Here is a 55510-nt window from a genome sequence, read left to right as displayed (position 1 = left end):
GCGGTGGCCGAGACCCTGGCGCGGGCCGGCTGGCCCTGGGGCTCGGCGGTGCTGGGCGCCCTGCGCTCGGCGCCGGCCGGCAACCAGTTCCGCTCGTCCGGCCTCGACGTCTGGATGCGCATCCCCGAGTGGGAGGCCGAGGCTCCGCCCGGCGAGCCGGGGTCCAAGCCCATCCTCGCCGCCGACGCCGCCGCGCGGCTGCGGTCCCTGCTGCAGAGCGCCGGCCTCGACGAGGCGCGCCCCGCCCAGGCCGACTACGCCGCCGAGGCCGCCCACGCCTTCCAGCCGCGCGACCGCGAGGGCGAGCCCAACATGATGCTGGCCGAGGCGGGCACCGGGGTCGGCAAGACCCTGGGCTACCTGGCGCCGGCCTCCCTGTGGGCCGAGGCCAACGGCCCCGCCGTGTGGGTCTCCACCTACACCCGCGCCCTCCAGCGCCAGATCGAGCGCGAGAGCCGGGCCATCTGGCCGGACGAGAAGGTGCGCCAGAAGAAGGCCGTGGTGCGCAAGGGGCGCGAGAACTACCTCTGCCTGCTGAACTTCCAGGAACAGGCCAACGCCGCCCAGCTCGGCGGGTCGGACCTGGTCGGCATGGCCCTGACCGCCCGCTGGGCGCGGGCCACCCGTGACGGCGACATGACCGGCGGCGACTTCCCCGCCTGGCTGCCCGGCCTGTTCGCCGTGCCGCCCGCGGCCCAGGCCAGCGCCGCCAACCTCGTCGACCGGCGCGGCGAATGCGTCCACGCCGGCTGCCAGCACTACCGCGCCTGCTTCGTGGAGAAGGCGATCCGCGGTTCGCGGCGGGCCGACATCGTCATCGCCAATCACGCCCTGGTCATGACCCAGGCGGCCTTCGACGGCGCCCGGGCCGCACGCGGCAGCAAGGGCGACACCGAGACCACCCAGCTTCGCCGCATCGTCTTCGACGAGGGCCACCACCTGTTCGACGCCGCCGACAGCGCCTTCTCCGCGGCCCTGTCCGGCGCCGAGGCGGCCGAGCTGCGCCGCTGGATCCGCGGCCCGGAAGGTCGTGGAAGACGTGGTCGCGGCCTGGAAGCCCGGCTGCTCGACATGCTGGGCGATCGGGAGGAGGCGCGGGCCGCCCTGGACGAGGCGATCCGCGGCGCGTCCGCCCTGCCGGGCGAGGGCTGGAGCGGCCGCATCGCCAGCCCCAATGGCGAGGTCAATCCGATCGGCCCGATCGAGCACTTCATCGTCGCGGTGCTGGAGCAGCTGCGCGCCCGGTCCCAGCCGTCGGAGGTGGGCATGGAATGCGCCGCCCGCCCGGCCCTGGACCTCGTCCGCGCCACCGCCCGGGACGCCGCCGTGGCCCTCTCTCGCCTGGAGGCGCCGCTCCTGGCCCTGGCCCGGGCCCTGGAGGACGTCATGGACCAGGAGGCCGAGACCCTGTCCGGCTCCGAGCGGGCGCGTATGGAAGGGGCTTTGAGGGGGCTGGATCGCCGCGCGCGCATGACCCTGCCGGCCTGGCGCTCCATGCTGCGCGCCATCGACGAGGACGCCGAGGACGACCCCGACTTCGTGGACTGGTTCGACGGCACGTTCCTCTATGGCCGCGTGGTCGACGCCGCCTGCCGCCGCCACTGGGTGGACCCGACCGAGCCCCTGACCAACGCGGTCATCGCCCCGGCCCACGGGGTGCTGGTCACCTCCGCCACCCTGGCCGACCCGACCCTGGACGATCCCTTCGCCCTGGCCGAGATGCGCACGGGCGCCGCGCGCCTGCCCGACCGGCCCAAGACGCTGAAGCTCAGCTCGCCCTTCGACTATGCCGCCAACGCCCGGGCCCTTGTGGTCACCGACGTCAGCAAGGACGACGCCCGCCAGGTGGCCGCCGCCATGCGCGAGCTGTTCCTGGCCGCCGGGGGCGGGGGCCTGGGCCTCTTCACGGCCATCCGGCGGCTGAAGGCGGTGCACGAGCGGATCGCCGCGCCCCTGGCCGACAAGGGCCTGGCCCTCTACGCCCAGCACGTGGACCCGCTGGAGGTCGGCGCCCTGGTCGACATCTTCCGCGCCGAGCAGGACGCCTGTCTCCTCGGCACCGATGCGGTGCGCGACGGGGTGGACGTGCCCGGCCGGTCCCTGCGCCTCTTGGTCTTCGACCGCATCCCCTGGCCGCGCCCGGACATCCTGCACAAGGCCCGTAGAGCCCGTTTCGGCAACAAGACCTACGACGACGCCATCGCCCGGGGCCGCATCGCCCAGGCCTTCGGCCGCCTGATCCGCCGGGCCGACGACCGCGGCGTCTTCGTCATGCTCGACGCCGCCGCCCCGACCCGCCTCTTCTCGGGGCTGCCGCCCGGCGTGGAACTGCAACGGGTGTCGCTCGTGGAGGCTATCGAACAGGTGGAGAGCTTCCTCAAGGCGAAGCCCGAGTAGGGGAACATTCACGGTTGCATTTCATCCTCCGCGCTCCGTCGGAGGAAGGATTGATCGTGAAATTGCGTCGGCTCATCGCCCTGGCCGCGGCCGTTCTGGTCGCCGGCGGCCCCGCTCATGCCGCGCCGGAGGACGCGGTGCTGAACAAGGAGGGCTACTGGGGTATCGACGTCGATCGCGGCGCCTGCGCCGCCAGCATGACGCTCCAGGGCGGCTCGGTCTTCCTGCTGCGCGCGGTGGACGGGAACGTCACCTTCGGCCTCTTCAGCCGCACGGCCCTTCCGCGCGGCAAGACGGGGCGGATCGAGACCGAGGCCTATGGCGTCGACTTCGAGCCCAGCTACGGCGAGGACGCCACCACCCTCTACTACAAGGGCGATCTGGACGCCCGGGCCCTGGCCGCCCTGCGCCTGGCCCGGCAGGTCCGCGTCCTGACCGACGGCCGCATGGTCGCGTCGATGACCTTCGAGGGCACCGGCTTCGAATCCGCCCTGGACGGCGTGACCGCCTGCTCCAAGGGCGAGAGCGGCTGGTGGGGCAAGGGCGCCGGGGCCGAGCCGGCGGTGGCCGAGCACAAGGACGGGCTCTGGCGCATGATGGCGGACAACGAGAACGGGATCTGCACCGCGCTGGTCGCTGTGGACGACAAGTACACCTTCGCCCTGCTCGCCGGCGGCGGACAGATTGGCTTCAGCGTCCTCGGTGACAAAGCCTTCAAGCGTGGCCGCAAGGGGCGGTTCGAGACCGACAAGTACAGCTTCGAGTTCAAGCCGGGTTACGACGACGAGGTCATGTTCTCGGAACAGAGCCTCGACAGCCAGGCCCAGTTCGCCCTGCGGCGGGCCAAGACCGCGTTGATCAGCATCGACGGCAAGCCCCTGATCGACATGGCTCTGGAGGGCGTCGGCCAGGGCCAGATCATGGACGATGTCGCCGCCTGCGCCCGCGGTGAGGCCGGCTGGTGGGGCGAGGGGCTGAAGGCCCGCTAGCTCGCCGCCGCCTCCAGCGCGCTCAGGATCATCGTCCAGCCCTCGCGGTCCTGCTCGACCCATTCGGGCGGCACATCGGTGTGGGTGAGCGTCAGGCGGCAGCCGTCGCCGTCGGGGGCGATCTCCACCGTCACCGTTGTCTCCGTGGGGTCGAACTGCGGCACGGCGAACGTGAAGACCAGCCGGCGCGGCCGGTCGATCTCCAGGTAGGCGCCCACATGCTCGATGTCGCCGTCCTCGCGCCGGTCGACGATGGTGAAGCGGCCGTCGGTCCGGGCCTCGATATCGCAGCGGACGATCTGCCCGCCCGGCGCCGTGAAGAGGAAGCGCGACGCGACCTTCGGGTCCAGCCAGGCGTCGAACACCTTCTCGGCCGGGAAAGGGTAGCGGTGGGTGACGGTCAGCTCAGCCATCTTTCAGCGCCTTCTCCAGTTCGCCGAGGCGCCAGGCCCACAGCGTCTTCTGCTCCGCGATCCAGTCGGCGGCCTCGTCCAGGGGCGCCGGCGTCAGGGCCAGGAAGTGCTCCCGCCCCTCGATCCGCCGCCGGACCAGCTTCGCCCGCTCCAGCATGCGAATGTGTTTCGAGACCGAGTTCAGCGAGATCGCGAACGGCCGCGCCACGTCCGTGACCCGGGCCTCCCCCTCAGCCAGCCGGCTCAGGATGGCCCGACGGGTGGGGTCGGCGATGGCGATCAGCGTCTCGTCCAACATATTCACCTCTAAGGGTGAATATCAGGCCAAAAAGAAGGCCGGTCAACCCGGCCTCCTCAGGGCTCAGCCCCCGCGCTGCCGCATGGCCGCCATGGCGGCGTCCAGCTCGGCGGCGGTAACCTTGCCGTCCTTGTTGGCGTCGATCGCGTCGAACCGCTCGGCCGGCCGGCCGGCGGCGGTCCATTCCGCCTTGTCGACGGCCCCGTCGCCGTTCTTGTCCCAGTTCTTGATGATGTCGGCGGGGGCCGGCATCTGGGCGAAGGCGGCGCCTGCGCTGGCCAGCGTGGCGGCAGCGGCGGCGGCGAAAACAAGCTTGCGCATCGGGTCGTCTCTCTCCGAAAATTGGAGGGCGAGTTGAGCTCGCCGACATTACCCGCGTATTGCGCGATTGTGGCCGTTCAATGCTTGCCGCGGTCGCGGCCGAAGTTGGGCTCGGCGCTTTCCTGGCCCATGGCCACGATGCCGCGGCGGATCTCCCGGGTGCGGCTGAACAGGTCGAACAGCTTGTCGCCCTCGCCCCAGCGGATGGCCCGGCTGAGCGCCTGCAGGTCCTCGGTGAACCGGCCCAGGACCTCCAGCACGGCGTCCTTGTTGGTCAGGAACACGTCGCGCCACATGGTGGGGTCCGAGGCGGCGATCCGGGTGAAGTCGCGGAAGCCGCCGGCGGAATACTTCATCACCTCCGCCTCGGCCACGCCCTCGAGGTCGGCGGCGGTGCCCACGATGTTGTAGGCGATCAGGTGGGGCAGGTGGCTGGTGATGGCCAGGACCAGGTCGTGGTGCTTGGGGTCCATCTCCTCGACCCGAGCCCCCAGCGCGGTCCAGAACCGGGCGAGCCTGGCCACCGCGTCCCGATAGGGTTCGTCCTCCCGGGCCTGGGGCGTCAGGATGGTCCAGCGGTTCTGAAACAGCTCGGCGAAGCCGGCGTCCGGCCCCGACTGCTCGGTCCCGGCGATGGGGTGGCCGGGCACCACGAAGACGCTGTCCGGCAGGGCCGCCGTCAGGGCGTCGGCCACGTGCTCCTTCACCGAGCCCACGTCGGTCACCGTGGCGCCGGCCTTCAGTCCCGGTGCGGCAGCCTTGGCGGCGGCGGCCATGGACATCACCGGCACGGCGAAGACCACCAGGTCGGCGTCCCGCACCGCCTCGACCGCGTCGCCGAACACGGCGTCGGCCAGGCCCAGGGCCACAATCCGCTCGCGCGCCGGCGCCGAGGTCTCCGCGACCGCGATCTCGCCGACGACGCCCGCCTCGCGCGCCGCCCGGATCACCGACGATCCGATCAGGCCGCAGCCGACCACGGCCATCTTCGCGTACACGGGCTCGCCCATCGTCAGGCCTTCATGAACGCGGCCAGGGCTTCGACCACGGCGCGGTTGTGCTCTTCGAGGCCAATGGTGAGCCGCAAGTGGTCGGGCAGGCCGTAGTTCAGCACCCGGCGAGTCAACAGGCCGCGGGCGCTGAGGAATTCGTCGGCCGCGGCCGCGGTCTTGCCCGTCTTGGGAAAGCCGATCAGCACGAAGTTGGTGGCCGAGGGCCCGACGATCTCCAGTCCCAGCCCGCCGATCTGCTGGGCCAGCCAGGGGCGCCACTGCTCGACGTGGGCGATTGAACGGGCCTGGAAATCCTCGTCCGCCAGCGCCGCAACGGCGGCGCGCTGACCAGCGATCGAGGTGTTGAACGGCAGGCGGATACGGTCCACCGCCGCCGCGATCTCGGCCGGCGCATAGCCCCAGCCCACCCTGAGGGCGGCGAGGCCATGCAGCTTGGAGAAGGTGTGGGTGACCACGACGTTGTCCGTCCCCCGCGCGAAATCCAGGCCGTCCTGGAACGCCGGGTCGGTGGCGAACTCGCTGTAGGCGCCGTCCAGCACCAGCACCACGCTGGGCGGCAGCGCGGCGTGCAGGCGCAGCACCTCGGAGAACGGGATCCAGGTGCCGGTGGGGTTGCCGGGATTGGCCAGGAAGATCAGCCGCGTGCGCTCGTCGACGACCTTCAGCATCTCGTCGACGTCGATCCGGTAGCCGGGCTCCTTGGCCAGCTTCACGTCGGCCTGGCAGGCGCGGGCGCCGATGGCGAAGGCGGCGAAGCCGTACTCGCCCTGCACGATGTTGTCGCCGGGCTCGAGGAAGGTCTGGTTCAGCAGGGCGAACACCTCGTCCGACCCGCAGCCGAAGATCAGCCGCTCCGGCTCCAGCCGGAACCGCTCGGCGATGGCGGTGCGTAGGATGGTGGTGCGGCTGTCGGGATAGACCTGCAGTTCGTCGGCCGCGCCGACGAAGGCCTCGCGCGCCTTCGGGCTGGCGCCCAGGATGTTCTCGTTGGCGGACAGCTTGATCGGGTTCTCGACCCCGTCCGCCTGCGCCTTGCCGGGCACATAGGCGTGGATGTCCATGATCCCGGGCTTGGGGAGCGGCTTGGCCGCGCGGGCGCGGTTCACGGGATCTACGGTGTCAGGCATGCGGGGCTGGGCCAGGAGCGAGCGGAAGCGTTGCGGCGGAGGCGTCGTCTTACACGTCCAGCGGAGCCGGCGCAGCCCCGATCACGCCGCTCAGCCGGCCGGGCGCCCGCGCCAGGCGCTCGTCCTCGCGCTGGTAGAAGCCGGCCAGCATGAACAGCTTCAGCCCGCCCGCCTCGGCGACCAATTCGCCGGCGACGCCATCGCGGCCCAGCGCCTCCTCCACGGCCGCGGCGGGCCCGGGGGCGTCGGTGACCCAGAAGGTGCGGTCGTCGCCGGTGGGCTCGACGTCCACGGCCGCCATGGCCAGGGCCGACATCGGGCCCCACGCGGCGAGGCAGGGCAGGGCGGCGAACACCTTGAGCTGCGGTTCGGCGAGCAGGCGGCCCCACCAGGCGCTGTCTGGGACGAGGGCGCAGACCGCCACCCCGCCGGGCGTGCGGGCCGCGGCGATGGCGTCTTCCGCCTTCGCGAACTGGCGCAGCGGCGGCGCCGCGCCAAAGCGATGGCGCGCCAGTTCGACCACGTGGCCGGGATCTTTCCCGCCCCAGGCGTTGAGGTGGAACGGGCCCTGTACCGATAGGCTGTCGCCGATCATCTCGCGCCAGATCCGCACGACCAGGCTCGGGCCGGCGGCCGACCGCTCGGCGGCGATCAGGCGTCGCAGGATGGCGGCTTCACGGGCGGGGCGCAGGGCGAACTTGTCGCCGTCGCCCGCCGCGCGCTTGGCGGCGGCCACCACCCGCGCCAGCGAGGCGCGCTCGTCGATGAGGCGCAGGAGTTCGGTGTCCAGCGTGTCGATGCGCTGGCGAACCGCGTCCAGCGAGGGCGCGGGGCCCGTCGTCGCTTCGGACATAAAACTCCCCCAAAACAGGAGCTCGCGACCTAAGGGATTGCAGCCAAGGGCGCAATAGGCCCCCTCGGCGCAAGAAAGTTGCAGGTGAAACCGGGTCTAGGCTGCGGCAGCGTTGCGGGTCGGATCCAGCGCCTGCTGCAGGGCCGCCAGAAGGTGCTCGGGCTTCATCGGCTTCTCGACGACACCGTTCATCCCGGCGGCCAGATAGGCCTCCGCGTCGTCCGGATCGGCGTTGGCGGTCAGGGCGATGATCGGCACCACGCCCACGGGCCCCGGGATCGCGCGGATCGCGCGGGTGGCGGCGATCCCGTCCATCCGCGGCATCTTGATGTCCATCAGGATGAGGTCGAACCGGCCCGTGCGCGCGGCTTCGACCGCCTCCTCGCCGTCTTCGGCGGACTCGCTGGTGCACTCGAACATCTCGACGAGCGACTGCGCCACCATGCGGTTCGTGGCGTTGTCGTCGACCACCAGGATGTGCGCAGCGCGGCCGGCCTCTTCGGCAGGCTCCTCCACGGTCTCGGGGATCGGCGCGAGCTGGAGCTCGAAGGTGGCGGTGTCGGAGGCGCCGGCATTGGCTTCCTTCCGCAGTTCGCCGTTCAGGGTCTTGAGCAGACGGCGCGCCAGCATGGCGCCCAGGGCCACTTCCAGGCCCAGGCGGGCCTCGATGGCGCGGATGCGGGCCTCCGGGTCCTTCTCGTCCCAGCCGGAGTCGCGGGGGCCGCGCACGCGGCCCTCCAGCCGTACGCCATCGGGGCCGGAATGGGCAAAGAGGCCGGCCTCGACCGCGCCGCGCGCCTGTGCGCCCACGGCCTCGCCGATGAAGCCGTCGAAGATCTGCAGAAGGCGCTTGCGGTCGCCCATGGCCGCCGCTTCCGGATCGCCGTCATAGGAGACCAGGAGCGTGATGCCGGCCGCGCCGGCGCGGGACTGCCAGCGCGCCTCGATCTCGTCCATCAGTTCGCGAAGGCGGATGGGTTCTGCGTCGATGCGCACACCGTCGGACACGGATTTCAGGTCCAGCGCGGTGTCCAGCATCCGCCGCACGCTCTCCGCCGCCTCGGCCACGCTGGCCACGCACGCTTCCCCGTCCGGCGTCAGGCGTTGCCGCGCCAGCTGATCGGTCATGGCGAGCATGCCGTCCATCTGCTGGCGGATGTCGGCCGTGACGCGGTCGAAGAAGAACTCGGGCAGGGACATGGGCCGCCGGGAAACGAGGAACCTTTAGGTACCCATTCTGTGGGGCGAGCACTTGCGCAGAGGTTAAATCCCGGAGCAGCCGGCCGGGGATTCTCGCCCGGTGCGTCAAAAGGCGGCGCGTGGCCGCGTCTGTCCGGTCCGCCTTGGCGGCAAAGAAAAAGGGCGGCGGACCGAAGTCCGCCGCCCCAAGTGGGCACGTAAAATGGGAGGAAACGCGCCTTAACTAGAAGCGGTACTGCAGCTCCACGCCGTAGGTGCGCGGCTGGATCAGGCCGCGCGTGATCGCGGTGCGGGTCTGGACGATCGACGTCGTGCCCGGGTTCGGGCTGTCGAAGATCGCGGTCGGCGTCGTCGAGCCGTTCGACGTGAAGCCCTTGTTGTCAAAGGCGTTCTTCACGTAGCCGATGAGCGTGTAGCGATTGTCGATGTCGTTCCACAGCACCCGGAAATCGGTGACGTCGTAGGCCTTCACCTTGTTCGCCGCGCTCTTGAACGGTTGGTAGAAGGTCTCGTCGGTCCAGGTGTAGGTCGCCGACAGGATCAGCGAACCCGGCTCGAAGTCGAAGGTGTAGTTCGCGTTGCCGGCGAACTTGTTCTCCGGCGACTGGTAGATCTTGGAGCCCTTCAGGGTCTGGAACGCCAGACGGGTGCCGTTCGAGACCACCACGCCGCCCGAAGGGGTGGCGTTCGGGTCCAGAGCGCCCGGGTCCGCCGGGTCGTAGAAGCAGCAGCCCTTGGTGATCTTGGTGTGCAGGTAGCCGTAGCTGGCCGACAGATCGAGGTTGTTGATCGGCCGCCAGATGGCTTCCAGCTCCAGGCCGTAGGCCTCGGCGTCGACGTTGACGAAGTTATTCGCCGCCGCCGTACCGGCCGCGTTCAGCTGCGACAGGTTGAGCTGCAGGTCCTTGTAGTCGTTGTAGAAGGCGGCCGCGTTGATCTGGAACCGGCGCGCGATGGTCTTCTTCAGGCCGATCTCGAAGGCGTCGACCTGCTCTTGCTTGGCTTCAGGCTGCGAGGACAGGGTGCCCAGCAGGAAGCCGCCCGACTTGTAGCCGCGGCTGTACTTGGCGTAGCCGAGGGTGTCGGTGTCCGGAGTCCAATCCAGGTTCAGCACGCCGGTGACGGCGTCCCAGCTGTTCTTCAGCGACCGGAAGTTCTGCACGCCCGGGGTGGTCGGATCCATGTCCGAGGACACGTCGAACGCGACGGCGCCGCCCGCGATCGCCGGCGACTGGATGATCAGCCGCTGGAACTCGGTGCCTTCCTTCTTGTCCTTGGTGTAGCGGATGCCGGCGGTGACCGCGAACTGGTCGTTGAGCTCGTAGGTGGCCTGGCCGAAGACCGCGTAGGCCTTGGAGTCCAGAGTGGCTTGCGTGTCGGCGAAGTTGCGCAGCGGGTTCGGAGCCGCCGGCGTCCCGGCCAGGGTCAGCGGGTTGGCCAGCGAGGCTTGGTTCGGATTCCCGAGCTGGATGCGCTGGCGGTACTCTTCCTCGTACTGATAGACGCCGAGGATCCAGCGGAACGGCCCGTCGCCGTTCGAGGTCAGGTTGATCTCGTTCGAGTAGTAGCGCTTGTGCTCGTCGAAATCGGTGGTCTGGGTCGGGAAGTACGGCACCGCCAGGACGCCGACGATCGGCGTGGTCCGGCTGGTGCCGTCGTAGTCGCCGCCGGTCTGGTAGTTGTACTGCTGGAAGCCGCCGATGTACTTCAGCGACGCAAAGCCCAGGTCGTAGCTGACCGTCGTCGTCAGGACGTGGTTGCCCCGCAGCTGGCCATAGCCGTTCGTGTTGGTGTTCTGGACGTAGGGGTCTTCGACGCCCGGGTTCGGGGTCGTGTAGCCGAATTGCGGGTTCACCTGCAGCTGGCCGATCAGGCCGAACACGCGGGTGGTGTCGTACGGCGTGACCAGGTTCGACAGGCGGTCGCCGACGCCCAGGGTGTCGTCCCAGTTCGAGCGGTTGTAGCGGGCGAAGATCGACAGCTTCTCGGTGGGCTCGGCTTCAAGCTGGAACTCGAAGTAGGTCCGCTTGATCTTCGCGCCTTCGTTGGCCGTGCCGATGTTCTTGATGAAGCCTTCGCGCTGATGGTCCTGGCTGCCGCCGACCTTGAAGCGCAGGTTCTCGGCCACCGGCAGCGAGACGACGCCTTCGATCCGGGTGCGGTCATAGTTGCCGTAGGACGCGCGGATCTCGCCGCCGAACTCCTGGGCCGGGCGCTTGGAGATCTGGTTGATCGCGCCGCCGATGGCGTTACGGCCGTACAGGGTGCCCTGCGGACCCCGCAGGATTTCCGTCCGCTCGATGAACAGCGGGGTCTTGAACAGCTCGGACGACGAGGCCGAGTAGAAGCCGTCCGAATAGGACGCCACGCCCGGGTCGTTGCCGATGTAGAAGGTGTTGCGGCCGGCGCCCCGCAGGCTGACGCGGTCGGTGCCGGAATAGTTCATGCCGGGCGTGAAGTTCACGAAGTCCTGGATGCCGGTGATGCCGGCGATGTCACGCTTCTCGGACGTAAAGGCCGAAACGGCGACCGGCACGTCCTGCAGGGACTGCTCGCGCTTTTCGGCGGTAACCACCAGTTCCTCGAGGGTCGCGCCTTCATCGGCGGCGGCCTGGGCCAGGGCGGGTTGGGCGACGGCGGCGAGGGCGACGAACGAGACGCCGGCAGCCAGAAGTGCGCGCGCGGGCGCGATTTTGCGAGCCATGAGATCCTCCCGAGGCGCGGACGGGGACGCCGACCGGTCTCGTGTTTTGATATTGTTGGAGCGGACGCGGGGAGGCGTCCGGGCCGCGGACCCTCAATGCGTCCGGGGCGGTCCGTCAACTGTACGGCGATAACTTACGCCGCTAAGACGCCGCTTTTTTCATAGTGTGGCGAAAAGACCGCATTTTCGAATCCTTCGTGCAAAATAGAACGGCGGTCGACGAATTCCGTCTCTGCTCAGGGACTGATGCGGCGACCCAACGTGTTCGATGCATACCGTTCGGTCAAAAAAGCATGAATCGGAGCCGGGGCGGCCCTGCTCCCCGCTGTCCGTTGCGGCGCTGTGACCGTCGGGACACGAAAAAGGGGCGGCGGATTGCTCCGCCGCCCCCGAAGGCTTCCCCTGGAAGGGCTGGGTGCTACCAGCGCTTGGTCACCGAGACGCCGTAGGTGCGCGGCTCGGTATAGAAGACGTTCCGGAACAGGCCGGAGCTGTCGTCGGTGAGGTAGAAGTCGGTGATCGCCTTTTCGTTGGTGGCGTTCTTGACGAAGCCGGCCAACTCGACGCCCAGGTCCCGGTTCTCGACCGTCAGGGTCAGGTTGACGTTGTCCCAGGCTTTGATCCGGTCCGCCGTGGAGTTGTAGATCCGGGCATAGGTCTTGGTCTGCTTGTAGTAGTCGCCGCGCAGCGTCGCGTCCCAGTCGCCGACGGTCCAGGTGTACTGGGCGCCCAGCGAGATGGTCCAATGCGGCGCGTTCGGCAGGCTATTGCCGTCGAGGTCGACCGTGACGCCTTCCGAGACCAGGCCGCCGAAGGCGTTGGTGCCAGCGGCGATCGCGCCCGTGCCGTTGATGTTGGTGCCCGCCCCCGCGGCCGAGGCCAGGGTGCAGACGCCGAGCAGGTTGAACGGATTGGGTGTGAAGCCCGGAACCTGGCCGTTCGAGATGGCCAGGGCCGTGGCCGCGGCTGCCGTCGACACCACGCAGTTCGAGGCCGCACTCGACTTCACCACCGTCAGGCCCGCGTTGCCTTGGGTCCGGTTGAAGGTGTCGATCGAGGTCGCGTTCTTGATCTTGGTGTCGAGGTAACCGATCGCCGCATTCAGGCGCAGGCCTTCGATCGGCTGCCAGATCGACTCGAACTCGGCGCCCATCACTTCGGCGTCGATGTTCTCGTTGGTCGAGGCGCGGTTCACGATCTTGGAGACCTGATAGCCTTTGTAGTCATAGTAGAAGCCGGTCAGGTTCAGCTGCATTGTGCCGTTGAGCAGCGTGTTCTTCGTGCCGATTTCGTAGGAGTTGATGAACTCCGGCTCGAAGGTGGCCGGCACGGGCACGACGCCGATGCCGGGGCTCGGCGGGGTGTTCAGGCCGCCGGCCTTATAGCCTCGCGAATAGAACGCATAGACCAGGGTCTCGTCCGTGAAGCCCAGGTCCGGCTTCCAGTCGAAGCCGAAGCGACCCGTCGGCTCCTTGAATTTGGTCTTCAGGATCGCCGGCGCGCCGGGAAGCGGGCCGCCGATGCCCAGGCCGGGGGTGCCCAGCACGACCGAGTGGTTCTCGACTTCCTTGCTGTCCACCGTGTAGCGGAGGCCGAGCGTCCATTTGAAGTTGTCGGACATCTGCCAGTAGAACTCGCCGAACGCGGCGTAGGACGTCAGGTCGTAGGGGCCGTAGCTGTCGTAGTAGTTGTGACCGCTGCGGTTCGGATCGGCGTTTGGATCGATCGCCACGCAGGGAGCCGCGCCCGCGCAGTTGGCGTTGCCGGTCGTGAGCAGGTTGTTGATCTGGTAGTAGCCGGTCCCCGTGTTGAACATCACGTAGTAGTCGCCGGTCGCCTGATAGCGCGAGAAGATGCCGCCGATGTTGTAATTGAACGGCCCGTCGAAGTTCGACTGGAGCCGGATCTCGTGGCTCCACTGCTCGGTATAGGCCGAGGAGATGTCGCTGGTGGTGAACCGGTTGAACGCCCCGTTCTGCGGATCGTTGATCCTGCCGCCCGGGAACAGGCTGGCGTAGATGGCGGCATAGTTCGGCACCGCCGCGAACGCGTTCACCGGGTTCGGCGTGGTGTTGAAGCTCGTGCTCGGCGTGTAGCGGTTGTAGTCCTGCCGCGTGTAGAGCTTGTAGAAGGTGTAGGCCGACAGCCAGTTCAGCGTCAGGTTCTCGGTGACGTCGAAGGCGGCGTTGAACTCGTAGATGTCGGTCTTCGACTTGTAGATCGGGTCGAACGTCGACTCGATGTCCCGGATGTTCGGGGTCTGCATCTTGCCGGCATAGGCGTCGCCCGTCTGGAATCCGCCCAGGGCGCCGAAGAGACCGCCCAGCGTGGCTTGAGAGTTCACGGTGCCGAGCGCGCTGGGATCGTAAAGCGAGGTGGCCGAACAGCCCTGGCTGAACAACCCGCGCTGGATCTGGCCGATCAGGCCGCCGGCGGCGGTCGAATAGCCCAGGCCGCCGACATTCGCCGGGCCGTTGTCCTTGGTGCAGAACTGCTTGCCGATCCGCGAGCGGTTGTCGTCTTCCTCGAAGTGATCCCACATCGCCCAGGCCCGGAAACGGTCGCTGGGATTGAAGGCGATCGTGGCGCGGACGCCATAGAGGTCGCGGTCGTCGGCGTCGTTGCCGGTGACCAGGTTCTCGCCGAAGCCGTCCCGCTTCAGGTAGGAGCCCGCGAAGCGCGCGGCGAGCGTCTCGCCGAGCGGGATGTTGATCATCCCCCGCGCCTTCATGGTGTTGTAGTTGCCGTACTCGGCCCGGAGGTTGCCCTCGAAGATGTCCTTCGGCTTGGCGGTGAGCAGGTTGACCACACCGCCCGTGGCGTTCCGGCCGTAGAGGGTGCCCTGCGGGCCCCGCAGCACTTCCACCCGCTCGACGTCGTAGAACTCGGTCTCGAACAGGTTGTTGGCGATCAGCGGGGCGTTGTTCAGGTGGATGCCGGTGCCGGCGTCACCCGAGCCGGCCACCAGCTTGGAGCCGATGCCGCGGATCTGGAAGTTGTAGCCGGTGAAGTTCCCCTTGGAGAAGTTCACGTTCGGCACGGCCAGCACCAGGTTCGGGCCGCCGTCGATCTTGGATTTCTCAAGCGCGTTCTGGTCGAACGCCGAGACGGCGATCGGCACGTCCTGGAGGGCTTCCTCCTTCTTCTGCGCCGTGACGACCAGTTCTTCGATCACGTTCGCCCCGGCCGTCTGGGCCATTGCGGGCATCGCGATCGCGGTCAAGGCCGTGGCGGACACGCCAACAGCCAGCCAACTCCGAAGAGTGCGGGTATCTTTCATATTGTTCCTCCCAGGGGCGTCCCGAGCTCTTTTTGGCCCGTGGTCCGCCGTTACGCCGCAAAAGCGCAAGCCGAACGGGGAGGCGGCGCGCCCCCCATTCGGCCGTGTTCACGGTCCACCCGTGTTCGCTGACTGTCAACGGAAGCTAAGCCGGCTAAGGGATTGCGGCGGCCAGTGTGGCGCCCGGAACACCCAAGCTTCCCTAGCGTCGCTTCCCTGAAAGGCGCTTTCCGCCCATATGGGGCCGATGCACGACGGCGCTCTCGTCCTCTTTTCCGGCGGCCAGGATTCCACCGCCTGCCTGGCCTGGGCCCTCGACCGCTACCCGCGGGTCGAGACCGTGGGATTCGACTACGGCCAGCGCCATGCCGTCGAGCTGCAGGCCCGCCAGGCGGTGCGCACGCGGATTGCGCGCGGGTTTCCCGCCTGGGCGCCCCGCCTGGGCGAGGACCACATGATCGACATCGCCAGTTTCGGCGCCCTGGCCGAGACCGCCATGACTTCGGACCGTGCAATCGAGATCACCGAGAAGGGCCTGCCCTCCACCTTCGTGCCCGGCCGGAACCTTGTGTTCCTCACCTATGCCGCGGCGCTCGCCGATCGGCGGGGCCTGAATGCGCTGGTGGGCGGGATGTGCGAGACCGACTTCTCCGGCTACCCCGACTGCCGACGCGCCACGATCGATGCGATGGAAACCGCGCTGAATCTCGGCATGGAGCAATCCTTCCGCATCGAGACCCCGCTGATGCGCCTCACCAAGGCGCAGACCTGGGCGCTGGCCAAGGGGCTGGGGGGCGAGCCGCTGGTGGCGCTCACCGTGGAGGAGAGCCACACCTGCTATCTCGGTGAGCGGGGGACCTTGCATGCCTGGGGCTACGGCTGCGGGACCTGCCCGGCCTGCGAGCTGCGCCAGCGCGGCTATGAGGCCTGGGACGCGGACGGGCGGCCCGCGTTGGCCGGCGAAGTGCGATGAGCTACGCGGTCAAAGAGATCTTCCTGACCCTTCAGGGCGAGGGCGGCCAGGCCGGCCGGCCAGCCGTGTTCTGCCGCTTCGCCGGCTGCAACCTCTGGAGCGGACTGGAGCGCGACCGCGACAAGGCCGTCTGCACTTTCTGCGACACCGACTTCGTGGGCATGGACGGGCCGGGCGGGGGCCGCTTCGTGGACGCCGATGGGCTCGCCAGCGCCATCGAGGCCGCCTGGACGGGCGGATCCGACCAGCGGCTGGTCGTGCTGACCGGCGGCGAGCCGCTGCTGCAGGTCGACGCGGCCCTGATCGACGCGCTCCATGCGCGCGGCTTCTCCATCGCGCTGGAGACTAACGGCACGCTGGCGGTCCCGGCCGGCATCGACTGGATCTGCGTCAGCCCGAAGGCGGATGCGCCTGTCGTCCAGACCCATGGCCAGGAGCTGAAGCTGGTCTTCCCTCAGGAGAAGGCCCGCCCGGAGCGCTTCGAGCACCTGGATTTCGAGCGTTTCCTGCTGCAGCCGATGGACGGGCCGGACCGCGCCGCGAACACCGAAGCGGCGATCGCCTATTGCCTCACACACCCCCGGTGGCGTTTAAGCGTCCAAACCCACAAATACCTCGGCATTGCCTAGAGCCTGCAAGGCTTCGGCGGCCCTTAGATTTGCGATGAACCAACCCACGTTCGAAATCACCAAGGCCGCGACGTTCGACGCGGCGCACTACTTCGCCCAGGGTCCGGAACACCGGCCCTACCAAAACCTGCACGGCCATTCCTTCAAGGTGGAGGCCACCGTCCGCGGCCAGACGCAGGAGCCCGTGGGCTGGGTCGCCGACCTCGCCGATCTGGAGGCGGCGCTGAAGGGCGTTGCGGGCGAGCTGGACCACGGCCTGCTGAACGAGAAACCCGGCCTGGAGCGGCCGACCCTCGAGCACATCTGCCTCTATTTCGCGGAACGCCTGCGGGTGAAGTTCCCCGGCCTGTCGCGGATCGTGGTCTCGCGGCCGACCATCGGCGAGAGCTGCGCGCTCAGCCTCTAGGCGTCAGCCCGCCTGCTTCTGGCTGTCGCCGCTGCGCCGCCGAGGGCCGCGGTAGTTCGGATCGTTGCGGCGGCGGCGGTCCGGTCCGAAGTAGTCTTCGGTGCGCACGAAGGACCGCGGGTGCTCGACGGCCTGGTGCAGCCGCTCGATGACGCCCCGCGCGGTCAACGGCTTGGCCAGGAACTCGCTCACCCCGGCGTCCCGCGCCTCGTTCACGCGGGCGAAGGTCGAGTGGCCGGTGATCATGATGACCGGCGCCATCTGGTTCGGGCTGTCCGGCGAGTTGCGCAGCAGGCGGACGAAGTCGATGCCGTCCAGCGGCTGCATCGACAGGTCGGTCATCACCACGTCGATGGGATAGTCCCGCATCATCTGCAGGCCCTCGGCCCCGTCGTTCGCCTCGTAGATGTGGTGCACGCCGATCGCGCGCAGGATCTCGGCGAGGAGAACCCGCATGTAGTGGTTGTCGTCCACCAGAAGGATCTTCAGGAGGTCGTAGCGCACGGCGCGATCTTAGCTGTCCACTGTGACGAACCGGGTTGAGCAAGAGCAATGCCCGCCCCGCGAACCGGTTTCGTGGATAGGGTGACCCGCGTTCGCCGGTCAACGGAATATCGACGTCATGCGACGCGAAACGGGTTGCGGATCAGAGGGTTGGTCGCCCGCCGGTAGTCTGTGAGATGCCGTTCAACCGATGGATGGTCCGGGGGCGAAAGCGCCCCCGCCGGTCTGGGCCCGGTGGCGCAGGAACGCGTCGGCCAGGACGCAGGCCACCATGGCCTCCACCACCGGAGCGGCGCGGATGCCCACGCAGGGATCGTGCCGCCCCTTGGTGCGCAGGTCGATCTCCTCGCCCGCCTCGTTGATGCTCCGGCGCAGGGACAGGATCGAGGACGTGGGCTTGAAGGCGACGCGGGCCGTCACCGCCTGGCCGGTGGAAATGCCACCCAGGACGCCGCCGGCCTTGTTCGACAGGAAGGTGGGCCCGTCGTTGCCCATCCGCATCTCGTCGGCGTTTTCCTCGCCGGAGAGCGCGGCCGAGGCGAACCCGGCGCCGATCTCCACGCCCTTGGCGGCGTTGATGGACATCAGGGCTCCGGCCAGTTCGGCGTCCAGCTTGCCATAGAGCGGCGCGCCCCAGCCGGCAGGGACGCCCGTGGCCTCCACCGCGACGACCGCGCCGGTGGAGGAACCCGCCTTGCGGATCTGCTCGAGGTGCTCTTCCCACACCGGAACGATCTCCGGGTCGGGAGCCCAGAACGGATTGTCGCCGGTGACCGCGAAGTCGATCCGCGCCGGATCCACGGCATGCGGTCCGATCTGCACCACGGCCCCGCGGATGGTGACGCCCTCGATGACCTTGCGGGCGATTGCGCCTGCGGCGACCCGGGCCGCCGTCTCGCGCGCCGACTGGCGGCCGCCGCCGCGGTAGTCGCGAACGCCGTACTTGGCGAAGTAGGGATAGTCGGCATGGCCGGGCCGGAAGGCCTGGGCTATCTCGGAATAGTCGCGGCTGCGCTGGTCGACGTTCTCGATCATCAGCGAGATCGGCGTGCCGGTGGTCACCTGGCCGGCCGTGCGTTCGTCCTGGAAAACGCCCGAAAGGATGCGGACTGCGTCCGGCTCCTGGCGCTGGGTGACGAACTTGCCCTGGCCCGGGCGGCGGCGGTCCATCCACGGCTGGATGTCGGCCTCGGTGAGGGCGATTCCGGGCGGGCAGCCGTCAACCACACAGCCCAGCGCCGGCCCGTGGCTCTCGCCCCAGGTGGTGACGCGGAAGAGGTGGCCGAAGGTGTTGTGCGACATGGCGGGCGTTCTGTAGCCGGTTCGCCCGCCCGCGCCAAACGGCGGCGCTCTAGATGCGCAGGTCGACGAGCGCGCCCGTGGCCTGAAGAGGCGGCGCCGCCGCGCGGCGGGCGGTTTCGGCGAGGATGGCGGCCTCGGCCTGCAGCCGCTGCTGGGGCGGCAGCTTGAACAGCGAGACCATGTCCACGCCGCGCTCGGCCATGACCTGTCGACGGGCCTGTTCGCGGGCTTCGGCGCTATTCTCGACCGGCGCCACCGGACGCACGATCGACACCTGGAAGTTCTGCGCGGCTTGGCCGGTGATGCTCAGCCCGGCCGGCACGTGGGCGACGTCCGCGGCGGCGTAGGCCGCGCTGCGGGGCGTTGCGCCAAAATGGATCGGGCCGACGTTCATGCGACAGCACGTCGCAACCGCGGCGCCAAACGGCCGATCTCCCCCGCCGCCGCAGCAGCGGGGGAGGCCGAAGGCTTACGCCGGCTGCTTCGGCGCGGTGGCGCCCGGCAGGGTGGCGCGGTTCAGGTCGAAGAACTTCGGCGCCATCTTCGGCACCGCTTCCTCGAGGATCGACTTGACCGTCCAGCCCTCTTCCTTGGTCACGGTCTCAATCGGCCGCGGCTGGGAATAGAGGATGATGTTCTCGCCCGACGAGCCGAAGATCTGGCCCGAGACGTGGGCCGCCGCGGGACTGACCATGGCCACGGAGAAGCGGGCCGGCTGGTCGGCGCGGATCTTCTCGGCCATCACCTTGCGGCGCTCGGCGGCGGCCTCATCCTTGATCGGCACCGACTGGGTCATGCGCGTCCAGGCGACGGGCGCTAGGCAGTTGGAGCGCACGTTGTTGCGGGCGCCCTCCATGGCGATGATCCGCGAGAGACCGGCGATGCCCATCTTGGCCGCGCCGTAATTGGCCTGGCCGATGTTGCCGAACAGGCCCGAGGTGGACGTGAAGAACATGTAGGCGCCGTCGTTCTGCTCCCGGAACAGCTCGATGGTCGCGCGGGCCACGTTGAAGGAGCCGCGCATGTGGACCGCGATCACCGCGTCCCAGTCGGCCTCGGTCATCTTGTGGAACATCACGTCGCGCAAGATGCCGGCGGGATTGATCACGGCGTGCAGGCCGCCGAATTCCTTCTTGGCCTGCTCGACCATGCCGTAGACGGCGTCCAGGTCGGTCACGCTGTCGGAGTTCGAGACTGCCTGGCCGCCACTGGCGCGGATCAGAGCCGCGACCTCCTCGGCGGGCCCAGCGGAGCCGGCGTCGTCGCCCTTCAGCCCGGCGCCCAGGTCGTTGACCACGACCTTCGCGCCCTCCTGCGCCGCGATGAGGGCGCAGTCGCGGCCGATGCCATTGCCGCCCCCGGTAACCAGAACAACCTTGCCGTCCAATGCGCCCATGACCGTCAATCTCCCTAAAATGAATGGGCGACAGTTATTCGAGGCGATCGGCCCGGCGCAAGTCGGGGAACAGCTTGGCCCAGAGGCCGGTGACCATCACCGCGCCCACCCCACCGAACACCGCCGCGCCGACGGGGCCGAGGATCCGCGCCACGACGCCGCTCTCGAACTCACCGAGTTCGTTGGAGGCCCCGATGAAAACCGAGGAGACCGAGGCGACCCGCCCGCGCATGTGGTCGGGCGTAACCAACTGGACCAGCGTCTGCCGCACGAAGACGCTCAGCATGTCCGCGCCGCCCAGCACCGCCAGGGCCGCCACCGACAGCCAGAGCGACTTGGACAGGCCGAACACGACGGTGGCCATGCCGAACACCGCCACGCCGCCGAACATGAACAGCCCCGCCTTCGACCGGATGGGGTTGGCCGCGAGCCACAGCGCGACCGCCGTCGCGCCCATGGCCGGCGCCGCGCGCAGCAGCCCGAAGCCCTCGGCGCCCACGTGCAGCACGTCGCGCGCGAAGACCGGAAGCAGGGCCGTCGCACCGCCCAGCAGCACGGCGAACAGGTCCAGCGAGATGGCGCCGAACACGATCTTCTGCCGCCAGACGTAAGCAAGGCCCTCCTTGACGAGCTGCCAGCGCGACCCGGGGTTGGTCTCCGGCTTGGCGTTCGCGCGGATGCTGAACACCAGCACCGCGGACAGGCCGTAGAGGGCGAAGGTGGTGAAATAGGCCGTCTCGGCCGAGCGGGCGACCAGCAGGCCCGCCGCCGCGGGCCCGGCGATCGAGGCGGTCTGCCAGGCCAGAGAGTTCCAGGCGATGGCCCGCGGCAGCAGCTTGCGCGGGACCAGCATCGGCCCCAGCGCGGTGTTCGCCGGGGCGAAGAAGGCGCGGCTGGCCCCGAACAGCGCCGCCACCACCAGCAGGAGGCCGGGCGAGGCGTGGCCGTTCACCGTCGCGAAGGCCAGGACCAGCACGCTGACGATCTCACCCGAAAGGCAGAGGAGCAGCACCTTCTTGCGGTCGTAACGGTCCGCCGCCTCGCCGGCCGGCAGGGTGAGCAGGAACACGGGCACGAACGCCGCCAGCCCGATCATTCCGACCAGGAACGCGCTCTCCTCCACCGACCGCTCCAGCCGGGCGAGGGCGTACATCTGCCAGCCCATCGCGACGCTCTGGATCTGGCTGGCGAAGCTGCCCGTCCAGCGCGTGCCCCAGAACAGCACGTAGTCGCGCTCCTTCAGCAGGGCGCGGGCGGAGGGGACGGGTTCGTCGGGCGGGGGAAGGTCGACCATCTGAAGGCCTGCGAACCTGCCCTGCGCCGCACATCGTCGCAACGGCGTTGACGCGCACGGACGATAGCCCTATCTGCGCGCCTCCGATCCACGGCCCGGAGGGCCCTTTCGATGCGACGACGTCCGCTGGCCTGAGCCGCCGCCGAACCCGCACCGGCCCCGGGCGCTCGCCCGACGCCGAAACGTCGTCCTTCGCCTCTAGAGATCGGCCTATGTCCCTTCAGCCCGACCGGCCCCCGCCGGAACTCATCTTCGTCAACGAATCCCCCGCGCACGCCGCGCAGGTGGAAGCCCTGCTGAACCGCGCCTTCGGGCCCGGCCGCTTCGCCAAGGTCTCGGAGCGCGTCCGCGAGTTTGCCGACTTCGCGCCCGAGCTGTCCTTCTGCGCCCTAGAGGCCGGCAAGGTCGTGGGCGTGGTGCGCATGTGGCGCATCAGCGTCGGCGACCAGCCGGTGGTCTTCCTCGGGCCCCTGGCGGTCGAGGAGACCGAGCGCCGCCACGGCCTGGGCGCGCAGCTGGTCGAACGCGCCTGCGCGGCGACCGAGGCGGCCGGCGAGCCTGCGGTTCTGCTGGTAGGCGATCTCCCGTACTTCCAGCGCGTCGGCTTCGCGATCGCCCCGGACGTGACCCTGCCAGGCCCGGTGGACGCTCGCCGCGTCCTGGCCCGCAGCTTCGGCGACCTTGCGCTGAGCGGCCCGGTGCGGGCCCGCTGAGCGCCCTTCGCCCCGCCGCGCTTGAGCCGACTCTGGGCCACGCCTACCTTCCTGCGATGGCGGAGGTTCCTTCCCAACCCGGTCTGGACGGCATAGCGGCGGCGGCCAAGCAGGCGCCGGGCCGCGGCCTGCCGCCCGTGCACCTGTGGAATCCCGCCCACTGCGGCGGGATCGACATCGTCATCAAGCGCGACGGGCGCTGGCTGCACGAGGGCGCTCAGATCAACCGCGAGGCCCTGGTGCGCCTGTTCTCGACGGTGCTGCGCAAGGACCCCGACGGCTTCCACCTGGTCACGCCGGTCGAGAAGATGCGGATCACGGTGGAGGATGCACCGTTCATCGCCACCCGCGTCGACCGGGAAGGGGACACGCTGCGCTTCCTCACCAACGTCGGCGACGAGGTCGAGGCCGGTCCCGAGCACGCCCTGCGGGTCGAGGTGGGCGCGGATGGTGAGCCGCGGCCCTACCTCCACGTCCGCCGGGGGCTGGAGGCGCTGATCGCCCGGCCGGTGTTCTACGAACTGGTCGAGATGGCGGAGGAACGCCAGACGCCCCAAGGCCGGATGCTGGGCGTCGCCTCGAACGGCGCCTGGTTCCCGCTGGGACCGGCCGAGGCGCAGACGTGAACCACTTTTCGCCGCGGCATCTGCGCGACTGGATCGCCGAGCACCTGGACCCGCTTCACGACCACGCGGTGGAGGGCGGCCAGCGCCGTTCGGACTTCGACCTGACGCCGGGCGGCTGGGCCGATGCCGTGGCCGGGCCGCTGAAGTCCGCCGCCGTCCTGATCGGCCTCGTTGAACGCGAGGCCGGGGTGAACGTGCTGCTCACCCGGCGTTCCGACACCCTGCGCAGCCACACCGGCCAGGTGGCCCTGCCCGGCGGCCGGCAGGACCCCGGCGAGCGACTCTGGGAGACCGCCCTGCGCGAGGCGCACGAAGAGGTGGGCCTGGCGCCGCATTTCGTGGACCTAGTCGGGCTTTCCACGCCCTATCAGACCGGCAGCGGCTACCTGATCACGCCGGCCGTCGGGTTCGTGCGCCCCGGCTTCTCGCTGCAGCCCAACCCGGACGAGGTGGCCGACATCTTCGAGACGCCGTTCGGCTTCCTGATGGACCCGTCGAACTACGAGGAGCGCGAGGGCCAGCTGCCGTCCGGCGAGAAGCGCCGCTTCTATGCCACCACCCACGAGGACCGGTACATCTGGGGCGCGACCGCCGGTATCCTGCGCGCGCTCTACGAGCGGCTCTACGGGGCCTCGCTTGCTTAGCCTGGTGCTGAGCCGCGTGGCCTTGGCGGCGGTCCCGTTTCTGCTGTGGTTCCTGTGGGCGGCCTGGGCCCGCCGCACCGGCCGGCCCATGGGCTCGACACCGTGGCCTTGGCTCATCGCGGCGGCGGGGGCGCTGATCGGCCTCTCCTTGATGGCGACCGCGGTCTTCCATACGGACAATCGCGCAGAGCGCTACGTTCCGGGCGAGGTCCGTCCGGACGGGCGCGTCACCGAAGGCCATTTCGAACCCAAATGACCGACACCCTGGGCCAGCCCCATTGGATGACCGCGCCGGCGACCGCGGCGGTCTTCGACGCTCTGGAAGCCGTGGGCGGCCCCGACTGCGCCCGTTTCGTCGGCGGTTGCGTGCGAAACGCCCTGGTCGGCCGCCCCATCGACGACATCGACATCGCCACCCGGCTGACCCCGGAGCAGGTCACGGCGGCGCTGCAGGCGGCGGGGATACGCGCCCTGCCCACAGGCATCGAGCACGGCACTGTCACCGCGATCTCGAGCCACCTGCCGCATGAGATCACCACCCTGCGCCGTGATGTCTCCACCGACGGCCGCCGCGCCACCGTGGCCTTCACCGACGACTGGCATGAGGACGCCGAGCGCCGCGACTTCACGCTGAACGCTCTCTACGCCCGGCGCGACGGCGGCATCTTCGACCCCACAGGCCATGGGGTGGCCGATGCCCGGGCCGGACGCATCGTCTTCGTGGGAGATCCCGAACAGCGGCTGCGCGAGGATCACCTGCGCAACCTGCGCTTCTTCCGGTTCTATGCGTGGTTCGGAAAGGGGGCGCCCGATCCGGCCGCGGTCGCGGCCTGCGCCGCCCTGAAGGACAGCGTCGACAACCTGGCGGCGGAGCGGATCTCCAAGGAGCTGCTGAAGCTGCTGGCGGCCGACGACCCCCGGGCCGCGGTGCGGCTGATGGCCGAGACTGGCGTCCTGGACGTGGTGCTCAAGCTGCCGGCCGACCTGGGCCGCTTCGAAGCGCTCTGCGGCATCGAAGGCGACCAGCTGTTCGAGAACGACCCGGTGCTGCGCCTGGCCGCCCTGCTGCCGAGCGATCAAGTGGCCGCCGCCCGCCTGGCCGAACGGCTGCGGCTCTCCAACCCCGACCGCGACCGCATCGTCGCCGCCCTGTCTCCGACGCCGGTCATGAAGAGCTGGATGAGCCCGCGCGAGATCCGGCGGGAAGTATACCGGGGCGGGCGAGGGACCTTCCGCGACCGCGCCAAGCTGGCCTGGGCGGCCGCGCCTCGGACGGCCACGACGATGCAGTGGCGTGGGCTGATCGCGCTCGCCGACGGCTGGAGCCCGCCGAGCCTGCCGCTCACGGGCGAGGAGGTGATGAACGCCGGCGTGCCGAAGGGTCCGCTGGTCGGCCGGGTGATCCGCGAAGTCGAGGACTGGTGGGTCGACAACGACTTCCTCGAGGACAAGCTGTCGATCATCGAGAAGCTCAAGGCCGTCGCCCAAGGCATGGTCTATTGAAGGTCGGCATCCTCAAGACCGGCCGCCCGCCCAGGCCGGCGATCCCGCAGTTCGGGACCTATCCCGACATGTTCAGGCGCCTGCTGGGGCCGGACGCCTACGACTGGCGCGTCTATGCGGCGGACGAGGGCGAGCTGCCGTCCGCGCCGGGGGATTGCGCCGCCTATATCGTCACCGGCTCGGCGGCTGGGGTCTATGAGAGCGATCCGTGGATCGGCGAGCTGCTGGACTGGCTGCGGGCCGCCAAGGGCCGAACGAAGCTGGTCGGGATCTGCTTCGGGCATCAGGCCATGGCCCAGGCCTTCGGCGGTCAGGTGATCAAGTCGCCCAAGGGCTGGGCGATCGGCCAGCAGGACTATCGCGTCGTCCGCGCCGAGCCCTGGATGGACGGCCCGCCCGCCATCCGCCTGCCGGGATCCCACCAGGACCAGGTTGTCGAGTTGCCGCCCAACGCCGAGGTGATCGCCGCGAGCGCCTTCACGCCGCTGGGCGCCCTGGCCTGGCGCGACCAGCCGGCGATCTCGATGCAGTTGCATCCGGAGTTCGAGCCCGACTACGCCCGGGCCCTGATCGAGGCCCGCCGGGGCAAGGTCTACACCGACGAGCAGGCGGACCGCGGCATCGCCAGCTACGAGGGGCCCGACGACCGCGCGCGCGTCGGCCTCTGGATCAATCGCTTCCTGCAGAGCTGAACACTCGCCTCATCCGCGAGTGCGCTTGACGAAACCCATGTCTCCGATTGTATTGGCATTGATTATGTCAATTGTCGGGGCGGGCTTTCCGATGCGGGTTTCGAACATGCTGGCCGGCGCCTTGGGCGCAGCGATCGTGGCCGGGTCGCCGGCTCCTGCGGCGGTGATGATGGCGACGTTCTACGGGTCCACGGACTTCGGCGGTCACGACTACGCGGGGCTGTTCGGGACCCCCGACAGCAGCCTGGCGTACAAATCGATGTCGCTGACCTTCGTCTACGACACCGCCCTCGGCGCCCGCGTGACGACGACGGGCGAGGACATGGTCGTGCAATCTGGCGGCCTGAACCCGATCCTCAGCGCCTCGATCACCATCGATGGCGTGACTCTCGATCTCGACCTGCCCGACTACGGCTATGCCAGTTCGACCGACGACTATTGGACCTGGCTGTCAGCCCGCGGGACCAACCCCGCCAACTACGACAACGAGCTGAGTGCGATGGTCATTGGCTCCGGCATGCCCGGCGACCTGGAGACCCCCTTCATGGCCTACGGCTATGGCGGCGGGTCCCTGCGGCTGTGGTCGCCTACCAACTTCGGCGAGGCCCTGGCCGAGACGGACTTCAACCTGGGCGGCGTCGAGGTGACCTATGTCGGCCCGTCCAGTCCGGGGCCTGTGCCCGAGCCCACGACCTGGGCGCTGATGATCGCCGGCTTCGGCCTGGCCGGCGCCGCCCTGCGCGCCCGCCGGCTGGCGGCGAGTTAGACGCCAAAGGTCATCCACACCACGGACTTCGGTCCCACGCCCTCCAGGCGCCGCCAGCCATAGCGCTCATAGAATCGCTGCGCCCGGTGATTGGCGGGCTGGCAGCCCAGGTGCGCGCGGCCCCCGACGGCGTCCAGCCATCGGTCCATCAGCGCCCGGCCCACGCCTCGGCCCTGAAGCTGAGGCAGCAAGTCGATGTGCAGGTGCGCCGGCGCGGCGTCGACGACGGGCTGCGGGACCGCCGGGGGATGGTGGATGTGGAAGGCGTCCCATTCGTCCCGCGTCCGGCGCTGGGAGGGTACGTCCGCGGTGTCCGCGTAGCGGTCGCGAAGCGCCGGCCACCAGTCCGCCGCGCAACGTGCCTCGAACGACCGGGTGTCCGGGGTCCCAAGGATGTACCCCGCCACGGCGCCCGTCTCGTCTTCGGCGACGAAGGCGTGCGCCGGCTCGAAGGTGGCGTAGGGCGCGGCGTAGATTTCGCCGATGATCCGAAGATCGGCGTAGAGGTGCGTGGCGTCCGCGCCGTTGTCGCCCGTCTTGAGGCAGATCTCGTACAGCGCGGACAAGTCCTCCCGGCGATAAGGGCGGATGACGCCGGTCATCCAGTCCTCCGCTGCAGGTCGCGGAGCGGGGCGAAGCTGATCAGGGTCGCCCCCGCCGCCGCGATCATCGCGGGTGTTTCCGGATCGGTCATGAGTTCGTGGTCGTCCACACGGATCTGCGGGTGGTCGGGGTCGTAGGCGCGCAGTTCCGGCCCATCCTCGACCGGGTGGACGTAGACCTCGGTGACGCCGGGCCGCAGGCGGGTGAGGATGTCGGCGAACGCTGCCTTCGCGGGCCGGCCCCAAGTGGTCGTCAGGTGGTCCGGGAAAACGAGGCCTCTCTCGGCGGCGAGCGTCCGCGCGGCGAAGCCCAATTCCGCCTCCGCCCGGGACCCGAACATCCGCAGCGGCAGGTCGTACTCGCCGGCCATCTCGACGAAGAGCTCGAAGTAGCGCCGGTCGATCTGCATCGTGCCCATGTGCGCGTCCAGATGCGTGACATCGACGCCCCAGGCTAAGGCCTGGTCAACCTGCGCCCGGCATTCTGCGCGGACAGCGTCGAGATCTGCGGCGGCCCACACCGCCGCGGCGGTGGCGGGCATGTAGCCTTCATCATCCTGCAGCGCGGCCGCGCCCGTGAGGCTGCGCCAGCGATAGCCCGGGTATTCGCAGGTCAGCGTCAGATGAACGCCGATCCCGCCCTTGAACGACCGGACGCCGTCCAGCGCCCAGGGGCAGGGGACCATCAGGGTCGCGCTGGTGGCGACGCCGGCGGCATGCGCGGCGGCCGTCGCCCGATTGGCCGCGGCGCTGGAGCCCAGGTCGTCGCAGTTGACGATCAGCAGCTTGGCGTCGGGCCCATACCCCAGGCGTTCGGCGAGGCTGACCAACGGTCAGGTCCAGGCCACCAGGGGCGGCATCGAGGACAGGATCGTCTCGATGTTGCCGCCGGCCTTCAGCCCGAACATCGTGCCGCGGTCGTAGAGCAGGTTGAACTCCACGTAGCGCCCGCGGCGGACCAGCTGTTCCTGGCGCTCGGCCTCGCCCCACGGTTCGCTCATCCGGTGGCGCACGATGCGCGGGTAGACGTCCAGGAACGCCTCGCCCACCGCCCGCGTGAAGGCGAAATCCTTCTCGAAGTCGCCGGAATTGTGCCGGTCGTAGAAGATGCCGCCCACGCCCCGCGGCTCGTTCCGGTGCGGCAGGAAGAAATATTCGTCGCACCAGGCCTTGTACTTCGGGTGCCATTCCGGATCGAACGGGTCGCAGGCCGCCTTCATGGCGGCGTGGAACAGCACGGCATCGTCGGCGTCCTGGCTGCGCTGTTCGTCCAGCACGGGCGTCAGGTCGGCCCCGCCGCCGAACCAGCTCTCCGCGGTCGACAGGAAGCGGGTGTTCATGTGCACCGTCGGGACGCGCGGGCTGCGCGGATGGACGATCAGGCTGATGCTGGCCGACACATAGGAAGGGTCCTTGTCGGCGCCTGGCATCTGGGCCGCCATCTCCGGTGAGAACTTGGCCATGGCGGCCGAGGTGTGCACTGCGGCCTTTTCGAACAGGCGGCCCTTGAAGAAAGCGCCGATCCCGCCGCCGACGCCCGTCTCCCGGGTCCAGGGCTTGAACTCGAAGCGGCTGGCGGGCTCGGGATACAGTTCGGGCGGGGCCTCGTCCTCCAGCCGCTCCAGCTCGGCGCAGATGCGCTGCTGGAGGCTTTCGAACCATTCCTTGGCGCGCTCGCGGCGGGTCAGGATCTCGGGAGGCAGGCTGGACATCGAGCTAATCTGTTCGTTCGCCGGTCGGAAAGGCGTTGATCTGCCTCAAGGCTTCGCCGAGCGCCAGCGTCGCGGCGGTCACCAGGTTCAACGAGCGGGCGCCCGGCGCCAGCGGGATGAGCAGCCGGGCGTCCGCGGCAGCATGCACGTCCTCCGGAACGCCGGCGCTTTCGCGACCGAACAGCAGCACGTCGTCGGGCCGGAACGCGAAGTCATGGAAGGGCATGGCCCCCTTCGTCGTGAACAGCACCAGACGTCCGAGCCGCGCCGGATCGCCGCGGAAAGCCTCCCAGCCGCTATGCCGGCGCACCTGCGCGACGGCCGCATAATCCATGGCGGCCCGGCGGATTGCGGCGTCGCTCAAGGGGAAGCCGCAGGGCTCGACCACGTCCAGCGGAACGCCCAGACAGGCGGCCAGCCGGATGGCGGCGCCCAGGTTTTGCGGAATGTCCGGTTGAAAAAGGGCCAAACGCATTCTAAGGCCTCTCGCCATCGGGCGTGGCCGGGGCGCAGGGGCACGAATCGCGGGTTGGCGGGCAGGTCGTTCGCATTCCTCCGTGTAACGTGCTCAGCCCCTGACCGCTCTCGGAACCGGCTCCTCCAGCACGCCTGGCGCGGGCCGCAAGCTTAAAGGTCCTCCGGCGCGTCGTGAGGGCCTCTATTCGAAGGGTAGCTTCAAGGTGGCCGACACCGTCGTGGGCGCAACTCCCGACCCGCACGCTCCGGGCGCAGACCCGAGCCGTCGCGACTTCATCCATATCGCCGCTGGCGCGGCCGCAGCCGGCGCCGCCTTGGCTGTCGTCTGGCCGCTGGTCGACCAGATGAACCCGGCCGGCGACACGCTGGCGCTCGCCTCGATCGAGTTCGACCTGACCAAGGTCGAGCCCGGCCAGCAGGTGGTCGTGAAGTGGCGTGGCAAGCCGCTGTTCGTGCGCAACCGCACGCCGGAACAGATCGCCGCGGCCGTCAAGGACGACAATGCCGCGCTGCGCGATCCGCAGACCGACGAAGAGCGCCACAAGCCCGGCAAGGCCGAGTGGCTGGTGCTGGTCGGCACCTGCACGCACCTGGGCTGCGTGCCCACGGTGGGTGGCGGCGACTACGGCGGCTGGTTCTGCCCCTGCCACGGCTCGCACTACGACACCTCCGGCCGCATCCGTAAGGGTCCCGCGCCGAAGAATCTGGAAGTGCCGACCTACGCCTTCCTGTCCGACACCAAGATCAAGGTGGGCTGAACCCGATGAGCGGACATTCCACCTACGAGCCGAAGACCGGCATCGAGCGCTGGCTCGACACCCGGCTGCCGATCGTGCGCTTCGCCTACGACACGGCCATCAGCTTCCCGACCCCGAAGAACCTGAACTACTGGTGGACCTTCGGCGGCATCCTGGCGCTCATGCTGGGCATCCAGCTGGTCACGGGCATCGTCCTGGCCATGCACTACGTGCCGCACGTGGACTACGCCTTCGCCTCGGTCGAACGCATCATGCGCGACGTCAACTACGGTTGGCTGATCCGCTACATGCACGCCAACGGCGCCTCGATGTTCTTCCTGGCGGTCTACATCCACATGATCCGCAACCTCTACTACGGCTCCTACAAGGCGCCGCGGGAGGTGCTGTGGATCCTGGGTTGCCTGATCTACCTCGCTATGATGGCCACGGCCTTCATCGGCTACGTGCTGCCCTGGGGCCAGATGAGCTTCCACGGCGCCGTGGTGATCACCAACCTGTTCGGGGCCTTGCCGATCATCGGCACGCCGATCACCACCTGGCTGTGGGGCGGCTTCGCGGTGGACAACCCGACGCTGAACCGCTTCTTCTCGCTGCACTACCTGCTGCCCTTCGTGATCGCGGGCCTCGTGGTCCTGCACATCTGGGCGCTGCACGTGCCGGGGAACAACAACCCGACCGGCGTGAACGTGAAGTCCGAGAACGACACCGTCCCCTTCCACCCGTACTACACGGTGAAGGATGGCTTCGCGATCGGGGTCTTCCTGCTGCTGTACGCCAGCTTCGTGTTCTACAACCCGAACGTCCTGGGCCACGCCGACAACTACATCCCGGCCAACCCGCTGGTGACGCCCGCGCACATCGTGCCCGAATGGTACTTCCTGCCGTTCTACGCGATCCTCCGCGCGGTGCCGGACAAGCTGGGCGGCGTGCTGCTGATGTTCGGCGCCATCGCCACCCTGTTCGTCCTGCCCTGGCTGGACACGTCCAAGGTGCGCTCGATGCGCTATCGCCCGCAGGCCAAGCTGTACTTCTGGATCTTCATCCTGGCGGCCCTGGTCCTCGGCTACTGCGGTGGTCAGCTGCCGGACGATCCGGTGATCGCCCAGCCCAGCGGCCTGATCCTGCTGGATGCGGACATCAACAGCTTCGTCTGGCTGAGCCGCGTGGCCACGCTCTACTTCTTCGCCTACTTCTGGATCATCCTCCCGGTCCTCGGCCTGACGGAAAAGCCGCTGCCGGTGCCGGAATCGATCTCGGAACCTGTCCTGTCGCATCCCGCCACGACGCCTGCGGGCGCCACGGCGTCGCCTGAAAAGAGGGGCTGAGCCTGAAGATGCTGCGCAAAGGTATCGCGCTCGCGGCGCTGGGGCTTGCCTTCCTTGGAAGCCCCGCGCTCGCCGCCCACCCCACGCCGGTGCTGAAGACGGTCGCCTGGTCGTTCGACGGCCCGTTCGGCAAGTTCGACACCGCCCAGCTCCAGCGGGGCTACAAGGTTTACCGCGAGGTTTGCGCCGCCTGCCATGCGATGAGCATGCTGTCGTTCCGCAACCTGGGTGAGCCCGGCGGCCCGTTCTACGACCCGAAGTACAAGAACCCGAACGACAACCCGTATGTGAAGTCGCTGGCCAAGGACATCCAGGTCAACGATATCGACTCCGATACGGGGGACGCGATCCAGCGCCCGGCGACCCCGGCCGACCGGTTCCCGTCGCCGTTCCCGAACGAGGCGGCCGCCAAGGCCTCCAACGGCGGCGCGATGCCGCCGGACCTCTCGGTGATCGCCAAGGGGCGGACGGGCGGTCCGGACTATCTCTACTCGCTCCTGACGGGCTACCGCGCCACGCCGGCCGGCCTGACCGTCAGCGCGGGCCAGTACTACAACGTCTCGATGTCGGGCGATCTGACCAGCGCCTGGACCGGCGACCACCACAAGGTGCCCCCCGGCGGCGTCATCGCCATGCCGCCGCCCCTCGAGGACGGCAAGGTGACCTTCGACGACGGCAAGCCGTCGACGGTGGACCAGCAGGCTCGGGATGTGGCGGCGTTCCTCTACTGGGCCGCCGAGCCCAAGATGATGCAGCGCAAGCAGTTCGGCTTGGGCGCCATGGTCTACCTGCTGATCTTCACGGTGCTGCTGTACTTCAGCTACCGCCGGATCTGGCGGAACGTCGCCCACTAAGGCGCGGCGACAAGCAGAGTTCCAAGGGCCCCGGAGCGATCCGGGGCCCTTTCGTTTGCGCCGCTATCGGACCGGCTGGACCAGCAGGCGGCCGGCGGGAAAATCGAACCGCAGGCGGAAATGGGCCAGGACCAGGCCTCCGATGACGCCGGCCACGTCGCCTTCGGGAGTCATAAGCCCCGCGGCCACGTCCCGCCCGCTCGCCCCGGCGAAGCGCATCTGCGGCAGGCGCGCCATCCAGACGCCGGCCGGATAAAGCTCCTTCGTCTTGGGTGCGTCCGGCGCCTCGGCGAGATCGTCGGCCAGCCGGACCGGCACATCGCCGCCGGTGGCGATCACGAAGCGGCCGGAAAGCTCGCGCGCATCGTCCGACACCGAAGCCTGCGCCGTGGGGCGGCCCAGGTCCCAGCCCAGGCGCAGCGCCCGTCCCGCGAACCGTGGCGCCCGTCCGGGCCGCGACAGGCGCAGGCGACAGGGGGCGTAGGCGACGTCCACCACGAAGCCTCTCAAGACGTCGGCGCCGATTACGCCTGCGCTGGGCGTCGGCAGGTTCCAAGTGCGCCCGTCGAGATCGGCGACCTTCACCGGCAGCGTCTTCACGCTCACGCCGGCGAGGCGTACGTCGCCGGTGAGGTCGGTGTCGGCGATGCCCTCGGCCTGGGCCTTGGTCTCGTGCAGCATCGTCTGGGCGGAGCCCGTGTCGATGATGTAGTCGCCCGGGATGCCGGCCACGCTGGCCGGCGCGGTAATGACCCCTCGCTCGAAGCGGCAGGCGATCTCCCCGGCCTCGGCGGAGCCGGCGGCGGTGACTGCGACCGTCAGGGCGAGGGCGCAGGCGGGGCGGGGACTCAAACGGCGCACGCCGGACCATAGCGCGAGATTTCGCCTTACCGCCGCCCCGTCTTGCCGCCTACATTGGAGAAATGCCCCACACGCCCGCTTGGCGGAGCTTCAAGCGCACCCAGGACCTCACCGTCGCCACGGCGGCGCTGATCTACGCCGGCGCCGTCGCACACGCGTTCGGGCGCCTGCCCGGCGGGAGCGAGCTGATCGTCCAGCGGACCCTGATCTGGCCGGCGGTCTTCCTCAGCCTATCGTTCACCCTGCCCCTGCTGATCGGCCCCGTGCGGCGGCCGCTGACCCGCTATGTCTGGATGAGCTTCCAGGCCGGGTTTGGACAGAACCTGCGCTCGATCCTCTACGGCGTCGCCCTGCTGGGCGGGGCGGCTGGGCTGATCTACTGGCAGATCTCCAACGCGGCGAACGGTGGCCGTTACCCCGCGGGCGTCTTCTCCGGCTATGCCGCGGGCATCGGCATCCTGGCGGCCCAGGCGGCGCTGGTTCGGGTGCTGGAGAAGCACCCCGACGTCAGGAAGCAAATCGAACTCTAGGCCTCGCCGCCGCGCCCGCCGCCGTTGCGGGCGAACAGGGCCAGGGTGCGCAGGCGCGAAAGGCGCGCGCTGTCGGCGTGGAAGCCGTTCGGGGCCACGAAGGCATGGCCAGCGTCGTACATATAGACCGGTAGCTCGGGGTGCGCCTGGCGGATCGCGTCCACATCGGCCGGCGGGATCAGCTCGTCCGATTTGCCCAGGTGCAGGACGGTGGGGACCTTCGGCGCCTCGGACAGATAGTCCGTAATCTGGCCGCCATAGTAGCACGCCACCGCCGAGAGCCCGGCGCAGCGCGAGGCCGCCACCCAGGCGGTCGTCCCGCCGAAGCAGAAGCCGAGCAGGAATACCGGCGGCGACAGCGCGTTGATCGCCGCCTGCACCCCGTCCAGGACGTCGGCGCCCCAGTGGGTGGCTCGGGCGAAGCCGTCCTGGCGCTGGAACAGGGCCGGGTCGGTGTCCCGCTCCGCGAAGCCCTTCTGGAAGCGATCGAACAGGCTGGGGACCAGCACCTCGTAGCCATCCTCGGCGAAGCCGTCGGCCAGATCGCGCAGGTGCGGCGTCACCCCCCAGATGGCGTGGCAGATCACCAGGCCTCCCCGCCGGGCGTCACTTGGTGCGGCGCGGTAGGCGTCGAAGGCGAAACCGTCGCGGGCGCTCCTGAGCTGGACGACCTCGCCCACGCCTCAGGCCTTGTCGAACAGCTCGAGCGTCCGGTGGCGGGCCAGGTCCGCGGCCTCGGCGTTGTAGCGCTCGGGACTTTCGTTGTTGAACCCGTGCCCCGCGCCTTCATAGATGTAGACCGGCACCTCGGGATTGGCGGCGGCCAGCGCCGCGGCCACGTCGTCTGCGGGGATGCCGGGATCGGTGCGTCCCAGGTGGACGATGACCGGGCACAAAGGCTTCAGGCCGGCATTCGCCTGCACCATGCTGCCGTAATAGCTCGACGCGGCGGCCAGGCCCTCGACCTTGGCGGCGGCCAGCCAGGCCAGCGAGCCGCCATAGCAGTAGCCCACCACGTGCACCTTGCCGCCGTGCTTGTTCAGGAAGTCGCGGCAGGCGCCGATGTCGCCCAGCGCCTGCTCCAGGGGCGTGCCGCGGGCGTGGGTCAGGCCGGCCTGCAGGCCCTCGGTGTCGTGGTCGGCGGTGAAGGCCCATTCGCGCCGGTCGAACAGCGAGGGCGCCAGGGCCTCGTAGCCCATCTTGGCCCAGCGCTCGACGTCGGCGCGGACGTGCCGGTCGATGCCGAAGATCTCCTGCAGCACGATCACGCCGCCCTTGTGCGGCGTGAAGGCGGGCTCATGGTAGGCGCTGAACTCGAAGCCGTCGGCCCCTGCGATCTTGATCGTCTCACCCATGCTCGCCCTCCCGATGCTGACCTAGACGTTGAAGCGGAAGTTCATGACGTCGCCGTCCTGAACCACGTACTCCTTGCCCTCCTGGCGGAACTTGCCCGCTTCGCGCGCGCCAGCCTCGCCCTTGAACTTGATATAGTCCTCGTAGGCGATGGTCTCGGCCCGGATGAAGCCCTTCTCGAAGTCGGTGTGGATCACCCCGGCCGCCTGAGGGGCCGTATCGCCCTTGTGGATCTGCCAGGCGCGGGCTTCCTTGGGCCCGACCGTGAAATAGGTCTGCAGGCCCAGCAGGTGATAGGCCTCGCGGATCAGCTTGTTCAGGCCGGGCTCGGTGAGGCCCAGGGTCTCCAGGAACTCGGCCCGCTCGGCCGGGTCCAGCATGGCGATCTCGCTCTCGATCTGGGCCGAGATCACCACATGGTCGGCGCCGTCCCGCTTGGCGCGTTCGGCCACGGCCTTCGACAGGTCGTTGCCGGTGGCGGCCGAGGCCTCGTCCACGTTGGAAACATAGAGCGCTGGCTTGGAGGTGAGGAGCTGCAGCATCCGCCATGCCTTCTCGTCCTCGGCCGACACCTCGGCCTTGCGGGCCGGGCGGCCGGCGTTGAGCTCCGTCAGGGCCAACTGGACCAGGCGCAGGGTCTGGGCGCTCTCCTTGTCGCCCGTCTTGGCGCGCTTCTCCAGGTTGACGACGCGCTTCTCCAGGCTCTCGAGGTCGGCCAGCATCAGCTCGGTCTCGATGGTCTCCAGGTCGGCCAGCGGATCGACCTTGCCCTCCACGTGGGTGATGTCGTCGTCGATGAAACAGCGGGCGACGAAGGCTACGGCGTCACAATCGCGGATGTTGGCCAGGAACTGGTTGCCCAGGCCCTCGCCCTTCGAAGCGCCCCGCACCAGGCCGGCGATGTCCACGAAGTTGATCCGCGCCGGGATGATCTCCTTGGACGGGATGACGGCGGCCAGCGCCTCAAGGCGCGGCTCGGGCACCGCCACGTCGCCGGTGTTCGGCTCGATGGTGCAGAACGGATAGTTCGCGGCCTGGGCCGAGGCGGTCTGGGTCAGGGCGTTGAACAGGGTCGACTTGCCCACATTGGGCAGGCCGACGATGGCGACTTTCAGGGCCATGGGTCGGTGCGGTTCCTTGGATAGAAGGCGCCGCACCTAGCATGGACGACCCGCGAGGCGAAGCGGTGTCGACCGCCTCCGGCGGCCTAGTTGTTGCCGCCGATGAGGTCGCCGAGGCCGCCGAGGATCGAGCCTTCGCCGCGGTTCTGGCCGGTTCCGCCGGCGGCCGCCAGCATGCGGCCGGCGAGGCGGGAGAAGGGCAGGGACTGGATCCAGACCTTACCCGGGCCGCGCAGACGGGCGAAGAACAGGCCCTCGCCGCCGAAGAAGACGCTCTTCACGCCGCCGGCCATGACCAGGTCGAAGTCGACGCCGGGCGTGTAGGCGGCCAGGCAGCCGGTGTCGACGTGCAGTTCCTCGCCGGGCTTCAGTTCGCGCTCCACCACGGTGCCGCCCATCTGGACGAACACCCAGCCGTCGCCCTCCAGCTTCTGCATGATGAAGCCCTCGCCGCCGAACAGGCCGGTCATCATGCGGCGCTGGAACTCGATGCCGATGGAGACGCCGCGGGCGGCGGCGAGGAAGCTGTCCTTCTGGCAGATCAGCCGCCCGCCCAGCTCGCCCAGGTTCAGCGGCAGGATCGCGCCGGGGGTCGGCGAGGCGAAGGCCACCCGCGCCTTGCCAGAGCCGTTGTGGGTGAAGACGGTGGTGAACAGGCTCTCGCCGGTGACCAGGCGCTTGCCGGCCCCCAGCAGCTTGCCCATGAAGCCGCCGTCGGCGCCCCCGGAGCCGTCGCCGAACACGGTGGTCATGCCCACCGCCGCGTCCTTCCAGACCAGGGCGCCGGCCTCGGCCACAGCGCTTTCGCCCGGGTCCAGTTCGATTTCCACGAACTGCAGTTCCTGGCCCTTGATCTCGAAGTCGATGTCGTCGGCGACGCTGGCGTTGCGGTGGTGGACCCAAGGGCTCGGGGACATGGAAAGGCTCCTGATTCTGCGGTCGCTATGTACGTCGGGCGATGGAGGCGGGCCAGACCGTCGTGCGGCCCGGCCCACCCCGCCTCAGATGCTGGCCTGCATCCGGTAGAGCCCGGCATAGACGCCGCCGGCGGCCACGAGCTGCTCGTGCGTGCCTTCCTCGGCGATCCCGGCCGGGGTCAGCACCAGGATGCGGTCGGCATGGCGCACGGTGGAGAGCCGGTGGGCGATCACCAGCGTCGTCCGGTGGCGGCTGAGGGCGAACAGGGCGTCCTGGACGGCCCGCTCACTCTCGTTGTCCAGGGCGCTGGTGGCCTCGTCGAAGATCAGGATCGGCGGGTCCTTCAGGAAGGCCCGGGCGATGGTCAGCCGCTGCTTCTGGCCGCCTGAGAGCTTGACGCCCCGCTGGCCGATATCGGTGTCGTAGCCTTGCGGCAGCGCCAGGATGAAGTCGTGGGCGTTGGCCGCCTTGGCCGCGGCTGCCACCTCCGCGTCCGAGGCCTCGGGGCGGCCGTAGCGAAGGTTGTCGGCCACCGTTCCGGCAAACAGGTAGACGTCTTGCTGTACGATCCCGATGTGCCGGCGCAGGGAGGCGACGGTGACGTCGCGCACGTCCGTACCGTCCACCAGGATCCGCCCGTCGGCCACGTCGTAGAAGCGCGGGACGAGGGCGCACAGCGTGCTCTTGCCCACCCCGGAGGCGCCGACCAGGGCCACGAACTCGCCGGCCCGGATATCGAGCGAGAGGTTCCGGAACACCGGACCTGCGCCCTCGTAGCCGAAACCCACGTCGCGGAAGGCGATGGCGCCGCGCGGCCGGGGCAGGTCGCGCGCGCCGGGGCGGTCGCGGACGTCCGGCCGGGTCTCCAGGATCTCCATCACTCGCTCGAACCCGGTCCAGCCCTGCTGCCAGAGACGCGCGAAGTTGGCGAGGCGCTGGATCGGGTCGACCAGCACAGCCACGCAGAGCAGGAAGGTGACCATGCCCGCCACGTCCAGGCCGCCCTGGACCACGCGGATGCCGCCCAAAACAATGACCAGGACCGTCAGAAGCTGGGCGAAAGTGGCCGTGCCGGCCGAGAAGAAGGCCTCGCTGAGATAACCCACCCGCCGGCTCTCCAGGAACCGGTTGTTCTCGACATCGAAGCGTCGCGTCTCAAGGTCCTCGTTGGCGAAGGACTTGACCACACGGATTCCCGCCAGCGAGTCCTCGACCCGCGCGTTGATCTCGCCGATCCGCTGGCGGCTGAGCTTGAGCGCGGCGCCCATCCGCCGGTTGAAATGCAGGGCGTACAGCGCCGCGAGCGGCATCAGGCCCACCACCAGCAGGGCCAGCGGCCCGTCCAGCCAGGCGAGGATCGCTGTCACCCCCACCAACTTCAGGCCGGCGATGGCCAGATCCTCCGGCCCGTGGTGGTAGAGCTCGCCTAGCGACGACAGGTCGTGGGTGATCCGGCTCATGAGCTGGCCGACCCGCTGGCGGTCGTAGAAGCTGAACGACAGCTTCTGGCAGTGCTCGAACAGCTCGCGCCGCAAGGCCCCTTCCATCCGCGCGCCCATGACGTGGCCCTTGTAGTCCACGAACAGGAAGCTGGCGGTCTGCACTGCCAACAGCGCCAGCATGACGCCGCCCATGGCGTAGATGGGAGCGAGGTCGGGGAGCGCGCCGTCCTGCAGGCGCTGGGTGACGCTTCGGGCGCAGAGCGGCAGGACCAGCGCCGTCAGGGAGACGAGCAGGGCGCAGCCGACATCGGCCGCCAGCAGAGGCAGATGGGGCCGGTAGTAGGACAGGAACCTGCGCACGCGGCCGGACGGCCGGACCGCCGGATCGTCGCGCTGGAGGAGGAGGGCCTCGGCCGCGCGGGGCGGATGAGGCGGGAGGTGGCTACGGTCGGCGTCGGACCGCGCCGGCGCCCTCCGGGTTTGGGTCGGCATGGATCTTCATGTCCTGAAGGTGAGAGGGGGCTCCTTTCGGGTTGGACATGAAGGTTTTCATCTGGCTCTCCCCAGCCGCCGTAAGCGCGACGCGGAAGACTATGTCGCGGGCCGGCCAGCCGCGCAACGCCGGTATCCGGCGCCTCAGCCCTCGGCGAGCGCCTTGGCGGCCAGGTCGCGCCAGTGCTTGCCTTCCTTGCGGAACTGGGCGGCGAGTTTGGTCAGGCGCTTGTCCATCTCGGCGATGGCGGCCTGCGCTTCGGCCTTCCGGCCGCTGCGGGCCATGAAGGCGGCATAGCGGGCCTGGCCCTCGAAGCCGGGCATGCGTTGGGCGGCTTCGGCCAGGGCGGTGTCCGCCTCGGCGGTGCGCCCCACCGCCTCGTAAGCGCGGCCTAGGGCCAGGACGGCGGTCGGCGTGTAGGCGTCGGCGTCGTCCCGCGGCAGGCGCTCCAGGACCGCGAGCGCCTCGGGGCCCCGGTCCAGTTCCAGCAGGGCGTTCGCGCGGCCGAGCAGCAGGGCGGGGTCTTCGGCATGGATGCCGTGGGCCGCCTCGGCGTAGAGGCGCTCGGCTTCCTCGTGGCGGCCGAGGGTGGTGGCGGCCTGGGCCAGGCGGGACTGGTTGCGGACGGTGGGCGTGTCCTCGCAGGCCTGCTTGGCCTCACGGTATTCGCGCAAGGGATCGAGGGCGGCGCGGGCCGTGCGCTCCAGCCGCCGGGCGGCCGGTCCGCGGGTCAGCTCCGGCAGGACGATCGCCAGGAAATAGACCAGCCCGCCGATGGGCTGGAAGATCAGGATGATCCAGAGCCAGAACAGCTCGCGGCCGGTGCGGACCACATGGACGGCCAGGGCGATCGAGACGATCAGTGACAGGCCGATGAGCGGCAGGGAACCGCCGAGCAGGTTGAACAGGCTCATGACTCGCCCCGGGCCAGCTTGCGCGGGTCCAGCTTCTCGGCGGGGGCCAGGCGCATGACCTCGGCCTGGTATTTCTCGTCCTCGCCCATGGCCAGCAGCGGGGCCGCGTCGGCGCAGGCCTGTAGCAGCGGCTCCACCCACTTCATGTCGGCCTTGTGGAAATCGGAGAGTACGTGGCCTTGGACCAGCGCCTTGTCGCCCGGGTGCCCCGTGCCCAGGCGGGCGCGCCGGAAATGGGGACCGATCTGGGCGGTGATGGAGCGGATGCCGTTGTTGCCCGCCGCCCCGCCGCCGGCCTTCATCCGGAAGCGGCCGGGCGCCAGGTCGATCTCGTCGTAGAAGACGACCAGGTCCTGGGCGGGATCCAGCTTGAAGAACTTCACCGCCTCGCCCACCGCGCGGCCGCTCTCGTTGTAGTAGCCCTGGGGCTTGAGGATCAGGGCGCGGACGGGCCCCTGGGGCGTGTCGATCGAGCCCTCGGAAGCCTGGCCCTGGAAACGAGAACGCGCCGCTGAGAAGCCCCAGCGGCGCGCGATCTCGTCAACGGCCATGAAGCCGATGTTGTGGCGGTTCTTCGCGTAGGTCGGACCGGGATTGCCCAGGCCGGCGATGATCAGCACATCGACCCCCGCGGGAACGCGACGCCCTTAGGCCTCGGCTTCGCCTTCGGCGGCTTCGCCCTCGGCGGCGCCGGTGTCGACCTTGGCGGCGGCGATCGAGGCCACGACCACGTCGGCTTCAATGGCCGCTTCGACCTTGGCGGGCAGCTTCAGGTCGGAGACGCGGATGCTGTCGCCGATTTCCTTGCCGGTCAGATCGACGACGATCTCTTCCGGGATCGAATCGGCGTGGCAGGCCACGGTGACCGTGTGCAGGGCGATGTTCAGCGAACCGCCGCGCTTCAGGCCAGGCGATTCTTCCTGGTGCGAGAAGTGCACGGGCACTTCGATCTTGATCTGCTGGTGCTCGTCGACGCGGTACAGGTCGAAGTGCACCGGCTCGTCGGTCACCGGGTGCATGTCGACGGCCTTGGCGATGACCGGCTGGGTTTCCTTGCCGTACTTCAGGGTCACCAGGTGGCCCAGCAGCTTGCCGGTGTAGAGCGCCTTGCGGAACTCGTTCGACTTCACGGCGATGGCCACGGGGGCCTTGTCGCCGCCGTACAGCACGCCGGGCACCATGCCCGAGCGGCGGGTGTCGCGGGCGCCGCCGGTGCCGGTCCGCTCGCGCACTTCAACGTTCAAAACGATCTCGGCCATGGCCTTGCCTCAAAACGAAACCGCCGCGCGTCTCGCGCGCGGCGATGGGAAGTCAAACCCATATGGGTCGAAAGGGTGCGCGTAGATACACAAAAGCCTTGGCCGGCGCAACCGGCCGAAGCTGCGGCGCGTCAGCTCTTGCGTTTGCCCTTTTTCGCCGGGGCCTTCTTGGTGGGCATGCCCTTGGCGATGGTCTTGGCGTCGGGGATGTACCGGGCCTCGTAGGGCTCAGGCAGGCCGGCGGCGCGGATCACGCAGCGGCCGGTGTCCATCATGGCGTGCTGACCGAGGCAGAAGACGTCCTCGTAGTTCGGGCGGGCGACGGCCAGGCACTGGTAGAGGTTGAGCTTCGAGGTGCCCATGCACATGCCGATGTTGGGCTCGTGGGTGAGGGCCATCAGCTGTTCGGCATTGGCGTCGGTCGCCTCGCCCAGGGCCGCGAGGGCGGCGATCGCCAGCCCGCGGATCACCGTCGGCGTATAGGGCGGCGGCGCGGCGGTCGCGGTGAGTCCCAGCGAGGAGACGCCCATCGAGGCCTGCTGCAGGCGCGCGGTCTCCTCCACGTCCCCCAGCATGGCCGAGGCGGACAGGCTCTTGGCGCCGGCCAGACGCGCCTCCCGGCCGGGCACGTCGGCCTTGGACCAGGGCTGCTTCTGGATGTCGTAGGCGGCCTGCTTGACGGCCTTGCCCTGGTCGTAGAGCCGCTGGGCGTCGCCGCCCAGGGTGGCGATCACCAGCCCCGCGGCGCTGGCCGAGCCGGAGATGCCGACGGCATAGGCCGGGTCCTTCATGATCTCGTAGGCGATCTGGCGCCGCTGGACGGGGTCCTTGGCGTAGACACGCACGCCTTCGACGAAGGCCTTGTCCTGCAGGGCGATGACCGCGGAATAGGCGATGGAGCCGCGGACCAGTTGCTGCGGCTCGTAGGACGCGCCGGTCTGCAGCGAGCGGGCCACCGCTGCGCCGTCGGCGAAGTCGGGCGTGATCCCGGTCGTGCGGACCATGTAGTAGCGGTAGGCCGAGGCCAGCTCGATCAGCTTCGGCGACAGGCTCACCGTCGGCGCGGCCGGCGGGGGCGGCGTGATCACGGGCGGTGGTTCGGCGCAGCCGGCCAACAGCGCGGCGCCCAGGACCGCGATGGCCGCGGATCGGATCGGAAGACGGAACGGCATCAGACGCTTTCCCCCTCTTGCGAGTGGTGATTCTCGTTTGTCCGCCCCCGGGTACCCCATGGATTACCCGCCCAGGCGCCGCCTGGGCAAGTCATGGGATCAGTCGAACAGTTTCGACACGCTCTCTTCGTTGGCGATGCGGCGGATCGCCTCGCCGATCAGGCCGGAGCAGCTGACGTAGCGGATCTTGGGCGCGGTCCCGACGCGATCGGGCGGGGCGATGGAGTCGGTCATCACCAATTCCTTCAGCACCGAGGCCTCCACGCGCTCGATGGCGCCGCCGGACAGCACCCCGTGGCTGACATAGGCCGAGACCTCGGTGGCCCCGCCGTCGATCAGGGCCTGGGCCGCGTTGCACAGCGTGCCGCCGCCGTCGATCATGTCGTCGAACAGGATGCAGCGGCGCCCGGAGACGTCGCCGATGATGTTGGCCACCTCGCTCTTGCCCGGGCCTGAGCGGCGCTTGTCGACGATGGCGAGCTCGGTGTTGAGCCGGCTGGCGACGGCCAGCGCCCGGACCACGCCGCCCACGTCGGGCGAGACGATCATCAGGTCCTTGGGCTTCTCGTAGTTCTCCTTGATGTCGGCGGCCAGCAGCGGCGCGGACAGGAGGTTGTCGGTGGGGATGTCGAAGAAGCCCTGGATCTGGCCTGAGTGCAGATCCATCGTCAGGACCCGGTCTGCGCCGGCCCGGGTGATCAGGTTGGCCACCAGCTTGGCCGAGATCGGGGTGCGGCCGCCGGTCTTCCGGTCCTGGCGCGCATAGCCGAAGTAGGGGGTGACCGCGGTGATCCGCCGCGCCGACGCGCGCTTCAGCGCGTCGATGCAGACCAGCAGCTCCATCAGGTGGTCGTTGGCCGGATAGCTGGTGGACTGGAGGATGAAGACGTCCTCGCCGCGGACGTTCTCGTCGATGGTGACCCAGACTTCGTTGTCGGCGAAGCGTTTCACCTGGGCCCGCGTCAGGGGCACGTCGAGGTGAGAGGCGACGGCCTGGGCCAGCGTACGATTCGAGTTGCCGGCCAGCAGCTTCATCGACCCCGACTCCCCTAGGTGGATTTGCGCGGCTTGTAGCAGGGGATCGCGCGCGGGCAAGGGGCGATCCGGCGATCCATCACGGGGGCGCTATTGGCCACGCCCTAACCAAGAGGTTATGCCGAAGACCGACGCCACGTTTCGACGCCCGAACCTCGGAGACGCATGCCCCATCACACCCCGCTGATCGCCACCATCGTCGCCGGCCTCACCGTCGCCTTCGGGCTGGGGGCGCTGGCTCATCGATTCCGGATCTCGCCGCTGGTGGGATACCTGGCGGCGGGGGTCCTTGTGGGTCCGTTCACGCCTGGCTTCGTGGCCGACCAGGAGCTCGCCCAGGAGCTCGCCGAGATCGGCGTCATTCTGCTGATGTTCGGGGTGGGCCTGCACTTCTCCCTGAAGGACCTGCTCTCGGTCCGGGTGATCGCGATTCCAGGCGCCCTGGGCCAGATGGCTGCGGCGACCCTGCTGGGCATGGTCCTGGCCCACGTCATGGGCTGGCCGCTGGTCTCCGGGCTCGTATTCGGGCTGGCGCTCTCGGTCGCCTCCACCGTCGTCCTGCTGCGGGCGCTGCAGGAGCGGCGGATCGTGCAGACCGACAAGGGCCGGATCGCCGTGGGCTGGCTGATCGTCGAGGACCTGGCGATGGTTCTGGCCCTCGTGCTCTTGCCCGCTTTGGCGGACGCAATCGTCCCCGCGGGCGAAGGCGCGGGGCAGGGCTGGGTCCTCCCGCTGGCGATCACGATCGGCAAGGTGATCGCCTTCGTCGCCTTCATGCTGATCGTCGGCCGGCGCGTGATCCCGTGGATCCTGCATTGGGCGGCGCACACCGGATCGCGCGAGCTGTTCCGGCTGGCCGTGTTCGCGATCGCCCTGGGCGTGGCGTTCGGGGCGGCCCTGCTGTTCGACGTCTCGTTCGCCCTGGGTGCGTTCTTCGCCGGCATGATCCTGGCCGAGTCCGAGCTCAGCCAGCGGGCGGCCGAAGAAACGCTGCCCCTCCGCGACGCCTTCGCGGTGCTGTTCTTCGTCTCGGTGGGCATGCTGTTCAACCCCAACGTCCTGGTGGAACAGTCCTGGGCCCTGCTCGCGACCGTGGCGATCATCGTGCTCGGCAAGTCCCTGGCCGCCTTCGTTATCGTGCGGGCGTTCCGGCACGACAATTCGACAGCCCTGACCATCGCGGCGTCCCTGGCCCAGATCGGGGAGTTCTCGTTCATCCTGGCTGGGCTCGGCGTGGGCCTGAAGCTGCTGCCGGAGGAGGGCCGCGATCTGATCCTGGGCGGGGCCATCATCTCGATCCTGCTCAATCCGATGATCTTCGCCGCGGTGATGCGCGCCCGGCCCAAGGTCGCGGCCGCCGAGGTCAAGGCGCCCGAGCCCGCCAATGACTTCCTGCCGACCGCCCTGACCGAGCATGTGATCGTCGTCGGCTTCGGCCGGGTCGGGGCATCGGTGGCCGAAGGATTGGAGGCGGCGGGGCGGCCGTTCCTGGTGGTCGAGGTCGACGATGCGGCGCGCCGGCGCGCGCGGGACGCAGGGTTTGAGGTGCTGGCCGGCCATGCCGCCGATCCACAAGTGCTCGCCGCGGCCGGAGCCCGGGCCGCCCATCGGCTGATCTGCACCATCCCGGACGGCTTCGAGGCCGGCGGCGTGACCGAGCAGGCGCGGCGGGTGAACCCGGACCTGGAGATCATCGCGCGCGCCCATTCGGAGGCCGAGGTCGAGCACCTTTTGAAGCACGGTTGCGACATGCCTGTCTCGGGCGAGCGCGAGTTGGCCGCGGCCATGCTGGCCAAGGCGCGGCCGGCAAGAGCCAAGCGCCCGGCGGCTCCGGAGGCTGTGCCGGAGCCCCCGCCGCCACCTCCGGAGGGGCGGCCGCTGCTGGACGATGCCGAATGGGCGCTGCTGTCCGTCGCGCGGCTCGACGGCTTTGCGGTCGGCCAGGAGATCGACCGTGCCGCGCTGTTCGTGGGCGCCGAGCGGATCGGCAAGTTCGGCGAGGAACGGCTGCGTGTGGCCACGGCCGGCCTCAAGGCGAAGGGCCTGCTGGCGGACCTGGGCGGCGACCGGATCAGCCTCACGCCCGCGGGTCTGAGCCTGGTCGCCCTGGCGCCGGTCTATTAGTTCAGCACGATCGCGGAGAGCAGGCGGCCATAGTCCGGCTCGCCCTGCTTGAAGGCGCGCCGATTGGAAAAGAACAGGTCGGGCTCGGCGCAGGTGTCGCGGCCGATCCATTCGCACTGGGCGATGCCGGCGGCGCGCAGCCGGGCGAGGACGAAGCCCGGCAGGTCGAACTGGCGCTTGTCGGGCGCCGCGCCGGCGCTGAAGAAGCGTCCGTAGGCGGGATCGGCGTCCGTGAACCGCTGCACATACTCCAGCCCGACCTCGTACGAGGCCGGACCGATGCAGGGGCCGACGGCGGCCACGATCCGGTCGCGCCGGGCGCCCAGAGCTTCCATGCGCGCGATGGCGTGCTCGGCGACCCCGGTCAGGGCGCCCTTCCAGCCGGCGTGGGCGGCCGCGACCACCCGGGCCGAGGCGTCGGCGAACAGGATCGGCGCACAGTCCGCGGCCAGCGCCCCGCAGACAACGCCGGCGGTGGCGGTGACGACCCCGTCGGCCTGCGGCGGCCCTGCCGGCCACGGACCGTCGGCGACCACGGCGGTGGCCGAGTGGACCTGATAGGCGGTGACCAGCTCGCCGCCCAGGTGGGCCGCGGCGCGGCGGCGGTTCTCGCTGACCGCCTCAGGGTCGTCGTTGGAGCCCACGCCCACGTTCAAGCTGGCGTAGATTCCCGTGGAGACCCCGCCCTGGCGCGTGAAGAACGCGTGGCGGACGCCCGGCAGATCCAGCAAGGGCGAGGTGAGCACGGGGAGCTGGGTCACGTCAGGCCTCCTCGAACGCCGGCGGCGTCCAGCCGGGAGAGTGGATGCAGCAGACCTTGAACAGTTCGCCCATCTGGTCGCCGCCGACCAGCCGGTTGAGCTGGCGGCCGATCACCGGGGCCTTATCGGGACGGGCGCGGACCAGGGCCTCGGCCCGCTCGCCGATCCCGGCCCGCGCCAGGAAGGCGGCCTGGGTCAGGATGGCGGCCTCGGCCCCGGCCTTGCGGGCGGCCGCCATCACGGCCGGGAAGTCGGCGTGGACGGTGAGGTCGGCTTCGCCGGGACAGGCCAGGGGATCGACGCGCTCGTGCCGGACCAGCGCCTGCAGCGTGTCGCCGAACCCCGGCTGGTCGCGTCCATAGTCGATGAGCAGCGCCGCCCCGCCGTCGCGCGCCAGCCGCTCGCCGATCGCCGCGCCGAGGGCCTCCTGCGCGGCGGAGCGCTCGTAGACCACGCCCTCCCGGGCGTCGGGCAGGGCGATGGGGGCGGGGACGAGGCCGAAGCTGAGGCGCCGGTCGTCGGATAGCCCGACCACCTGCTCCGCCCAGCCCACCGGCGTACGGACGAACTGGCGGACGGGCAGGCAATCGAGGAGCTCGTTGGCCACCAGGACCATCGGCTGGCCGCCGGGAACCTCGTCAAGGCTCTGCGCCCAGCGAACGCCGTCCGGAAGCCGCGCGGCCTGCAGGGCGGCGAGGGGCTCGGACGTCTCCACCAGCCAGACGTCGGCCGCTTCCAGGAAGGCGGGCAGAAGCCGCGCGGCGCGCAGCAGGTCGCTCATCAGCGTGCCGTCGCCGGGACCCATCTCGACGAGGACGAACCGCGAAGGCGCGCCCATCGCCTGCCAGACGGACATGGCCCACACGCCGATCAGCTCGCCGAACATCTGGCTGACCAGGGGGGCAGTGATGAAGTCGCCGTCCTCGCCCAGCGCCGGCCGGGTGGCATAGTAGCCGTCCTGCGGGTCGTGCAGGCAGGCGGTCATGTACTGGGCGACGGTCAGCGGCCCGGTCTGGGCGATCTGGGCCGCCAGCCGCTCGCGCAGGCCCGCGCTCACGCAGGCTTGCTGGCGGGGTGGGAGTCGGGCTCGACACCCGCCGCGGGCAGGGCCGGCGGCAGGGGTTCGCGCATCCCGCGCCAGATCAGATAGAGGCCGCCCAGCACCATCGGCGCGGACAGAATCATGCCCATGGTGAGGCCCAGCGGCAGGTTGTCGAGGCCGGCGTCGGGTTCGCGCACCGTCTCGATCGCGATGCGGAAGATGCCGTAGAAGAGGACGAAGATGCCCGCGATCACGCCGCGTCGGTTGCCCAGCTTCGCCCCGTGCGTGGCCCAGCGCAGGATGAGAAACAGGATCAGCCCCTCGAAGGCGGCCTCGTACAGCTGGCTCGGGTGGCGCACGACGTCGCCCGCCGGGCAATAGCCGAAGCTTTCGCGGATCTGGTCGTTGCAGAAGACGAAGCCCCAAGGCAGGCCCGGCGCCTCCCGCCCCCAGAGCTCGCCGTTGATGAAGTTGGCGCAGCGCCCCAGGAAGTGGCCGATGGGGTAGGCCGGCGCCACCACGTCCGCGATCCGCAGCAGGTCCAGCCTGTTGCGCCAGGCGAAGATGATCATGGCGAGGGAGACGCCGATGACGCCGCCATGGAAGCTCATCCCCCCCTCCCAGACCCGGAAGATGCTGAGCGGGTCTGCCAGGGTCTGCGAGAGCGGGGTGTAGAACAGCACGTGGCCCAGACGGCCGCCACCGATCACCCCGATGGCGATCCACAGGATCAGGTCGTCCATCTGCTCCGGCGTGAACGGCGCCGGCCGGTGCGTCCAGAGTGCGGTGTTCCGGAGCAGGCCCGTGGCATAACGCCACCCCAGCAGGATGCCCGCCACATAGGCCAGGGCGTACCACCGGATGGCGAAAGGCCCGAGCTGCACGAGGATCGGATCGATGTTCGGGAACGGCACTTCTCAGGCGACTCCTGCGTTCAGAACAGCGACTTAGAGGAGAAGGCATTCGCTTTCATCCCCTGAAGGGCCATATAGACGAACGGACGGGCCAGTTTCGGCCAAAGAAGACAAGAATGCAGACGCAGAACCCCATCCTCGACGAGATCGCGAAACTCAGCACCGCCGCCATGGGCCTGGCCCAGGCCGCCGGCGAAGAGGCGAAGGCCGCGTTCCGCAGCCAGACCGACCGTCTGGTGGCGGAAATGGACCTGGTGCGGCGGGAAGACTACGACGCGCTCAAGGCCGAAGTGGCCACGCTTCGCCAGGAAATCGAGGCCCTGAAGGCCGCGAAATCGCCCCGAAAGGCCGCGAAAGGCTCGTGAGAACAGTGCACGCCACGCGAAAGCTGTTCGCGTGTCGCAAGAACCCGGTGACACTGACCTCCAGAAACGGTCTAGGGTCTTTCATGCGGACGATTCGGGGGCGGCGTTCCGCCCTCCGTCCGAGTCATAAGGGGTCGTAATGGACACCTCCCAGACGGACGAAAATCTCGTCCTGACGAACGACCCCCTCGACGTTGTCGAGCATGTGCTCACCGCCGAGAATCTGCCTTTCGACCGGACCGAGGACGGCGATCTCGCCTTCACGCTCGCGGGCGACTGGAAGGACTACGAGCTCTGGTTCGCCTGGCGGCCGGAGGGCGACACCCTGCAGCTCTGCCTGTCGATGGACCTTGCGGTGCCCAAGGCCCAGCGCCAGACGGCGCAGGAGCTGATCGCCACGATCAATCCGCGGGTCTGGCTCGGCCACTTCGAGCTGTGGGACGAGGGCGAGATCATCTTCCGGCACGGCATGGCGCTGATGGCCGGCGAACAGCCTAGCCTGGCGCAGGCCGCGGCGATGATCGACGTGGCGGTCGAGGCGGCGGACCGGTTCTTCCCGGCCTTTGATTTCCTGCTGCGCGGCGCCAAGACCCCGCAGGAGGCCATCGCCGCCTGCATGTTCGAGACGGTCGGCGAGGCCTGAGCCCTTGCCTGCGCCGCGGCATCCTGTCGCGGCGCTAACGATCTGAAATATCTGAATTTACTTCCCGGCGATCCGTGAGGATCGCTTCGAGGTTGCGGCTGACACCCGCCATGCACAACGCTGGCGCGCGTTCGCCGAGCGACGCTTAAGCTCCGCGAAAGAGAGCACTCGCCATACCGCACGCATGAAGCGTTCGGCCCGCGAAACGACCGTGGCCCTGGGCGTGTCCCTGGTGACCGTCCTGGCGACGGCTGCCGTCCTGTTGGCCGCCAGCCGGACGCCCGACCCCTACGTGGCCGCGGGGGTGTTCCCGCCCTGGTGGACCCGCACCGCCGTGATCGCGGCGGCGGGCCAGGCCGGATCGATCCGGGACCTGGGCGCGGCGCCCTTCATCGTCGTGGTGCGCGACCCGGAAGGCCGCGTCCAGGCGCGACTGCGTGCGGCCGGCGCCCTGTTCTCCGTGGGGCCCGCCGGCTCCGCGGCCTGTGCACCCCAGGAGACCTGATGTTCGATACCATCGGCCAGCAGCGGCAGTTCGCCGACCGCCTCGTCATCACCGGCCTCTGGCTGCTCGTCCCGCTTATCGGCGCGGCGGCGGCGATCGCCGGCGGCGCCTGGGTCCTGCTCGCCAGCGCGGCCGCGGCCGTTGCGGGCGGCGCGACGCTGGTCCGCAAGCTCGTGGGCGAAGGCCCTGCGGTCCGGATAACCGCCGGCGTCTCGCTGATGGCGAGCATCTCCTTGCTGGTCGGGGCCCTCTCGGGCCATGCCTGGCAGATCGACATGCACATGGCCTATTTCGCCGGTCTGGCCGTGCTGATCGTCTATTGCGACTGGCGGGTGATCGCCGCGGCCACGGCGGTCGTCGCGGCGCACCACCTGCTGCTGTCTTTCATCCTGCCCGCGGCGGTGTTCCCGGGCGGCGGCGACATCGAGCGCGTGCTGGTCCACGCCGTGATCCTGCTGGTCGAGGCGGGCGTGCTGATCTGGGTCGGCGCCAATCTGGTGCGGATGTTCGCGCGCTCGGCCGACATGCTGGAGACGGCCTCCCAGGCCCGCGAACGCGCCGAGCAGGCCATGGCCGAAGCCCAGTCCGCCCGGGCTGGCGAAGCCCAGGCCGCCACCGAGCGCGAGGCCGTGCAGCGCGCCAGCGAGGCTGAGGCCCGCACCGTCGTCGGCGCCCTGGCGAAGGCGCTGGGCGCGCTGGCCGAGGGCGACGTCACCCACCGGATCGACGCTGCGTTCCCGGACCAGTACGGCCAGCTCAAGCGCGACTTCAACGCCGCCGCCGAGCAACTGCAGTCGACCCTAGCCTCGATCGTCGACGTCAATGCGCGGGTTCGCTCCAGCGCGGGCGAGATTGCGAGCGCCTCCACGCATCTGTCCCAGCGCACCGAGAACCAGGCGGCGACGCTGGAGGAGACCGCGGCGGCGCTGGACGAGATAACCGCCACCGTCCGCCGCACGGCCGCCGGCGCCCGCCAGGCGCGCGACGTCGTCGGCGCCGCCCGCGCCCAGGCCCAGGGGTCGGGCGAGGTGGTGCGCTCGGCCGTGGCCGCCATGACCAGTATCGAAGAGTCGTCCCGCCAGATCAGCCAGATCATCGGCGTGATCGACGAGATCGCGTTCCAGACCAATCTGCTGGCCTTGAACGCGGGCGTCGAAGCGGCCCGGGCCGGCGATGCGGGCAAGGGCTTCGCCGTTGTCGCCTCGGAAGTCCGGGCGCTCGCCCAGCGTTCCGCGGAGGCCGCCAAGGAAATCAAGACGCTGATCTCCACCTCGTCCGGTCAGGTCGGGGACGGCGTGCGCCTGGTCGGGCAGACGGGCGAGGCGCTGACCCGGATCGTCTCCGAAGTCTCCGCGGTCAGCGAGGCGATCGCCGAAATCACCGCCTCGGCCGAGGAGCAGGCGGTGAGCCTGCAGGAGGTCAACACCGCCATGAACGCCCTCGACGGCGTGACCCAGCAGAACGCCGCCATGGTCGAGGAAGCCACGGCGGCCACCCAGGCCCTCTCGGGCGACGCCGAGCGGCTGACCCAGCTCGTGGCGCACTTCCAGGTGGGACGAGACGCGGCCGCGCGGCCGGCTCGCAAACGGGCGGCCTGAAGCCTCACTCCACCCCGAGCACCTTCTTCAGGAACACCAGTTCGGTCGCCCGCACCGCTTCCTGGTTCGCCTTTTTGGAGATGCCGTGGCCCTCGTCCTTGGCCAGGACGTACCAGACCTCGGTTCCTTGGGCCCGCAGCTTGGCGACCATCTGCTCGGACTCGGTGCGTGGCACCCGCGGATCGTTCGCGCCCTGGAAGACCATCATGGGCTTCTTCATCCGGTCGCTCATGCGGATGGGGGCGATGCGGTCGAAGACGGCCCGCATCTTCGGATCCCGCTCGTCGCCATACTCGGCCCGGCGATTGTCGCGCCGGTAGCCTTCGGTGTTCTGCAGGAAGGTGACCCAGTCGGAGATGCCGTAGAGGTCGATCGCGCCGGCGATGCGGTCGTTGTAGTGGCCCGCCACCGCCAGGACCATGTAGCCGCCATAGGACTGGCCGACGACGGCCACCCGGCTGGCGTCCAGGTCGGGCTGCTTGGCCACCCAGTCCAGCAGGGCGCCGATGTCCTTCACCGAGTCCTCGCGCTTCTCGGCGTTGTCGAGGCCGAGATAGGTGCGGCCATAGCCTGAGGAACCGCGCACGTTCGGGATGATCACCGCCGCGCCCAGCTCGTTCACCCACGACTGCCGGCGCGGGTTGAAGTTCGGCTGCTCCTGGCCTTCCGGGCCGCCATGGATCTGGATCACCACGGGCAGCTTGCCGGGCTTGGCCGACTTGGGCCGGTAGATGAAGGCCGGGATCTGCCGGTCGTCGAAGGTGGGGTAGCGGAACAGCTGCGGCTCGACGAGCCTGGCCGGATCCAGGCCGCCGAGTTCGCTCTCGGTCCAGCGGACCAGCTGGCCGCTCTTCAGGTCATAGCTCCAGACGTCGCCCGAGCTGGTGGACGTGGACAGGCTGAGGCCGATCTTCGACCCGTCGGGCGAGAACTTCGCCCCGGTCAGCACGCCTTGGGGCAGCTTCGGACCCGGCAGGACCTTGCCGCTCGCCACGTCCCGGAGGACCAGGGTGGAATAGCCCTCCTCGTTGACCCACAGAGCCACGGTCTTGCCGTCGGGGCTGAGGTCGAAGTTCTCCGAGCCCCACTTCGCGCCCGGCTCCAGGTCGCGAACCTTGCCCGACTTGAGGTCGATCACCACCGGCCGGGTATGTTCCGCGCCGTCGTCCGAAAGGGTCAGCACCGCCGCGCCCCCGTCGACGAACGCCCCACCCTGGTAGCCAACCTTACGCTTGGGGCCGATCTGGGTGAGCTTGCCGCTGGCCACGTCCAGGGTGAACAGCTCGACCTGGGTGGAGGAATAGTAGCGGCTGACCAGGATGGTCTTGCCGTCCGCCGTGATGTCCTGCGGCGACATCGAGCCCGTCCCTTCGAGCACCGTGCGCCGGCTGGCGGGATTCGAGGGGTCGGCCAGGACGATGTCGTAGTTCGGATCGCCCGGCGTCACCTGCGCCCAGGCCACGCTCTTGCCGTCGCGGGTGAATACGAAGGCCTGGTTGCGGGTGCCCGGCGCCGTGAGCTGGGTCTCGGCGCCCGCCAGGTCGCGCAGGTAGGCCTGGTAGTACTCCGCCCCGCCCACGTCGCGGGGATAGAGATAGGTCGAGGTCCCGGGGCGCACCTGGGCGACGCTGATCGGCTCATTGAAGAAGGTCAGCTGGGTGCGCGCCGCGCCGGGGGCCGTGACCCGGTGGATCTGGTTGGTGTCGCCGAAGCGGGTGGCGATCAGCATCGAGCCGTCGGGCAGCCAGTCCTCGAACACCGCCGAACGCGCATTGTAGTACGGCGCGATGGCCGCCTGCAGCGCGGGCGGCGTGGCCGGGGCGCCGTCGTAGACGATGTTCCCGACCTCGCGCTTGGCCGGCTGCGCCAGGCTCGCCGAACCCAGGGCCAGCGCCAGGGCCGTACCGAACAGCAGCGCGCGAGATATCATCGACGGAACCCCCAAATAGCGGAAGGCGCGAGGCAAGCGCGGCGCGGGCCCCGCGTCAATCGAAGTCGGCGGACCATCGTTCGGGGTTTTGCGTCGGGGCGCGGTCCGCTAAGGCTGCCGCCATGATCACGCCGATCCTGATGCTGGGCGCCGGGCGCATGGGCGGGGCCATGACCGAGGGGTGGCTCGCCGCGGGCGCCTTCGCCGCCTCCGACCTGATGATCCGCGACCCGAATCCGGGGCCCGCTGCGAAGGCCGCCGAGGCCGCCGGGGCCGTTCTCAATCCGCCCGACTCGGACCTGGCCCAGGCGCGGACCGTGGTGCTGGGCGTCAAGCCCCAGGTCTGGCGCGACGCGGCGGCGGAGGTGGCGCCCTGGCTTGGGTCGGGCGCGATCATCGTGTCCATCGCGGCCGGCGTGAAGGCGGCGGATATCTCGCGGGAGTTCGGCGGCCGCTGTGTGGCCCGGGTGATGCCGACCACGGCGGCGGCGATCGGCCAAGGGACGGCCAGCCTCTATGCGGACGAGCCCGAGGCGTTGGCCCGGGCCCACGCCTTGTTCGAGCCGCTGGGCGCGGTGGTGGCGCTGACCGACGAGAACCTGATGCATGCGGCGACGGCGGTGTCGGGTTCGTCGCCGGCCTACCTGTATGCGTTCATCGAGGCGCTGGAAGCGGCAGGCGCCGCCGCCGGCCTGTCGACCCGGGACGCCCAGCGGCTGGCCCGCTCTACCCTCACGGGGGCGGCCGCGCTGCTGAACCGGACGGGCGAGGATCCGGCCGAACTGCGCCGGCAGGTAACGTCGCCCGGCGGCACGACCCAGGCGGCCCTTGACGTGCTGTTGGCGGACGGGGCGCTGCCCGACCTGATGCGCGAGGCGGTGGCCGCCGCCGTGCGTCGCTCTAAGGAACTCGGCGCCTAGCTGCGCCGCCAGGTCTGTGCCTGGCAGACCATCAGGATGCAGCCCTCGACCTTCAATGCGCCCGTCCCGTTCACGCTGATCTTGCTGTCGTAGGTCTTGCCGGTATTGGGGTCGTAGATCTTGCCGCCGGTCCAGCGCCCGGGCGCGGTCGGCTTGAAGTCGCGGATCATGGGCAGGCCCAGGATCGTGCGGGTCTTCAGCTTCGGATCGGGATTGTTGACGTCGGTCGCCTTGGCGTCGGCGGGGTTCTTCACCCACGAGATGACGCCGCACATCCGGTCGGCCTTGCCGGGGCAGGGGCCGATGCGGACCTTGGCGGTCCCAGCCTGGGTGAGCCACTCGCCCTCGACGGGGTCGGCGGCGAAGGCGGGCGCGGCGGCCAGCGCGAGGCCGGCGGCAAGGATGAGAGCGCGCATCGTGGAGTTCCCTGGATGTTTATCCCGGCAGCCTGACCACGGCTCGTAGCCCGCCCAGCGGCGAGCGGTCCAGCACGATGTCGCCACCGTGGCCGCGGGCGACGTCGCGGGCGATGGCCAGTCCCAGGCCCACGCCCTTGGTGTTCTGGTTGCGGCTCTCGTCCAGGCGGGCGAAGGCCTTGAACGCCTCCTCGCGCTGATCGGCCGGGATGCCGGGACCGTCATCGTCCACCGTGATCTCCAGGCCGCCGTCCGGCGCGCGACGGGCGGTGACCGCGACGTGCTCTCCATGCGCTGCGGCGTTCATCACCAGGTTGGACAGCGCCCGCTTCAATGCGCTGGGGCGCGCCATGGCCGTCAGGTCGGCGTCGGCCGCCACGTCCACCTCGGCGCCCAACCGCCGGGCCCCTTCGCTCACCGCCTCGATCAGCGGGCGCAGCTTTACGGGCTCGGCGGCTTCCCCGCCCTCGCCGCGGGCGAAGGCCAGGTACTCGTCGATCATGTGCTCCATCTCGCTCAGGTCGCGCTTCATGTCGGCCGTGCGCTTGGTCTGCTCGGAGAGGGCCAGGCTGAGCTTCAGGCGGGTCAACGGCGTGCGCAGGTCGTGGCTGACCGAGGCCAACAGGGCGGTGCGCTGTTCGATGTGGCGCTGGATGCGTCCGCGCATGGCGAGGAAGGCGGTGGCGGCGGCGCGGACCTCGCGCGCGCCGTGCGGCTTGAACGCGGGCACGTCCGTCCCTCGCCCGAACGCCTCGGCCGCGTCGGCCAGCCGTTCGATCGCGCGCACCTGGTTGCGGATGAACAGCAGGGCGATGGCCGTGAGCAGGACGGTCGCCACGGTCATCCACAGGACGAAGATGTGACCCTGGGTGGCGAAGGCGCGGTCGCGCGGCGCCAGCACGCGCATCACCCCGCCCTGCACGCCCACGCGGATGTCCACGTAGGCGGGGTAGCGGGTAGTGTCGAACCAGAACGGCGCATCGAGGCGCTCGCTCAGCGCGCGGTCCAGCGAGCGGTCGATGGGGGCGAAGAAGGCCTCCAGCAGCACTGGCGGATCGCGGCGGCGCAGCGGCAGGCTGCGGCCCGGCTGAAGCGCGATGGACAGGCCCATGGAGTCCTCGGCGCGCTGGCTGAGCTTGGCGAAGCTCTCCGGCGTCGGGTCCTCCCGATAGCTCTCGACCGCCCAGGCGATGTCGCCGGCCAGGCCCTCGGACAGGCGGGCGGTCACCGTCTGCCAGTGGGCGTCGAAGAAGACGTAGGTAACAGCGATCTGCATCAGGGCAACCGGCAGGACGATGATCAGCAGCGACCGCGCGAACAGAGTCGACGGCAGCCGCCGCTTCATCCAGCGCATGAGCACGCGCGTGGAGGACGGCAGCTTCATGGGCTCGCTTCTCCCCCGCCGCGAAGACGACGGGGGAGG

General features: G+C 69.6%; 57 protein-coding genes (1 of these 57 cut by a window edge). 22 read left to right on the top strand and 35 right to left on the bottom strand.

Annotation, left to right across the window (positions count from 1 at the left end; translation table 11 throughout):
* Positions 1-2397: the 3' portion of an ATP-dependent DNA helicase gene (locus A2790_RS23705; RefSeq protein WP_293397860.1), read on the top strand. Its footprint begins 408 nt before the window's first position; only the last 2397 of its 2805 coding nucleotides appear in the window; the start codon falls outside the window, past its left edge; it ends in the stop codon at positions 2395-2397.
* Between the two features lie 56 nt (positions 2398-2453).
* Positions 2454-3386 (top strand): hypothetical protein, encoded by a 933-nt coding sequence (locus tag A2790_RS23700; RefSeq protein WP_293397388.1) that lies wholly within the window; start codon positions 2454-2456, stop codon positions 3384-3386.
* On the opposite strand, the gene A2790_RS23695 is transcribed toward A2790_RS23700, so the two are convergent.
* From A2790_RS23695 to A2790_RS23655, 9 genes are all read right to left on the bottom strand, one after another.
* Positions 3383-3799, bottom strand: coding sequence for an SRPBCC domain-containing protein (locus A2790_RS23695; RefSeq protein WP_293397385.1), 417 nt, complete (start codon positions 3797-3799; stop codon positions 3383-3385). The two genes, A2790_RS23700 and A2790_RS23695, sit on opposite strands and share 4 nt — an antisense overlap.
* Entirely contained in the window at positions 3792-4097 is a 306-nt protein-coding gene (locus tag A2790_RS23690) for a metalloregulator ArsR/SmtB family transcription factor (RefSeq protein ID WP_293397382.1), read from the bottom strand. The genes A2790_RS23695 and A2790_RS23690 overlap by 8 nt, the downstream gene beginning before the upstream one ends.
* 63 nt (positions 4098-4160) lie before the next feature.
* Complete coding sequence (locus A2790_RS23685; RefSeq protein ID WP_293397379.1) at positions 4161-4418, bottom strand: EF-hand domain-containing protein; 258 nt, start codon at positions 4416-4418, stop codon at positions 4161-4163.
* A 77-nt stretch (positions 4419-4495) separates the two neighbouring features.
* Positions 4496-5428: a prephenate/arogenate dehydrogenase family protein gene (locus A2790_RS23680; protein ID WP_293397376.1), complete on the bottom strand. Its 933-nt coding sequence runs from the start codon at positions 5426-5428 to the stop codon at positions 4496-4498.
* A 2-nt stretch (positions 5429-5430) separates the two neighbouring features.
* Positions 5431-6558: a histidinol-phosphate transaminase gene (locus tag A2790_RS23675; RefSeq protein ID WP_293397373.1), complete on the bottom strand. Its 1128-nt coding sequence runs from the start codon at positions 6556-6558 to the stop codon at positions 5431-5433.
* Between the two features lie 49 nt (positions 6559-6607).
* Positions 6608-7411: a chorismate mutase gene (locus A2790_RS23670; RefSeq protein ID WP_293397369.1), complete on the bottom strand. Its 804-nt coding sequence runs from the start codon at positions 7409-7411 to the stop codon at positions 6608-6610.
* Between the two features lie 96 nt (positions 7412-7507).
* Entirely contained in the window at positions 7508-8611 is a 1104-nt protein-coding gene (locus A2790_RS23665) for a response regulator (protein WP_293397365.1), read from the bottom strand.
* Between the two features lie 223 nt (positions 8612-8834).
* A complete protein-coding gene (locus tag A2790_RS23660) occupies positions 8835-11315 on the bottom strand; it encodes a TonB-dependent receptor (protein WP_293397362.1) in 2481 nt (826 codons plus the stop codon).
* 418 nt (positions 11316-11733) lie between these two features.
* Positions 11734-14514 carry a TonB-dependent receptor gene (locus A2790_RS23655; protein ID WP_363081626.1) on the bottom strand — a complete coding sequence of 927 codons (2781 nt, stop codon included), beginning with the start codon at positions 14512-14514 and terminating at the stop codon, positions 11734-11736.
* A gap of 319 nt (positions 14515-14833) precedes the next feature.
* Between A2790_RS23655 and queC the strand changes: the two genes are divergently transcribed.
* From queC to A2790_RS23640, 3 genes are read left to right on the top strand one after another with little or no spacing between them, the layout of a single operon-like run.
* Positions 14834-15568, top strand: coding sequence for a 7-cyano-7-deazaguanine synthase QueC (queC, locus tag A2790_RS23650; protein WP_293397359.1), 735 nt, complete (start codon positions 14834-14836; stop codon positions 15566-15568).
* Positions 15565-16197, top strand: a complete 633-nt coding sequence (gene queE / locus A2790_RS23645; RefSeq protein ID WP_293397356.1) for a 7-carboxy-7-deazaguanine synthase — start codon at positions 15565-15567, stop codon at positions 16195-16197. Before queC ends, queE begins: the two co-directional genes overlap by 4 nt.
* A gap of 34 nt (positions 16198-16231) precedes the next feature.
* Entirely contained in the window at positions 16232-16603 is a 372-nt protein-coding gene (locus tag A2790_RS23640) for a 6-carboxytetrahydropterin synthase (RefSeq protein ID WP_293397353.1), read from the top strand.
* A 3-nt stretch (positions 16604-16606) separates the two neighbouring features.
* Here the strand turns inward: A2790_RS23640 and A2790_RS23635 are convergent, their stop codons facing one another.
* The 5 genes from A2790_RS23635 to A2790_RS23615 all read right to left on the bottom strand — a co-directional run bounded on the left by A2790_RS23635 (position 16607) and on the right by A2790_RS23615 (position 21099).
* Complete coding sequence (locus A2790_RS23635) at positions 16607-17107, bottom strand: response regulator (RefSeq protein ID WP_293397350.1); 501 nt, start codon at positions 17105-17107, stop codon at positions 16607-16609.
* A gap of 183 nt (positions 17108-17290) precedes the next feature.
* Entirely contained in the window at positions 17291-18409 is a 1119-nt protein-coding gene (aroC, locus tag A2790_RS23630) for a chorismate synthase (RefSeq protein ID WP_293397347.1), read from the bottom strand.
* A gap of 49 nt (positions 18410-18458) precedes the next feature.
* A complete protein-coding gene (locus A2790_RS23625; RefSeq protein WP_293397344.1) occupies positions 18459-18803 on the bottom strand; it encodes a hypothetical protein in 345 nt (114 codons plus the stop codon).
* A 75-nt stretch (positions 18804-18878) separates the two neighbouring features.
* Entirely contained in the window at positions 18879-19805 is a 927-nt protein-coding gene (locus A2790_RS23620; RefSeq protein WP_293397341.1) for an SDR family NAD(P)-dependent oxidoreductase, read from the bottom strand.
* A 34-nt stretch (positions 19806-19839) separates the two neighbouring features.
* A complete protein-coding gene (locus A2790_RS23615) occupies positions 19840-21099 on the bottom strand; it encodes an MFS transporter (RefSeq protein WP_293397338.1) in 1260 nt (419 codons plus the stop codon).
* 212 nt (positions 21100-21311) lie between these two features.
* On the opposite strand from A2790_RS23615, the gene A2790_RS23610 reads away from it, so the two are divergent.
* The 7 genes from A2790_RS23610 to A2790_RS23580 all read left to right on the top strand — a co-directional run bounded on the left by A2790_RS23610 (position 21312) and on the right by A2790_RS23580 (position 26043).
* Positions 21312-21812 (top strand): N-acetyltransferase, encoded by a 501-nt coding sequence (locus tag A2790_RS23610; protein ID WP_293397335.1) that lies wholly within the window; start codon positions 21312-21314, stop codon positions 21810-21812.
* 56 nt (positions 21813-21868) lie between these two features.
* Positions 21869-22438, top strand: a complete 570-nt coding sequence (locus A2790_RS23605) for a DUF1285 domain-containing protein (RefSeq protein WP_293397332.1) — start codon at positions 21869-21871, stop codon at positions 22436-22438.
* Positions 22435-23082, top strand: a complete 648-nt coding sequence (locus A2790_RS23600; protein WP_293397330.1) for a CoA pyrophosphatase — start codon at positions 22435-22437, stop codon at positions 23080-23082. The genes A2790_RS23605 and A2790_RS23600 overlap by 4 nt, the downstream gene beginning before the upstream one ends.
* Positions 23075-23338, top strand: a complete 264-nt coding sequence (locus A2790_RS23595) for a hypothetical protein (RefSeq protein ID WP_293397327.1) — start codon at positions 23075-23077, stop codon at positions 23336-23338. The genes A2790_RS23600 and A2790_RS23595 overlap by 8 nt, the downstream gene beginning before the upstream one ends.
* Positions 23335-24585 carry a CCA tRNA nucleotidyltransferase gene (locus A2790_RS23590; RefSeq protein WP_293397324.1) on the top strand — a complete coding sequence of 417 codons (1251 nt, stop codon included), beginning with the start codon at positions 23335-23337 and terminating at the stop codon, positions 24583-24585. Before A2790_RS23595 ends, A2790_RS23590 begins: the two co-directional genes overlap by 4 nt.
* Positions 24582-25277, top strand: a complete 696-nt coding sequence (locus tag A2790_RS23585; protein ID WP_293397321.1) for a type 1 glutamine amidotransferase — start codon at positions 24582-24584, stop codon at positions 25275-25277. Before A2790_RS23590 ends, A2790_RS23585 begins: the two co-directional genes overlap by 4 nt.
* A 91-nt stretch (positions 25278-25368) precedes the next feature.
* Positions 25369-26043 carry a PEPxxWA-CTERM sorting domain-containing protein gene (locus A2790_RS23580; RefSeq protein WP_293397319.1) on the top strand — a complete coding sequence of 225 codons (675 nt, stop codon included), beginning with the start codon at positions 25369-25371 and terminating at the stop codon, positions 26041-26043.
* On the opposite strand, the gene A2790_RS23575 is transcribed toward A2790_RS23580, so the two are convergent.
* From A2790_RS23575 to A2790_RS23560, 4 genes are read right to left on the bottom strand one after another with little or no spacing between them, the layout of a single operon-like run.
* Positions 26040-26645: a GNAT family N-acetyltransferase gene (locus tag A2790_RS23575; protein ID WP_293397317.1), complete on the bottom strand. Its 606-nt coding sequence runs from the start codon at positions 26643-26645 to the stop codon at positions 26040-26042. The genes A2790_RS23580 and A2790_RS23575 overlap by 4 nt on opposite strands.
* Complete coding sequence (locus A2790_RS23570; RefSeq protein ID WP_293397315.1) at positions 26642-27475, bottom strand: ChbG/HpnK family deacetylase; 834 nt, start codon at positions 27473-27475, stop codon at positions 26642-26644. Before A2790_RS23570 ends, A2790_RS23575 begins: the two co-directional genes overlap by 4 nt.
* A gap of 3 nt (positions 27476-27478) precedes the next feature.
* Entirely contained in the window at positions 27479-28357 is an 879-nt protein-coding gene (gene hemF, locus A2790_RS23565) for an oxygen-dependent coproporphyrinogen oxidase (RefSeq protein WP_293397313.1), read from the bottom strand.
* 4 nt (positions 28358-28361) lie between these two features.
* On the bottom strand, positions 28362-28832 hold the full coding sequence (locus A2790_RS23560; RefSeq protein ID WP_293397311.1) for a tRNA (cytidine(34)-2'-O)-methyltransferase: 471 nt from the start codon (positions 28830-28832) through the stop codon (positions 28362-28364).
* A 205-nt stretch (positions 28833-29037) separates the two neighbouring features.
* On the opposite strand from A2790_RS23560, the gene petA reads away from it, so the two are divergent.
* Genes petA through A2790_RS23545 form a run of 3 tightly spaced genes read left to right on the top strand, consistent with a single transcriptional unit; the run spans position 29038 to position 31771 of the window.
* On the top strand, positions 29038-29592 hold the full coding sequence (gene petA, locus A2790_RS23555; protein WP_293397308.1) for a ubiquinol-cytochrome c reductase iron-sulfur subunit: 555 nt from the start codon (positions 29038-29040) through the stop codon (positions 29590-29592).
* 5 nt (positions 29593-29597) lie between these two features.
* A complete protein-coding gene (locus A2790_RS23550) occupies positions 29598-30917 on the top strand; it encodes a cytochrome b/b6 (protein WP_293397305.1) in 1320 nt (439 codons plus the stop codon).
* A gap of 8 nt (positions 30918-30925) precedes the next feature.
* The gene (locus tag A2790_RS23545) at positions 30926-31771 is read left to right on the top strand and encodes a cytochrome c1 (protein ID WP_293397302.1); all 846 of its coding nucleotides are present in this window, start codon (positions 30926-30928) and stop codon (positions 31769-31771) included.
* A gap of 63 nt (positions 31772-31834) precedes the next feature.
* On the opposite strand, the gene A2790_RS23540 is transcribed toward A2790_RS23545, so the two are convergent.
* The gene (locus A2790_RS23540; RefSeq protein ID WP_293397299.1) at positions 31835-32623 is read right to left on the bottom strand and encodes a hypothetical protein; all 789 of its coding nucleotides are present in this window, start codon (positions 32621-32623) and stop codon (positions 31835-31837) included.
* Positions 32624-32694: 71 nt separating this feature from the next.
* Here A2790_RS23540 and A2790_RS23535 point away from each other — a divergent pair, with 71 nt between their 5' ends.
* Positions 32695-33162: a hypothetical protein gene (locus A2790_RS23535; RefSeq protein WP_293397296.1), complete on the top strand. Its 468-nt coding sequence runs from the start codon at positions 32695-32697 to the stop codon at positions 33160-33162.
* Here A2790_RS23535 and A2790_RS23530 read toward each other — a convergent pair.
* The 10 genes from A2790_RS23530 to A2790_RS23485 all read right to left on the bottom strand — a co-directional run bounded on the left by A2790_RS23530 (position 33159) and on the right by A2790_RS23485 (position 42869).
* Positions 33159-33842, bottom strand: coding sequence for a dienelactone hydrolase family protein (locus A2790_RS23530; protein WP_293397293.1), 684 nt, complete (start codon positions 33840-33842; stop codon positions 33159-33161). The two genes, A2790_RS23535 and A2790_RS23530, sit on opposite strands and share 4 nt — an antisense overlap.
* A 3-nt stretch (positions 33843-33845) precedes the next feature.
* Positions 33846-34517, bottom strand: a complete 672-nt coding sequence (locus A2790_RS23525; protein WP_293397290.1) for a dienelactone hydrolase family protein — start codon at positions 34515-34517, stop codon at positions 33846-33848.
* Between the two features lie 21 nt (positions 34518-34538).
* The gene (gene ychF / locus A2790_RS23520; RefSeq protein ID WP_293397287.1) at positions 34539-35636 is read right to left on the bottom strand and encodes a redox-regulated ATPase YchF; all 1098 of its coding nucleotides are present in this window, start codon (positions 35634-35636) and stop codon (positions 34539-34541) included.
* Positions 35637-35722: 86 nt separating this feature from the next.
* Positions 35723-36568, bottom strand: coding sequence for a TIGR00266 family protein (locus tag A2790_RS23515; protein ID WP_293397854.1), 846 nt, complete (start codon positions 36566-36568; stop codon positions 35723-35725).
* Between the two features lie 69 nt (positions 36569-36637).
* On the bottom strand, positions 36638-38488 hold the full coding sequence (locus A2790_RS23510) for an ABC transporter ATP-binding protein (RefSeq protein WP_293397285.1): 1851 nt from the start codon (positions 38486-38488) through the stop codon (positions 36638-36640).
* Positions 38489-38632: 144 nt separating this feature from the next.
* Positions 38633-39403, bottom strand: coding sequence for a tetratricopeptide repeat protein (locus tag A2790_RS23505; RefSeq protein WP_363081615.1), 771 nt, complete (start codon positions 39401-39403; stop codon positions 38633-38635).
* The gene (gene pth, locus A2790_RS23500; RefSeq protein WP_293397283.1) at positions 39400-40023 is read right to left on the bottom strand and encodes an aminoacyl-tRNA hydrolase; all 624 of its coding nucleotides are present in this window, start codon (positions 40021-40023) and stop codon (positions 39400-39402) included. Before pth ends, A2790_RS23505 begins: the two co-directional genes overlap by 4 nt.
* A 27-nt stretch (positions 40024-40050) precedes the next feature.
* Positions 40051-40662 (bottom strand): 50S ribosomal protein L25/general stress protein Ctc, encoded by a 612-nt coding sequence (locus tag A2790_RS23495; RefSeq protein WP_293397281.1) that lies wholly within the window; start codon positions 40660-40662, stop codon positions 40051-40053.
* A 131-nt stretch (positions 40663-40793) separates the two neighbouring features.
* Positions 40794-41834, bottom strand: coding sequence for a hypothetical protein (locus A2790_RS23490; protein WP_293397278.1), 1041 nt, complete (start codon positions 41832-41834; stop codon positions 40794-40796).
* Between the two features lie 99 nt (positions 41835-41933).
* Positions 41934-42869, bottom strand: a complete 936-nt coding sequence (locus tag A2790_RS23485) for a ribose-phosphate pyrophosphokinase (protein ID WP_068875055.1) — start codon at positions 42867-42869, stop codon at positions 41934-41936.
* Between the two features lie 165 nt (positions 42870-43034).
* On the opposite strand from A2790_RS23485, the gene ybaL reads away from it, so the two are divergent.
* Complete coding sequence (ybaL, locus tag A2790_RS23480) at positions 43035-44993, top strand: YbaL family putative K(+) efflux transporter (protein WP_293397270.1); 1959 nt, start codon at positions 43035-43037, stop codon at positions 44991-44993.
* Here the strand turns inward: ybaL and pgeF are convergent.
* The 3 genes from pgeF to lgt are packed head-to-tail and all read right to left on the bottom strand — an operon-like array spanning position 44990 to position 47710.
* Complete coding sequence (gene pgeF, locus A2790_RS23475; RefSeq protein ID WP_293397267.1) at positions 44990-45754, bottom strand: peptidoglycan editing factor PgeF; 765 nt, start codon at positions 45752-45754, stop codon at positions 44990-44992. The genes ybaL and pgeF overlap by 4 nt on opposite strands.
* A gap of 1 nt (position 45755) precedes the next feature.
* Positions 45756-46811 carry an SAM-dependent methyltransferase gene (locus tag A2790_RS23470; RefSeq protein ID WP_293397264.1) on the bottom strand — a complete coding sequence of 352 codons (1056 nt, stop codon included), beginning with the start codon at positions 46809-46811 and terminating at the stop codon, positions 45756-45758.
* Complete coding sequence (lgt, locus tag A2790_RS23465; protein WP_293397261.1) at positions 46808-47710, bottom strand: prolipoprotein diacylglyceryl transferase; 903 nt, start codon at positions 47708-47710, stop codon at positions 46808-46810. Before lgt ends, A2790_RS23470 begins: the two co-directional genes overlap by 4 nt.
* 116 nt (positions 47711-47826) lie before the next feature.
* Here lgt and A2790_RS23460 point away from each other — a divergent pair, with 116 nt between their 5' ends.
* The 4 genes from A2790_RS23460 (at position 47827) to A2790_RS23445 (ending at position 50821) form a co-directional block, all read left to right on the top strand.
* Positions 47827-48075 carry an accessory factor UbiK family protein gene (locus tag A2790_RS23460; protein WP_293397258.1) on the top strand — a complete coding sequence of 83 codons (249 nt, stop codon included), beginning with the start codon at positions 47827-47829 and terminating at the stop codon, positions 48073-48075.
* Positions 48076-48214: 139 nt separating this feature from the next.
* Entirely contained in the window at positions 48215-48718 is a 504-nt protein-coding gene (locus tag A2790_RS23455; RefSeq protein WP_293397255.1) for a YbjN domain-containing protein, read from the top strand.
* 184 nt (positions 48719-48902) lie between these two features.
* Positions 48903-49223 carry a hypothetical protein gene (locus A2790_RS23450; protein WP_293397252.1) on the top strand — a complete coding sequence of 107 codons (321 nt, stop codon included), beginning with the start codon at positions 48903-48905 and terminating at the stop codon, positions 49221-49223.
* On the top strand, positions 49223-50821 hold the full coding sequence (locus A2790_RS23445; protein WP_293397249.1) for a methyl-accepting chemotaxis protein: 1599 nt from the start codon (positions 49223-49225) through the stop codon (positions 50819-50821). Before A2790_RS23450 ends, A2790_RS23445 begins: the two co-directional genes overlap by 1 nt.
* Before the next feature lie 4 nt (positions 50822-50825).
* Here A2790_RS23445 and A2790_RS23440 read toward each other — a convergent pair whose 3' ends face one another.
* Entirely contained in the window at positions 50826-52751 is a 1926-nt protein-coding gene (locus A2790_RS23440; protein ID WP_293397246.1) for a S9 family peptidase, read from the bottom strand.
* Between the two features lie 125 nt (positions 52752-52876).
* On the opposite strand from A2790_RS23440, the gene proC reads away from it, so the two are divergent.
* The gene (gene proC / locus A2790_RS23435) at positions 52877-53671 is read left to right on the top strand and encodes a pyrroline-5-carboxylate reductase (protein WP_293397848.1); all 795 of its coding nucleotides are present in this window, start codon (positions 52877-52879) and stop codon (positions 53669-53671) included.
* On the opposite strand, the gene A2790_RS23430 is transcribed toward proC, so the two are convergent.
* Together A2790_RS23430 and A2790_RS23425 are read right to left on the bottom strand one after the other, a co-directional pair.
* Positions 53668-54087, bottom strand: a complete 420-nt coding sequence (locus A2790_RS23430) for a DUF2147 domain-containing protein (RefSeq protein WP_293397243.1) — start codon at positions 54085-54087, stop codon at positions 53668-53670. The two genes, proC and A2790_RS23430, sit on opposite strands and share 4 nt — an antisense overlap.
* A gap of 19 nt (positions 54088-54106) precedes the next feature.
* Entirely contained in the window at positions 54107-55471 is a 1365-nt protein-coding gene (locus A2790_RS23425; RefSeq protein ID WP_293397240.1) for an ATP-binding protein, read from the bottom strand.
* Between the last annotated feature and the right edge of the window lie 39 nt (positions 55472-55510).

Origin of the sequence: Phenylobacterium sp. RIFCSPHIGHO2_01_FULL_69_31 (genome assembly GCF_001824475.1) — a bacterium.
Lineage (GTDB): Bacteria > Pseudomonadota > Alphaproteobacteria > Caulobacterales > Caulobacteraceae > Phenylobacterium.
The sequence above is the reverse complement of the archived record's forward strand: the minus strand, read 5'-3'. Positions and strand labels throughout refer to the sequence as shown.

Bases quoted from the DNA above. Each gene is read 5' to 3' on its own strand.
- A2790_RS23695 (WP_293397385.1), bottom strand. From the start codon at position 3,799: ATGGCTGAGCTGACCGTCACCCACCGCTACCCTTTCCCGGCCGAGAAG.
- A2790_RS23690 (WP_293397382.1), bottom strand. From the start codon at position 4,097: ATGTTGGACGAGACGCTGATCGCCATCGCCGACCCCACCCGTCGGGCC.
- A2790_RS23685 (WP_293397379.1), bottom strand. From the start codon at position 4,418: ATGCGCAAGCTTGTTTTCGCCGCCGCCGCTGCCGCCACGCTGGCCAGC.
- A2790_RS23680 (WP_293397376.1), bottom strand. From the start codon at position 5,428: ATGGGCGAGCCCGTGTACGCGAAGATGGCCGTGGTCGGCTGCGGCCTG.
- A2790_RS23675 (WP_293397373.1), bottom strand. From the start codon at position 6,558: ATGCCTGACACCGTAGATCCCGTGAACCGCGCCCGCGCGGCCAAGCCG.
- A2790_RS23670 (WP_293397369.1), bottom strand. From the start codon at position 7,411: ATGTCCGAAGCGACGACGGGCCCCGCGCCCTCGCTGGACGCGGTTCGC.
- A2790_RS23665 (WP_293397365.1), bottom strand. From the start codon at position 8,611: ATGTCCCTGCCCGAGTTCTTCTTCGACCGCGTCACGGCCGACATCCGC.
- A2790_RS23660 (WP_293397362.1), bottom strand. From the start codon at position 11,315: ATGGCTCGCAAAATCGCGCCCGCGCGCGCACTTCTGGCTGCCGGCGTC.
- A2790_RS23655 (WP_363081626.1), bottom strand. From the start codon at position 14,514: ATGGCCCAGACGGCCGGGGCGAACGTGATCGAAGAACTGGTCGTCACG.
- queC (WP_293397359.1), top strand. From the start codon at position 14,834: ATGGGGCCGATGCACGACGGCGCTCTCGTCCTCTTTTCCGGCGGCCAG.
- queE (WP_293397356.1), top strand. From the start codon at position 15,565: ATGAGCTACGCGGTCAAAGAGATCTTCCTGACCCTTCAGGGCGAGGGC.
- A2790_RS23640 (WP_293397353.1), top strand. From the start codon at position 16,232: ATGAACCAACCCACGTTCGAAATCACCAAGGCCGCGACGTTCGACGCG.
- aroC (WP_293397347.1), bottom strand. From the start codon at position 18,409: ATGTCGCACAACACCTTCGGCCACCTCTTCCGCGTCACCACCTGGGGC.
- A2790_RS23625 (WP_293397344.1), bottom strand. From the start codon at position 18,803: ATGAACGTCGGCCCGATCCATTTTGGCGCAACGCCCCGCAGCGCGGCC.
- A2790_RS23620 (WP_293397341.1), bottom strand. From the start codon at position 19,805: ATGGGCGCATTGGACGGCAAGGTTGTTCTGGTTACCGGGGGCGGCAAT.
- A2790_RS23615 (WP_293397338.1), bottom strand. From the start codon at position 21,099: ATGGTCGACCTTCCCCCGCCCGACGAACCCGTCCCCTCCGCCCGCGCC.
- A2790_RS23610 (WP_293397335.1), top strand. From the start codon at position 21,312: ATGTCCCTTCAGCCCGACCGGCCCCCGCCGGAACTCATCTTCGTCAAC.
- A2790_RS23605 (WP_293397332.1), top strand. From the start codon at position 21,869: ATGGCGGAGGTTCCTTCCCAACCCGGTCTGGACGGCATAGCGGCGGCG.
- A2790_RS23590 (WP_293397324.1), top strand. From the start codon at position 23,335: ATGACCGACACCCTGGGCCAGCCCCATTGGATGACCGCGCCGGCGACC.
- A2790_RS23580 (WP_293397319.1), top strand. From the start codon at position 25,369: ATGCGGGTTTCGAACATGCTGGCCGGCGCCTTGGGCGCAGCGATCGTG.
- A2790_RS23575 (WP_293397317.1), bottom strand. From the start codon at position 26,645: ATGACCGGCGTCATCCGCCCTTATCGCCGGGAGGACTTGTCCGCGCTG.
- hemF (WP_293397313.1), bottom strand. From the start codon at position 28,357: ATGTCCAGCCTGCCTCCCGAGATCCTGACCCGCCGCGAGCGCGCCAAG.
- A2790_RS23560 (WP_293397311.1), bottom strand. From the start codon at position 28,832: ATGCGTTTGGCCCTTTTTCAACCGGACATTCCGCAAAACCTGGGCGCC.
- A2790_RS23550 (WP_293397305.1), top strand. From the start codon at position 29,598: ATGAGCGGACATTCCACCTACGAGCCGAAGACCGGCATCGAGCGCTGG.
- A2790_RS23545 (WP_293397302.1), top strand. From the start codon at position 30,926: ATGCTGCGCAAAGGTATCGCGCTCGCGGCGCTGGGGCTTGCCTTCCTT.
- A2790_RS23535 (WP_293397296.1), top strand. From the start codon at position 32,695: ATGCCCCACACGCCCGCTTGGCGGAGCTTCAAGCGCACCCAGGACCTC.
- A2790_RS23525 (WP_293397290.1), bottom strand. From the start codon at position 34,517: ATGGGTGAGACGATCAAGATCGCAGGGGCCGACGGCTTCGAGTTCAGC.
- ychF (WP_293397287.1), bottom strand. From the start codon at position 35,636: ATGGCCCTGAAAGTCGCCATCGTCGGCCTGCCCAATGTGGGCAAGTCG.
- A2790_RS23510 (WP_293397285.1), bottom strand. From the start codon at position 38,488: ATGCCGACCCAAACCCGGAGGGCGCCGGCGCGGTCCGACGCCGACCGT.
- A2790_RS23505 (WP_363081615.1), bottom strand. From the start codon at position 39,403: ATGAGCCTGTTCAACCTGCTCGGCGGTTCCCTGCCGCTCATCGGCCTG.
- A2790_RS23495 (WP_293397281.1), bottom strand. From the start codon at position 40,662: ATGGCCGAGATCGTTTTGAACGTTGAAGTGCGCGAGCGGACCGGCACC.
- A2790_RS23490 (WP_293397278.1), bottom strand. From the start codon at position 41,834: ATGCCGTTCCGTCTTCCGATCCGATCCGCGGCCATCGCGGTCCTGGGC.
- A2790_RS23485 (WP_068875055.1), bottom strand. From the start codon at position 42,869: ATGAAGCTGCTGGCCGGCAACTCGAATCGTACGCTGGCCCAGGCCGTC.
- ybaL (WP_293397270.1), top strand. From the start codon at position 43,035: ATGCCCCATCACACCCCGCTGATCGCCACCATCGTCGCCGGCCTCACC.
- A2790_RS23460 (WP_293397258.1), top strand. From the start codon at position 47,827: ATGCAGACGCAGAACCCCATCCTCGACGAGATCGCGAAACTCAGCACC.
- A2790_RS23455 (WP_293397255.1), top strand. From the start codon at position 48,215: ATGGACACCTCCCAGACGGACGAAAATCTCGTCCTGACGAACGACCCC.
- A2790_RS23450 (WP_293397252.1), top strand. From the start codon at position 48,903: ATGAAGCGTTCGGCCCGCGAAACGACCGTGGCCCTGGGCGTGTCCCTG.
- A2790_RS23445 (WP_293397249.1), top strand. From the start codon at position 49,223: ATGTTCGATACCATCGGCCAGCAGCGGCAGTTCGCCGACCGCCTCGTC.
- A2790_RS23440 (WP_293397246.1), bottom strand. From the start codon at position 52,751: ATGATATCTCGCGCGCTGCTGTTCGGTACGGCCCTGGCGCTGGCCCTG.
- A2790_RS23430 (WP_293397243.1), bottom strand. From the start codon at position 54,087: ATGCGCGCTCTCATCCTTGCCGCCGGCCTCGCGCTGGCCGCCGCGCCC.
- A2790_RS23425 (WP_293397240.1), bottom strand. From the start codon at position 55,471: ATGAAGCTGCCGTCCTCCACGCGCGTGCTCATGCGCTGGATGAAGCGG.